49 protein-coding genes, 1 tRNA gene and 2 pseudogenes (2 of these 52 only partly in view) are annotated in these 57,671 nt (G+C 68.4%); 16 read left to right on the forward strand and 36 right to left on the reverse strand.

Translation table 11 applies throughout. From position 1 onward, the window contains the following. The 4 genes in view from thrC to argS are tightly spaced (at most 35 nt apart) and all read right to left on the reverse strand, a layout consistent with a single transcriptional unit that may run on beyond the window. Positions 1-699: the 5' portion of a threonine synthase gene (gene thrC, locus ACXYX3_RS18385; RefSeq protein ID WP_458608520.1), read on the reverse strand. It extends 381 nt beyond the left edge of the window; 699 of the gene's 1,080 nt are visible here — the first part of the coding sequence; its start codon is at positions 697-699; its stop codon lies beyond the left edge, outside the window. Next, positions 696-2,012, reverse strand: coding sequence for a homoserine dehydrogenase (locus ACXYX3_RS18390; protein WP_241207355.1), 1,317 nt, complete (start codon positions 2,010-2,012; stop codon positions 696-698). Before ACXYX3_RS18390 ends, thrC begins: the two co-directional genes overlap by 4 nt. A 4-nt stretch (positions 2,013-2,016) precedes the next feature. Then, complete coding sequence (gene lysA, locus ACXYX3_RS18395) at positions 2,017-3,396, reverse strand: diaminopimelate decarboxylase (RefSeq protein ID WP_458612136.1); 1,380 nt, start codon at positions 3,394-3,396, stop codon at positions 2,017-2,019. 35 nt (positions 3,397-3,431) lie between these two features. Then, positions 3,432-5,084 (reverse strand): arginine--tRNA ligase, encoded by a 1,653-nt coding sequence (gene argS / locus ACXYX3_RS18400; RefSeq protein ID WP_458608521.1) that lies wholly within the window; start codon positions 5,082-5,084, stop codon positions 3,432-3,434. A 100-nt stretch (positions 5,085-5,184) separates the two neighbouring features. Here argS and ACXYX3_RS18405 point away from each other — a divergent pair. After that, a tRNA-Arg gene (locus ACXYX3_RS18405) sits at positions 5,185-5,257 on the forward strand. Between the two features lie 53 nt (positions 5,258-5,310). On the opposite strand, the gene ACXYX3_RS18410 is transcribed toward ACXYX3_RS18405, so the two are convergent. Both ACXYX3_RS18410 and ACXYX3_RS18415 read right to left on the reverse strand, forming a co-directional pair. Beyond that, positions 5,311-5,757: a hypothetical protein gene (locus ACXYX3_RS18410; protein ID WP_458608522.1), complete on the reverse strand. Its 447-nt coding sequence runs from the start codon at positions 5,755-5,757 to the stop codon at positions 5,311-5,313. After that, positions 5,754-6,907, reverse strand: a pseudogene (locus tag ACXYX3_RS18415) (molybdopterin-dependent oxidoreductase). Before ACXYX3_RS18415 ends, ACXYX3_RS18410 begins: the two are co-directional and overlap by 4 nt. A gap of 103 nt (positions 6,908-7,010) precedes the next feature. Here ACXYX3_RS18415 and ACXYX3_RS18420 point away from each other — a divergent pair. Both ACXYX3_RS18420 and ACXYX3_RS18425 read left to right on the forward strand, forming a co-directional pair. Next, positions 7,011-7,652, forward strand: coding sequence for a TetR/AcrR family transcriptional regulator (locus ACXYX3_RS18420; RefSeq protein ID WP_458608523.1), 642 nt, complete (start codon positions 7,011-7,013; stop codon positions 7,650-7,652). Positions 7,653-7,707: 55 nt separating this feature from the next. Beyond that, a complete protein-coding gene (locus ACXYX3_RS18425; RefSeq protein WP_458608524.1) occupies positions 7,708-9,141 on the forward strand; it encodes a dihydrolipoyl dehydrogenase family protein in 1,434 nt (477 codons plus the stop codon). Between the two features lie 97 nt (positions 9,142-9,238). Here ACXYX3_RS18425 and ACXYX3_RS18430 read toward each other — a convergent pair whose 3' ends face one another. From ACXYX3_RS18430 to ACXYX3_RS18450, 5 genes are all read right to left on the reverse strand, one after another. Further along, entirely contained in the window at positions 9,239-10,414 is a 1,176-nt protein-coding gene (locus ACXYX3_RS18430; protein ID WP_458608525.1) for a zinc-dependent alcohol dehydrogenase, read from the reverse strand. After that, complete coding sequence (locus ACXYX3_RS18435; RefSeq protein WP_458608526.1) at positions 10,411-10,905, reverse strand: hypothetical protein; 495 nt, start codon at positions 10,903-10,905, stop codon at positions 10,411-10,413. Before ACXYX3_RS18435 ends, ACXYX3_RS18430 begins: the two co-directional genes overlap by 4 nt. Then, on the reverse strand, positions 10,902-11,477 hold the full coding sequence (locus tag ACXYX3_RS18440) for a type 1 glutamine amidotransferase domain-containing protein (RefSeq protein ID WP_458608527.1): 576 nt from the start codon (positions 11,475-11,477) through the stop codon (positions 10,902-10,904). The genes ACXYX3_RS18435 and ACXYX3_RS18440 overlap by 4 nt, the downstream gene beginning before the upstream one ends. Positions 11,478-11,561: 84 nt before the next feature. Beyond that, positions 11,562-12,896: a glutathione-independent formaldehyde dehydrogenase gene (locus tag ACXYX3_RS18445; protein ID WP_458608528.1), complete on the reverse strand. Its 1,335-nt coding sequence runs from the start codon at positions 12,894-12,896 to the stop codon at positions 11,562-11,564. Between the two features lie 1,125 nt (positions 12,897-14,021). Then, positions 14,022-14,432 (reverse strand): hypothetical protein, encoded by a 411-nt coding sequence (locus ACXYX3_RS18450; protein ID WP_458608529.1) that lies wholly within the window; start codon positions 14,430-14,432, stop codon positions 14,022-14,024. Positions 14,433-15,324: 892 nt separating this feature from the next. Between ACXYX3_RS18450 and ACXYX3_RS18455 the strand changes: the two genes are divergently transcribed. Then, positions 15,325-15,840: a helix-turn-helix transcriptional regulator gene (locus tag ACXYX3_RS18455; RefSeq protein ID WP_458608530.1), complete on the forward strand. Its 516-nt coding sequence runs from the start codon at positions 15,325-15,327 to the stop codon at positions 15,838-15,840. A gap of 216 nt (positions 15,841-16,056) precedes the next feature. Here ACXYX3_RS18455 and ACXYX3_RS18460 read toward each other — a convergent pair whose 3' ends face one another. From ACXYX3_RS18460 to ACXYX3_RS18490, 7 genes are all read right to left on the reverse strand, one after another. Continuing rightward, positions 16,057-16,194: a hypothetical protein gene (locus tag ACXYX3_RS18460; RefSeq protein ID WP_458608531.1), complete on the reverse strand. Its 138-nt coding sequence runs from the start codon at positions 16,192-16,194 to the stop codon at positions 16,057-16,059. A gap of 102 nt (positions 16,195-16,296) precedes the next feature. Beyond that, entirely contained in the window at positions 16,297-17,142 is an 846-nt protein-coding gene (locus ACXYX3_RS18465; protein WP_458608532.1) for a hypothetical protein, read from the reverse strand. Beyond that, positions 17,142-18,239, reverse strand: a complete 1,098-nt coding sequence (locus ACXYX3_RS18470; RefSeq protein WP_458612137.1) for a DNA adenine methylase — start codon at positions 18,237-18,239, stop codon at positions 17,142-17,144. The genes ACXYX3_RS18465 and ACXYX3_RS18470 overlap by 1 nt, the downstream gene beginning before the upstream one ends. A 67-nt stretch (positions 18,240-18,306) precedes the next feature. Then, positions 18,307-20,787 (reverse strand): hypothetical protein, encoded by a 2,481-nt coding sequence (locus tag ACXYX3_RS18475; RefSeq protein WP_458608534.1) that lies wholly within the window; start codon positions 20,785-20,787, stop codon positions 18,307-18,309. 40 nt (positions 20,788-20,827) lie between these two features. Beyond that, positions 20,828-21,604 carry a peptidoglycan-binding protein gene (locus ACXYX3_RS18480; RefSeq protein WP_458608535.1) on the reverse strand — a complete coding sequence of 259 codons (777 nt, stop codon included), beginning with the start codon at positions 21,602-21,604 and terminating at the stop codon, positions 20,828-20,830. A 338-nt stretch (positions 21,605-21,942) separates the two neighbouring features. Continuing rightward, on the reverse strand, positions 21,943-22,476 hold the full coding sequence (locus ACXYX3_RS18485; RefSeq protein ID WP_458608536.1) for a hypothetical protein: 534 nt from the start codon (positions 22,474-22,476) through the stop codon (positions 21,943-21,945). Between the two features lie 32 nt (positions 22,477-22,508). Then, the gene (locus ACXYX3_RS18490) at positions 22,509-22,748 is read right to left on the reverse strand and encodes a hypothetical protein (RefSeq protein ID WP_458608538.1); all 240 of its coding nucleotides are present in this window, start codon (positions 22,746-22,748) and stop codon (positions 22,509-22,511) included. A gap of 169 nt (positions 22,749-22,917) precedes the next feature. Here ACXYX3_RS18490 and ACXYX3_RS18495 point away from each other — a divergent pair, with 169 nt between their 5' ends. The 3 genes and pseudogenes from ACXYX3_RS18495 to ACXYX3_RS18505 all read left to right on the forward strand — a co-directional run bounded on the left by ACXYX3_RS18495 (position 22,918) and on the right by ACXYX3_RS18505 (position 26,913). Beyond that, the gene (locus tag ACXYX3_RS18495; protein WP_458612138.1) at positions 22,918-24,078 is read left to right on the forward strand and encodes an acyl-CoA dehydrogenase family protein; all 1,161 of its coding nucleotides are present in this window, start codon (positions 22,918-22,920) and stop codon (positions 24,076-24,078) included. 15 nt (positions 24,079-24,093) lie between these two features. Continuing rightward, positions 24,094-25,200: an acyl-CoA dehydrogenase family protein gene (locus tag ACXYX3_RS18500; protein ID WP_458608539.1), complete on the forward strand. Its 1,107-nt coding sequence runs from the start codon at positions 24,094-24,096 to the stop codon at positions 25,198-25,200. Between the two features lie 38 nt (positions 25,201-25,238). Further along, positions 25,239-26,913 (forward strand): annotated as a pseudogene (locus tag ACXYX3_RS18505) (NAD-binding protein). Here the strand turns inward: ACXYX3_RS18505 and ACXYX3_RS18510 are convergent. Genes ACXYX3_RS18510 through ACXYX3_RS18520 form a run of 3 tightly spaced genes read right to left on the reverse strand, consistent with a single transcriptional unit; the run spans position 26,906 to position 29,217 of the window. Then, positions 26,906-27,787, reverse strand: a complete 882-nt coding sequence (locus tag ACXYX3_RS18510) for an LLM class flavin-dependent oxidoreductase (protein ID WP_241207383.1) — start codon at positions 27,785-27,787, stop codon at positions 26,906-26,908. The pseudogene ACXYX3_RS18505 and the gene ACXYX3_RS18510 sit on opposite strands and share 8 nt — an antisense overlap. Positions 27,788-27,829: 42 nt before the next feature. Beyond that, entirely contained in the window at positions 27,830-28,498 is a 669-nt protein-coding gene (locus ACXYX3_RS18515; RefSeq protein WP_458608540.1) for a sterol desaturase family protein, read from the reverse strand. After that, on the reverse strand, positions 28,495-29,217 hold the full coding sequence (locus tag ACXYX3_RS18520; protein WP_458608541.1) for a FadR/GntR family transcriptional regulator: 723 nt from the start codon (positions 29,215-29,217) through the stop codon (positions 28,495-28,497). Before ACXYX3_RS18520 ends, ACXYX3_RS18515 begins: the two co-directional genes overlap by 4 nt. A 136-nt stretch (positions 29,218-29,353) precedes the next feature. Between ACXYX3_RS18520 and ACXYX3_RS18525 the strand changes: the two genes are divergently transcribed. The 3 genes from ACXYX3_RS18525 to ACXYX3_RS18535 are packed head-to-tail and all read left to right on the forward strand — an operon-like array spanning position 29,354 to position 32,201. Then, positions 29,354-30,667 (forward strand): sensor histidine kinase, encoded by a 1,314-nt coding sequence (locus ACXYX3_RS18525; RefSeq protein WP_458608542.1) that lies wholly within the window; start codon positions 29,354-29,356, stop codon positions 30,665-30,667. Next, on the forward strand, positions 30,655-31,299 hold the full coding sequence (locus ACXYX3_RS18530; protein ID WP_458608543.1) for a response regulator: 645 nt from the start codon (positions 30,655-30,657) through the stop codon (positions 31,297-31,299). Before ACXYX3_RS18525 ends, ACXYX3_RS18530 begins: the two co-directional genes overlap by 13 nt. 20 nt (positions 31,300-31,319) lie before the next feature. Next, the gene (locus ACXYX3_RS18535) at positions 31,320-32,201 is read left to right on the forward strand and encodes a DUF4097 family beta strand repeat-containing protein (protein ID WP_458608545.1); all 882 of its coding nucleotides are present in this window, start codon (positions 31,320-31,322) and stop codon (positions 32,199-32,201) included. Between the two features lie 115 nt (positions 32,202-32,316). On the opposite strand, the gene ACXYX3_RS18540 is transcribed toward ACXYX3_RS18535, so the two are convergent. The 12 genes from ACXYX3_RS18540 to ACXYX3_RS18595 all read right to left on the reverse strand — a co-directional run bounded on the left by ACXYX3_RS18540 (position 32,317) and on the right by ACXYX3_RS18595 (position 46,179). Next, positions 32,317-33,351, reverse strand: a complete 1,035-nt coding sequence (locus tag ACXYX3_RS18540; RefSeq protein ID WP_458612139.1) for a nitronate monooxygenase — start codon at positions 33,349-33,351, stop codon at positions 32,317-32,319. Between the two features lie 20 nt (positions 33,352-33,371). Then, a complete protein-coding gene (locus ACXYX3_RS18545) occupies positions 33,372-33,848 on the reverse strand; it encodes an Rrf2 family transcriptional regulator (RefSeq protein ID WP_241207334.1) in 477 nt (158 codons plus the stop codon). A gap of 8 nt (positions 33,849-33,856) precedes the next feature. Further along, positions 33,857-34,456, reverse strand: coding sequence for a cysteine hydrolase family protein (locus tag ACXYX3_RS18550; protein WP_458608546.1), 600 nt, complete (start codon positions 34,454-34,456; stop codon positions 33,857-33,859). Between the two features lie 9 nt (positions 34,457-34,465). Further along, positions 34,466-35,206: a 3'(2'),5'-bisphosphate nucleotidase CysQ gene (locus ACXYX3_RS18555; protein WP_458608547.1), complete on the reverse strand. Its 741-nt coding sequence runs from the start codon at positions 35,204-35,206 to the stop codon at positions 34,466-34,468. Further along, entirely contained in the window at positions 35,203-37,050 is a 1,848-nt protein-coding gene (gene cysN / locus ACXYX3_RS18560; RefSeq protein WP_458608548.1) for a sulfate adenylyltransferase subunit CysN, read from the reverse strand. Before cysN ends, ACXYX3_RS18555 begins: the two co-directional genes overlap by 4 nt. Further along, on the reverse strand, positions 37,050-37,979 hold the full coding sequence (cysD, locus tag ACXYX3_RS18565; protein ID WP_241207330.1) for a sulfate adenylyltransferase subunit CysD: 930 nt from the start codon (positions 37,977-37,979) through the stop codon (positions 37,050-37,052). Before cysD ends, cysN begins: the two co-directional genes overlap by 1 nt. A 159-nt stretch (positions 37,980-38,138) precedes the next feature. After that, positions 38,139-38,630, reverse strand: coding sequence for a beta-class carbonic anhydrase (locus tag ACXYX3_RS18570; protein ID WP_241207329.1), 492 nt, complete (start codon positions 38,628-38,630; stop codon positions 38,139-38,141). A 128-nt stretch (positions 38,631-38,758) separates the two neighbouring features. Next, a complete protein-coding gene (locus tag ACXYX3_RS18575) occupies positions 38,759-40,669 on the reverse strand; it encodes a glycosyltransferase family 39 protein (protein WP_458608549.1) in 1,911 nt (636 codons plus the stop codon). Further along, positions 40,666-41,946 carry a bifunctional glycosyltransferase family 2/GtrA family protein gene (locus ACXYX3_RS18580; RefSeq protein ID WP_458608550.1) on the reverse strand — a complete coding sequence of 427 codons (1,281 nt, stop codon included), beginning with the start codon at positions 41,944-41,946 and terminating at the stop codon, positions 40,666-40,668. Before ACXYX3_RS18580 ends, ACXYX3_RS18575 begins: the two co-directional genes overlap by 4 nt. A 45-nt stretch (positions 41,947-41,991) precedes the next feature. Beyond that, positions 41,992-43,905, reverse strand: a complete 1,914-nt coding sequence (locus ACXYX3_RS18585; RefSeq protein WP_458608551.1) for a glycosyltransferase family 39 protein — start codon at positions 43,903-43,905, stop codon at positions 41,992-41,994. Between the two features lie 11 nt (positions 43,906-43,916). After that, positions 43,917-45,497 carry a sensor histidine kinase gene (locus ACXYX3_RS18590; protein ID WP_458608552.1) on the reverse strand — a complete coding sequence of 527 codons (1,581 nt, stop codon included), beginning with the start codon at positions 45,495-45,497 and terminating at the stop codon, positions 43,917-43,919. Further along, positions 45,475-46,179 (reverse strand): response regulator transcription factor, encoded by a 705-nt coding sequence (locus tag ACXYX3_RS18595; protein WP_335329209.1) that lies wholly within the window; start codon positions 46,177-46,179, stop codon positions 45,475-45,477. Before ACXYX3_RS18595 ends, ACXYX3_RS18590 begins: the two co-directional genes overlap by 23 nt. Positions 46,180-46,329: 150 nt before the next feature. On the opposite strand from ACXYX3_RS18595, the gene ACXYX3_RS18600 reads away from it, so the two are divergent. From ACXYX3_RS18600 to ACXYX3_RS18620, 5 genes are read left to right on the forward strand one after another with little or no spacing between them, the layout of a single operon-like run. Further along, complete coding sequence (locus tag ACXYX3_RS18600) at positions 46,330-46,572, forward strand: hypothetical protein (protein WP_458608553.1); 243 nt, start codon at positions 46,330-46,332, stop codon at positions 46,570-46,572. 35 nt (positions 46,573-46,607) lie between these two features. Further along, positions 46,608-47,585, forward strand: a complete 978-nt coding sequence (locus tag ACXYX3_RS18605; protein ID WP_458608554.1) for an ABC transporter permease — start codon at positions 46,608-46,610, stop codon at positions 47,583-47,585. Beyond that, a complete protein-coding gene (locus ACXYX3_RS18610) occupies positions 47,582-48,475 on the forward strand; it encodes an ABC transporter permease (protein WP_458608555.1) in 894 nt (297 codons plus the stop codon). Before ACXYX3_RS18605 ends, ACXYX3_RS18610 begins: the two co-directional genes overlap by 4 nt. Next, on the forward strand, positions 48,472-50,295 hold the full coding sequence (locus tag ACXYX3_RS18615; RefSeq protein ID WP_458608556.1) for a dipeptide ABC transporter ATP-binding protein: 1,824 nt from the start codon (positions 48,472-48,474) through the stop codon (positions 50,293-50,295). The genes ACXYX3_RS18610 and ACXYX3_RS18615 overlap by 4 nt, the downstream gene beginning before the upstream one ends. 11 nt (positions 50,296-50,306) lie before the next feature. Next, complete coding sequence (locus ACXYX3_RS18620; protein WP_458608558.1) at positions 50,307-51,974, forward strand: ABC transporter family substrate-binding protein; 1,668 nt, start codon at positions 50,307-50,309, stop codon at positions 51,972-51,974. Here the strand turns inward: ACXYX3_RS18620 and ACXYX3_RS18625 are convergent. After that, the gene (locus ACXYX3_RS18625) at positions 51,961-53,229 is read right to left on the reverse strand and encodes an alpha/beta hydrolase (RefSeq protein WP_458608559.1); all 1,269 of its coding nucleotides are present in this window, start codon (positions 53,227-53,229) and stop codon (positions 51,961-51,963) included. The genes ACXYX3_RS18620 and ACXYX3_RS18625 overlap by 14 nt on opposite strands. Before the next feature lie 122 nt (positions 53,230-53,351). Between ACXYX3_RS18625 and ACXYX3_RS18630 the strand changes: the two genes are divergently transcribed. Continuing rightward, positions 53,352-54,575, forward strand: a complete 1,224-nt coding sequence (locus ACXYX3_RS18630) for an acyl-CoA dehydrogenase family protein (RefSeq protein ID WP_458608560.1) — start codon at positions 53,352-53,354, stop codon at positions 54,573-54,575. Positions 54,576-54,595: 20 nt separating this feature from the next. On the opposite strand, the gene ACXYX3_RS18635 is transcribed toward ACXYX3_RS18630, so the two are convergent. Next, entirely contained in the window at positions 54,596-57,253 is a 2,658-nt protein-coding gene (locus ACXYX3_RS18635; protein WP_458608561.1) for an AAA family ATPase, read from the reverse strand. Next, positions 57,250-57,671, reverse strand: partial view of a metallophosphoesterase family protein gene (locus ACXYX3_RS18640; protein ID WP_458608562.1) — the 3' portion only. It continues 727 nt past the right edge of the window; 422 of the gene's 1,149 nt are visible here — the last part of the coding sequence; its start codon lies off the right edge, out of view — the gene reads right to left on this strand; its stop codon occupies positions 57,250-57,252. Before ACXYX3_RS18640 ends, ACXYX3_RS18635 begins: the two co-directional genes overlap by 4 nt.

Below are 57,671 nucleotides of genomic sequence, written 5' to 3' on the forward strand. Positions count from 1 at the left end.
CAGCGGCGCGGCACCGGCTGCCTGCGTGCCGAGCATGCGGGGCAGGCGCGCGGCCAGGCCGTCACGGTGGTATTCGGTGTAGCCCTTCCAGTACGCGGTGATGTTCCCGGCGTTACCGACCGGGAGCGCGTGCACATCGGGTGCGTCACCGAGCGCGTCGACGATCTCGAACGCGGCGGTCTTCTGGCCTTCGATGCGGAACGGGTTCACCGAGTTCACCAGCGACACCGTTGGGAAGTCGGCGGTGAGTTTGCGCGCCAGCTCGAGGCAGTCGTCGAAGTTACCGTCGATCTGAATGATCTTCGCGCCGTGCATGACTGCCTGCGCGAGCTTGCCCATCGCGATCTTGCCCTGCGGCACGAGCACTGCGCAGGTGATGCCGGCGCGGGCGGCGTAGGCGGCGGCCGAGGCCGACGTGTTGCCCGTGGACGCGCAGAGGACCGCCTGCTGACCGCGCGCGACCGCCTCGGTGACGGCCATCGTCATGCCACGATCCTTGAACGATCCGGTGGGGTTGAGACCCTCCACCTTGAGATGCACGGTGCAGCCGGTGTAGTCGGACAGCCGCGGGGCCGGCAGCAGCGGAGTGCCGCCCTCTCGCAACGTGATCGGCGTCCACGAGTGGTCGATGGGCAACCGTTCGCGGTAGGCCTCGATCAGTCCGGGCCAGGGCTGGTGTACGGCACGGGTGGTGTTCACTCTGCAGTCCCTTCCATCCGCAACACGCTGTTGATGCTGGACACGACTTCCAGATCAGCCAGTGCGGCAACGGTTTCCGATAATGCGGCATCGGTTGCCCGGTGGGTGACCACGACGATGCGGGCGCCGCAGCGCGTTCCGCCCTCGTCGACCATGCCTTCCTGACGCACCTCGGCGATGCTGACCTCGCGCTTGGAGAACTCGGCGGCGACGGCCGACAGCACGCCCGGGCGGTCGGTAACGTTCATGTTGACGTAGTAGCGGGTCGCGATGTCGCCGATCGGCGCCACCGGCAGCTTGGCGTACTTGGACTCTCGGGGCCCACGCCCGCCCTGCACGCGGTTGCGTGCGGCCATCACGACGTCACCCAGCACGGCCGACGCGGTTGGAGCACCGCCGGCGCCCTGCCCGTAGAACATCAGCCGGCCGGCGGCCTCGGCTTCCACCACCACCGCGTTGAAGGCCCCGTTGACCGACGCGAGCGGATGGGTCAACGGCACGAGCGCGGGATAGACCCGAGCCGAAACCCGCTGCTGCCCATCGTCATCGGTGAGCCGCTCGCAGATCGCCAGCAGCTTGATCGTGCAGCCGAGCGCGCGCGCCGAGGCGAAGTCGGCGGCGCTGACCTTCGTGATTCCCTCGCGGTACACGTCGTCGGCGGTGACCCGGGTGTGGAAGGCGATCGAGGCGAGGATGGCCGCCTTGGCCGCTGCGTCGTATCCCTCGACGTCAGCGGTGGGGTCGGCTTCGGCGTAGCCGAGCGCGCCGGCGTCGGCCAGAGCGCTGCCGTAATCGGCGCCCGTGCTGTCCATCGCGGACAGGATGTAGTTCGTGGTGCCGTTGACGATGCCGGCCACCCGGAGCACCGTGTCGCCGGCCAGCGACTGGGTCAGCGGACGGATCACCGGGATCGCCCCGGCCACGGCAGCCTCGAAATACAGGTCCACGTGCGCGTTCTCGGCGGCCTGGGCCAGTTCGCCTGCCGCGACCGCCATCAGCGCCTTGTTGGCGGTGACGACGGACTTGCCCTGCTCCAGTGCCGCCAGGATGGCCTTGCGCGCCGGTTCCACCGGGCCCATGAGCTCGACGACGATGTCGATGTCGTCGCGCGAGACCAGGCCGTCGATGTCGTCGGTGAGCAGGTCGACGGGCACCCCACGATCGTCGGCGACGCGGCGCACGCCGATGCCGCGGACCTCCAACGGCGCGCCGATGCGCGCGGTCAGGTCGGCCGCGCTGCGCTCGATGATGCGCACCACCTCGCTACCAACGTTGCCGTGGCCCAAAACGGCCACCCCGATCGCGTCGCTCACCGCGTTACCTCACTTCCAGACTCAACAAGTCGTCAACCGTTTCCCGGCGCAGGATCAGGCGGGTCTGCCCGTCGCGCACGGCCACCACGGCCGGCCGGCCGATCAGGTTGTATCGGCTCGACATCGAATAGCAGTATGCGCCGGTGGCCGCCACCCCGAGCAGGTCACCCGGGGCCACGTCACCGGGCAGCCAGGCGTCGCGCACCACGATGTCACCGCTTTCGCAGTGTTTCCCGACCACCCGGGAGAGCACCGGGGCCTCCTCGGTGATGCGGGAGAGCAGGCGGACGTCGTATTCGGCGCCGTAGAGCGAGGTGCGGATGTTGTCGCTCATCCCGCCGTCGACGCTGACGTAGCGGCGCTGCCGGTCCGCCGCGATCGCGACGTCCTTGACGGTGCCGACCTCGTAGACCGTGATGGTGCCGGGCCCGGCGATCGCCCGGCCCGGTTCGACGACGAGTCGGGGTGCCGGCAGCCCGACGGCGGCAGATTCGTTCTCGACGATGGCCCCGATCTTGGCGGCGAGATCCTCCATCGGCGGTGGATCGTCCGAGGGCAGATACGAGATGCCCAACCCACCCCCGAGGTCGACGATCGACATCTGTGCGGTCTTGTCGACCCCGAACTCGGCGATGACGTCGCGCAGCAAGCCGATGACCCGGTGCGCGGCGAGCTCGAAGCCCGCGACGTCGAAGATCTGCGAACCGATGTGGCTGTGCAGGCCGACCAGGCGTAGGTGATCGGCCTCGAACACCCGGCGCACGGCGGCCATCGCGGCGCCGCTGGCCAGCGACAGGCCGAACTTCTGATCCTCGTGCGCGGTGGAGATGAATTCGTGGGTGTGCGCCTCCACGCCGACGGTGATGCGGATCAGCACGTCCTGGACGAGACCAGCGGCACCGGCGATGTCGTCCAGCCGCTCGATCTCGATCATCGAATCGACCACGACGTGCTCGATCCCCGCCTGCACCGCGGCGGTCAGCTCGGCGATGGATTTGTTGTTGCCGTGCAGCGCAATGCGATTGGCGGGGAAGCCGGCATGCAGGGCGACAGCGAGCTCTCCCCCGCTGGCGACGTCGAGGGACAGACCTTCCTCGTCGACCCAGCGCGCGACCTCGGTGCACAGGAATGCCTTGGCCGCGTAGCGCACATGGTCGCCGCCCCCGAAAGCTGCCGCGATTTCGCGACAGCGAGAACGGAAGTCGTCCTCGTCGACGACGAACACCGGGGTGCCGTACTCGGCGGCGATGTCGGTCACCGAAACCCCGCCGATAGTCAGGACACCGGCGTCGTCGCGAACCGCGTTGCGAGGCCAGACATTCGGCGCCAACGCCGCGACATCGGCCGCGGTCTGAGGCCGGGCCGGCGCGCCCGCGTGGTGAATCTCTTCAGCGTGACGGGGCCCGGCCGGGTGGGCGATCACATCCGCTCCGGCGCGCTGACGCCGAGGATGCCCAGACCGTTGGCGATCACCTGACGGGTGGCAGCACACAGCGCCAGCCGCGCAGCGTGCAGATCGCCGGGCTCCTCGTCACCCTGGGGCAGCACCCGGCAGGAATCGTAGAAGCGGTGGTAATCGCCCGCCAGATCCTCGAGATAGCGCGAGACACGGTGCGGTTCGCGCAGCGCTGCGGCGGTGGCGAGCACCCGCGGGAACTCGCCGATGTTGCGGATCAGGGTGCCCTCTTTGTCGTGGGTCAGCAGATCCAGATGAGCGGTGTCGGGCGCGATGCCGAGATCGGCGGCGTTGCGGGCCAGCGCGCACAGCCGCGCATGCGCGTATTGCACGTAGTAGACCGGGTTTTCGGCCGATGCCGAGGACCACAGCTGCAGATCGATGTCGATCGGGGTGTCGACCGAGCTGCGGATCAGCGCGTAGCGCGCGGCGTCCACGCCGATCGCCTCGACGAGGTCGTCAAGCGTGATCACGGTGCCGGCACGCTTGCTCATCCGCACCGGCTGACCGTCGCGCACCAGGTTCACCATCTGACCGATCAGCACCTCGACGGTGTCGGGATCGTCGCCCAGAGCTGCAGCGGCGGCTTTCAGGCGCGCGATGTAGCCGTGGTGGTCGGCGCCGAGCATGTAGATGCACAGGTCGAACCCGCGCTGGCGCTTGTCCAGGAAGTAGGCGAGGTCACCGGCGATGTAGGCCGGGTTGCCGTCGCTTTTGATGACGACGCGATCCTTGTCGTCCCCGTAGTCGGTGGTGCGCAACCAGGTGGCGCCGTCCTTCTCGTAGATGGCGCCGGTGTCGCGCAGCTTGGCGATCGCCTGGTCGACGCGGCCGGAGGTGTGCATCGAGTCTTCGTGGGTGTAGATGTCGAAATCGGTGCCGAAGTCGTGCAGCGAGGCCTTGATGTGGTCGAACATCAGGTTGACGCCGATGGCGCGGAAGGTCTCCCGCATCTGCTCGTCGGGCAGGTTCAGCGCATCGGGTTCCTTGGCGAGCACCTGTGCTGCGATGTCGCCGATGTAGGTGCCTGCGTAGCCGTCCTCGGGCGTCGGCTCACCCTTTGCGGCCGCGATCAGCGAGTTCGTGAACCGGTCGATCTGCGCGCCATGGTCGTTGAAGTAGTACTCGCGTACCACCTCGGCGCCCTGGGTGGTCAGCAGCCGGCCCAGCGCGTCACCGACGGCCGCCCACCGGGTGCCGCCGATGTGGATGGGTCCGGTCGGGTTGGCCGAGACGAACTCGAGGTTGACCTTCGTGCCGGCGAGCTGGGCCGACGTCCCGTAGCCCGCGGCGGCGGCGATGACGTCGCCAACCAGCACGTTCTGTGCGGCCGCCTCGATGCGGAGGTTGACGAAGCCGGGTCCGGCGACGTCGGCGGCGGCGATGCCGCTCTGCTCGGTGAGTGCGGCGGCCAGCCATCCGGCCAGCTCGCGGGGGTTGGCGCCGACTTTCTTGCCGAGCTGCAGGGCCAGGTTGGTGGCGTAGTCGCCGTGCTCGGGGTTGCGGGGGCGTTCCACGGTGACGGTGGCCGGCAGTGCAGAGGAGTCCAGGCCGTGCGCATCGAGCACCGCGGCAGCGGTGCTGCGGAGCAGTTCGGCCAGATCGGCGGGGGTCACGAGGGACCATCCTATGGTCTGGGCCCCTCATGCCCCGAATCCGTTTCCCCGCACGGATGCGCTACGCTAACCACGCCCGATCGGCGCAGCATCACCACGCGCCCCCGTAGCTCAGGGGATAGAGCGTCTGCCTCCGGAGCAGAAGGCCGCAGGTTCGAATCCTGCCGGGGGCACTTTTCGCGGCCAGGGAATTCCCGTTCAGACCGTTGCCTGCCGGCAGTCGGCGTCACGAACGTCGACGCCGCACCACGGTGGAGATCGCGTAGTAGACCGGCACACAGGCCCACACGAGTGCCAGTGACACGCTCAAGCCGAGTGGGTAATCGCGGTCGAGAACGGTCGGGTTGTCCGGTTTGGCGCCCGGGGTGTCGAAGACCGGTATCGCAAGAAGGACCAGGGTGGCCGAGCACATCGCAGCGACGGCGATCGGTGGCCACCAGCCTCGCCCCAGCACCCGGCGCCCGGTGTAGCCGAGCGCTGCGGTGACCGGGGCGAACACGAAGTCATGGACCACCACGCCGACTGCAATCCATATGCCGATGCGGATGAGCGTCTGGATGTTCAGATCCAGGAGCAGCCAGGCACCGCAGGACGCGCTGACGATTCCGGCGATCACAAGAGCGCCCCGTAGGGCGTTAGTCGCGGCACTCGACGACGCGGTCTGCCCCGTCATTCGCCGACCACCTCGATTCGGGTCAGCCACTTCGTCTGCAGGACACCGGGCCTTGTCGGAGCGATGAGCCGGCAGGGGTAACCGTGGTCGAGGTGGAGCTGCTCACCGTTGAGCCGCAGAGCGATCAGCGTCGCCGAATCACGGGCGTGCGGCGCAGGCAGGATCGTGCGCGAGTACGGTCCTGGCGGTTCCAGTGAGATCATTCGCGCGGCGGATTCCGGCGAACCACCCACCGCTGCAATGAGATCGGCGAGTACGACACCCGTCCACGACGCATTGACGCTCCATCCCTCGACGCAGGCGATAGGCAATTCGCGTGTCGACTGGGGCATGGCCTGCAGGTCGGCCAGCGTGAAACTGCGAGTGGCGGTGGGGCCGACGACCGTCAGCCGGTAATCCGGCGACTGGGCGGCACGCACGACACCGGCGGCGAACGCCGTCCGATTGATGGGCACACCCTGCGGGCCGTCGCCGGAGCGAGGAGCGAGCACCGACAGCCGTCTCAGCCACGGCACCGTCTGACCGGCGGTCGCGACGGTCGCCAGCACGGTGGCCGCAGCAGCGCCGATCAGGACGGTGCGGCGGGTCGCCCCTACCGCGCCGCCACCGGCGACATCGCCTGCATCGATCGGCTCACCGAGTGCGCGACGGATCACCGGGAGCTTGACACCGACGTGCACCGCAACCGCCCCCAGGGCGACCCAGGCCATCGCGAAATGAACTGGCGGAAAATAGAATTCGAACACATACCACTGAGCGATGTTGAGAAGCCCGTGCTCAGCTGGAAGATCATCGAGCCGACGAGCACGAGGATGGACAGTCGCTCGAGCTGGCGCGCCACGCCTCCGATCACAGGGCGGGCGAAGAGCTTGGGCCACACCGACCACAGCTTGACCATCAACAGCGGAATCGCGGCGATCCCGCTGATCACGTGCAGCCCCTGCGTGACGCGATACAGCCAGACGGGCCGCGTGGGCCACCAGAACCACGGCTGTGGATGTTGTATGAGGTGACTGATCAGTCCTGTCGCCATGCACAACACGACGGCGACCCCGAGCCACATCCCGACACGGACGGTCACCGCCGTGCTGCGGCTTCTCGCGAAGCCCCGTGTATCCGGCGCTGCCGGCGCGCCAACATCTGCAGACATGTCGTCTCTCACTCCGTCACCGAACCGCCCCGAACTGTACTGTCCGATACAAAGAATGTACTGTCAAGTACAGAGACGTCGAGAGCGAGAGGAGGAGGCTGTCGTGAGGGTGGCACCGACGACGGATCGCGGTCGAGCGACCGTGACGCGCATCCTCGATGCAGCGTGCGATCTCTTTGGCGCTCAGGGTGTTCGGACCACGACGCTCGACGAGATCGGCGCCGCCGCAGGTGTCGGGCGCAGTCAGCTCTACCACTTCTTCGTCGACAAGTCCGACCTGGTCGCCGAAGTGGTCGCCTACCAGGTCGAAAGGGTCGTCGCCGGTCTCGCTCCGTCTCTGGAGTCGATGTCGACACCTGCCGACGTGCAGGCCTGGTGCGATGAAGTCGTGGCTTTCCACGCCGCGTCCGCACCATCGATTCGTTGCCCCATCGGGTCACTCGTGCACCAACTCGGCGAGTCCGACACAGCAGCACGCCATGCGCTGCTTTCCGGATTCCAACGATGGGAACAGCTGTTGGCCAGGGGACTTCGGCGCGTCGCTGACAACGGTGGTCTGACCGAGAGCTCCGACGCCGACACTCTGGCCTCTGCGATGCTCGCGGCCTATCAGGGCGGCGTGCTGCTCGCCCGTGCCACCGGCGACGTGGCCCCGTTGCGTCGCGCCCTTCTCGGCGTCACCGCCGCGGCGATCGCCCGCTCCCCTCACCCAGAAGGGACGCCGAACAGGACAGCGAAAGCCTGACCGATCGTCCCGAGCACCGCCGTTTCATCACGAGCCGATCCGAACTTCCGGCGGCATGACCCATGTGGAGGACTCGATGAGCTATCCCGATCGATTCGACGCGGTGGTGATAGGCGGGGGCCCGGGCGGGGTCACCGCGGCCATTCGGCTCGCGGGCCACGGACTCGCCGTCGCCGTCATCGAAGACCGGTTGATCGGCGGCGAATGCCACTACTGGGCGTGCAACCCGACCAAGACGCTCATCCGGCCCATCGAGGTTCTCGACCTCGCCAAAGCCGTACCCGGTGTGCGCGAGGTCCTCGCGAGCCAGACCGTGGACGTTGGTGCTGTCTTGAGCAAGCGAGACGCGGTGATCGACCACCTCGTCGACCGGGACCTCGTCGCCGGCCTGACCGAAGCCGGGATCGAGGTGGTCCGGGGTCGAGGTCGGCTCGACGGCGAACGCACAGTGGTGGTGAACGATCCCGACGGACACGAGCGTCGACTTCAGGCCGAACACGCTGTCATCCTCGCCACCGGGACACGCCCCTTCATCCCGGACATCGACGGATTGCCCTCTGCCGCGCCATGGACCAACCGCGAACTCGCGACCATGACGCGCGTCCCGGACAGAACCGTCGTCCTCGGGGGCGGAGTCGTCGGCGTGGAGAGCGCGACCATTCTGTCCGGGCTCGGAAGCGAGGTCACGCTGTTGGCACGCGGGTCCGGCCTTCTGCGAGGTTCCGAACCCTTCGTCGGTGCGCGCGTGTCGCGCGCTCTGCAGGACCGCGGTGTCGAGATCCGCTGCGAAACGCCGGTGACGTCGGTCGTGCGAAACGATTCCGGCGGTGTCACGATCTTCGCCGCCGGCTCACGCTTGGAGGCCGACGAAATCGTCGTTGCCACAGGTCGTTCGGTGAACACCGACGACGTGGGCCTGGACACCGTGGATCTTCCGGTGGGAGAGTTCGTCGCCGTCGACGATCACCTCACGGCGACCGGAGTCGGTGGTGAATGGCTCTACGCGATCGGCGACACGACGGGTCGTGCGCTGCTCTCCCATGTGTCTCAGTATCACGCGGGCATCGTGGCGGATGTCGTGGCCGGTCGCGCACGCGGCGCCGCACCGGACGCGACGGGATCGTCCGCACAGGACACCGGCCGACTGCCTCAGATCATCTTCACAGACCCGCAGGTGGTGGAGGTCGGTTACACCGAATCCCACGCGCGCGCAGCGGGATTCGCCGTCACCACGCGGTGCGCTACATACCCCGGTGGTCTCGGAGAACTCCTGATCCTGCGCGACGGCTTCGAAGGCGAGGCCAAGTTGGTGATCGACGCCGAACGCGACACACTTCTCGGAGCCACATTCGTCGGACCGAACGTGGCCGACTTGGTCCATGGCGCCACCGTCGCAGTCGTCGGCGAAGTTCCCCTGTCGGTGCTGCGACACGTCATAGCGCCTCATCCGTCGCTCAGCCAGATCTGGAACCCGCTTCTCGCCGGCTGATCAGCGGGCCGTCCGGCCCGCTGTCCACCGATCGGCCGGACCTCGTCATCTGCAGTGTCACAACCTGTTCATGACGAGTCTGCGACCCCTGAAGACATCACCCCGAGGGTCGAAAGACAGCGCGGACGCAGCCATCGGACTTGTTCTTGAACATTCGGTAGCCCTGCGGGCCCTGGTCCAACGGCATGACGTGGGTGGCGAGATGTTCGGTGTCCAGCTCCCCGTCCGCCATGTGCTGCAGGATCCTGGGAATGTAGCGATGACCGTGTTGCTGCGCCCCACGCACAGTCATCGACTTGTTCATGATGGCACCGAGCGGAAACTTGTCGACGACTCCGCCGTACACGCCCAGGATGAACATGCTGCCACCCTTGCGGCATGCGTAGGCGGCCTCGCGGAGTGCCGTGGGCCGGTCGCTCTGCAGGCGTAGTTGCTGCTTCACCTGATCGTAGAGATACGCCGGGCCCGTGCCGTGCGCTTCCATCCCGACGGCCTCGATCACCACGTCGGGGCCACGGCCGCCGGTGCGCTCCTTCAACTCGGCCAAGACGCTGTCCTTGGAGTAGTCCAGTGTTTCAGCGCCGATGTGTGTGCGCACCTGCCCAAGTCGTTCGGGGAACCGGTCGATGACGATGACCTGCTCTGCGCCCATGAGCATTGCGCCGCGCGCAGCCATCTGCCCCACCCCGCCCGCGCCCCACACGGCGACGATGTCGCCGGGAGCGACGCCCGCGCCGTCAGCGCCGGTCCACCCGGTCGGGGCGGCGTCGGAGGCGAACAGCGCCGCCAGGTCCGAAACCCCCTCCGGCACGGTGAATGCACCATGGTCGGCATAGGGCACGCGAATGTATTCGGCGTGGCTGCCGGCGTACCCACCCAGCGCATGGCTGTACGCGAAGCATCCGCCGATCGCAGACCCCCACATCGCCTCGGTGAGTGCAGGGTTGGGATTGCCGTTGTCACACAACGAGAACAGCTGGTTCTGGCAGTACCAGCACTGTCCGCAGGCGACGAACGAGCAGACCACGACTCGGTCACCCACCCGGTGGTTGCGGACGGCCGGGCCGACTTCCACCACCTCGCCCATGAACTCGTGTCCCAGCACGTCGCCGGCGCGCATGGTCGGGATGTAGCCGCCCAGCAGGTGGAGGTCCGACCCGCACGTCGTCGATAACCTGACCTGGAGGATCACGTCGTGATCGTTGAGGATTTCGGGGTCGTCGACGGTCTCCACCGACGTCTCGTTGACTCCTGTCCAACAGAGGGCCTTCACAGGACTCCCTCCCCACCTGCGCGGCGGGTCGCCAACTCGACCAGTTTGCCGGTCGGGGCGGCGCTGCGGGTGCCGTGCGGTACGGGGTCGACCCGCAGCACCTCACCCACTTCGATCAGTTGTTTGGCTTGACGCAGGGCCGACCGGAGCTGCTGGCGCGGGTCGTCTCCCGACACGCGGCTGGCAACCGACCCGGGCCCACTGGGCTCCGCCTGGCGCAGCCGCGCGGCGAGTTCCGTGCCCTTCCCGCCGGGAGCGGTGCGGACGTGCACTTCGATGCGGTCGCCGAGCGCGGCGAGGGGCTCGGGCACCCGGCCGCCCGGCATGAGGTCCTCCGCAGGCTTGTTGATGGTCACACTGCGCCACCGCGATCGCGGCTCGGGGTCTGCGGCCTGGGACGTTTCGCCGGCGAGCCTGCGTTGCAGCTGGCGGGCCAGCTGACCGGCGACGTTCAGACCCGCCTGCGCAACCTTGCTGACCGGGGTACTCACGAGCCGCTCCCCGCGCCGGCGGGCTGTGCGGCCGAACTGAACAAGTCCACGATCGCCGCGCAGAAGGCGGGGAGGTCGTCCGGCGATCGGCTGGTGACCAGGTTCCCGTCCCGCGCCACCTCCTCGTCGACGACGTTGGCGCCGGCATTGCGCAGGTCGGTGCGGATGCTCGGGTAGGAGGTGAGCGTCCGGCCGCTCGCGACGCCGGCCTCGATCAGCGTCCATGGTCCGTGGCATATCGAAGCGACCGGCTTACTCGCGGACATGAAGTCGCGGACGAACGCGACCGCGGCGGAATTCATTCGCAGCTGGTCCGGATTCACCGTTCCGCCAGGCAGCAACAACCCGTCGTAGTCGTCGACCGACGCTGACTCCACCAAGCCGTCCACGGAGAACGTACCTGCCGATTCCAGGTCGTGGTCGCGCGCTTGAATCTCGCCGTCGTGCAACGACAGCAGATCGGTGGTGCCTCCGGCGTCGTGCACAGCCTGTCTGGGCTGTTCCAGTTCCACCCGTTCCACGCCGTCCGCGGCCAGAATTGCAATTCGCCTGCCGCGCAATTGGTCTGCCATTATGGGTTCCTTTCGTTGTGAGGTGACGGCGTGCCCGTGCGGCACGTCGTCCGTCGTCAGTACCGATGTGATGCCGTGGATGGGTCAGCGTGCGCCCGCGCCGGCCTTCTGCTTGCTCAACCCGTTCGGGTGCAGCACGACCTTGGTCCAGCCCTCGTCCCGGCTATCGAAGTGCTGGTAGGCCTCGGGGCCCTCGTCCAGGGAGAGATTGTGCGAGACGATCCAGGACGGCTTCACCTTGTCACCTGCGATGAGGTCGCGCAGGCGCCGGTTGTACCGTTTGACCGGACACTGTCCGCTACCGAGGGTCTGGCCCTTGAACCAATGCAGGCCGTAGTCGAAGGCCACCTCACCCTTCTTGGCCAATTCGTCTGCGCCGCCCGGATCTTGGGGGACGTACACACCGACGGAGCCGATGCCCCCGGTGAAGCGAACCGCTTTCACCAAACTGTTCAGCGTCATGGTCGGATGCTCGGTGCCCTGCGGGTCGTGCGCCTGGTAGCCCACGCACTCGCACCCGCGGTCGGCACCCAGGCCCTTGGTCTCGTCCATCACAACCTCCACCGGGTCTACCTTCGAGTCGTCGATGGCGATGGCGCCAATCTCCTCGGCAAGTCTCAACCGGTCGGGATGGCGATCCACCACCATCACCTTGGAGGCGCCCTTGACCGTCGCGGACAAAGCGGCCATGAGACCGACTGGTCCCGACCCGAAGATCACCACGGAGTCACCCGGTACGACCCCGGCCAACTCCGTGGCGTGATATCCCGTCGGGAAAATGTCTGCGAGCATCACATAGTCGTTCTCTTTGTCCACCGAATCTTCCGGCAACCGCAGGCAGTTGTGGTCGCCATAGGGCACACGCAGCAATTCCGCCTGGCCGCCCTGCCACGGCCCCATGTCGGCGAAGCCGTAAGCCGCCCCGGCCATGTGCGGTTCGGGCTGGGTGGTGAGGCAGTAATTGGTGAATCCTCGCTCGCAGTTCTTGCAGAACCCGCACGAAACGTTGAACGGTATGGCTACCCGGTCACCGATCTTGACCTTGTCGACGCCGTCTCCGACCTCGACGACTTCACCGAGGTTCTCGTGGCCGAAGCAGCGGCCGGTCTCGAAGTCGGTTCTGCCTTCGTACATGTGCAGATCCGAGCCACAGATGTTGGTTGCGGTGATCTTCACCAACACGTCGCTGGGCCGCTCGACTTCTGCGTCAGGTACGTCCTTGACGCTGACCTGGCGCGGTCCCTCGTACACGATGCCTTTCATAGTTTTCTCTCCTCCGGTGAGTTGGTGCGGGGGGATGGTGCCCCTGCACTTCGGCGCTAAACAATTGCGAGACAATTTGTTTCTGTCTTCGCGCTGAGGCCGGCCCGACCGTTTTTTCGGCAGCGGCGACACTGGTTGGTCGACCGAGTCAGGCACGACCGAAACGCACACATGCAAGGAACTTCTCAGCGGTGAAACGTGTTTGGATTTCCACTGAGGATTCCGGTGTCGGCCGGGTAACACCTGGCGGACAGGAAGAAGTGCGAGCCCCGAACGGGTCGGCCTGAGGCCGCCGAGCCTCCAGGGGTGCCGGTGTGCTCACCTCGGCTCCGGCCTGCATTCGCAGTCCACATCAAGGCACATCGATCACCGCTCGGTGGCGGCCGATCGCTGATGCGCACGCCCACGATTGTGACGACTCAGTCGCGCAAGCGCCTGCGCCCGACGGGACCAAAACATGGGAATCGATTCGTCCTGCCAGCACCATTTCCGCCACCCGCGGCGTCCGGCCTGCTTCGCAGGACGCCCTACTCCGCCCTTAACGGTCGTCTGTCGGCCTTCAACATCCCAGCTCGACCGCACCGACACCCTGCGTCACCGCACTGAGTGGCGCTGCCGGATCCATCAGACTGCTGCCGCTTCACCCGTCGGTCTGCCAGGGCAGCCTGCACCGAGGACCAATGCCCGATCACTATGGCGTAGAGCGACATCCACGAAACCCAGACCACCGAGTCCGACCACCACAGCAGGGTCGCGACCGTGCCCGGTATGAGCCAAACCAGCAGCCAGCTCGCGTGGAACCCCACTGCGTACTCGGGCTTGGTGACAACCTTCGTGACCCTCGTCGCGGCCGCAGACAGTCTCCCGGCGCGGATGGAGGCCAGCCGCCGGGCGGCAGATCGATGGGGCAGGTCGGCGAGGCGCGACGATGAACACAACTGCGGATCCTTTTCTCATGGTGACGATTCATGCGTTGTCACAGTGCATCTCTCAGGAATCGCGTTGACCTGCAACGTTGATGGCTTCGACCGGCCAATTTTTGCCACCCCCGCCCCAACGCCTGGGCCTCGCGAGGATCGAAGACGGTTCAGCCTTCTTTCCAGCCCCGCGGTCCCGCCCCACTGTGCACGCGCACGCAGGCCGGGCGAATGGGTGCCACGCGACGAATTCCGACGGGCCAATTGGACCTGCGGGGACAAGTGGTGCCGCTCTCCCTCCGCAACGGCCCGCAGGAGCCATGTCGCCCGACGTCCTGTCGGGCGACATGCTCCCGCGGTTTCCTCAGTGGCCGCTCGGAGGGTTGGGTGCCGGAGCGGCTGGACCGGGGGCACCGCCTGCCGGCGGAGCCGGAGCCTGCGCACCGTGGCCCGGATTGGCCGGGACGTTGCCGTCGTTCTGGCCGTACTTGGTCAGCACGAGAGCGCCACCTGGCACGTCGCACACGGTTTGTGGTGCGCCGGTGGTGTCAACGGTCCGTGCCATTGCGGTCACCTCCGCAGGGCTGTCACCGCAAATCGCGGCGGATATCCGCGCTGCGTCCCCGGGGCTGGTGTTCTCCCGAATGATCACGGCGTCGACCGTCACATTCACATTTTCCGATGCGGGCTGCGCCGCAGCCACGCCGGCGCCCGTCATCGCCAGTGCCGTTCCGCTCAACACGGAGCCGATCATGAACTTCGCTGTTCCCATCATTTGCTTTCCTCATCTGTGCGGTGGAATGGAACACGCACGGCTGCTTCGCAATGAAGCGGCAGTGGCCGGCGGTAGGTGTCGGCAAGAGCTTTTCCCCGCGCTCCGAGAACCCGGCTACCCGGGTCATCCGCTGCGATTCGCACGAACCGCAATCGGCTTGAACATGTTCGGAGAGCGGATGTTTCACTGATATGCCTCACACGCCGCGCGACATCCTGAGCGCCTGTCGAACACCCGGTCAGCCGGGCCCAGGCGGAGACTTGGCACCGCGGGTCGAAACTCGAGCAGCAACTTCACGCCTGCGGGATCAAGTATTGGGCGTCCTGGGAGCTGATTCTTGTGCTCTTGGGTTCGGCTAGGTCATGCGCCCGCGGGAGGAGGAGCTCAGATGAACGTCACTCTGTCACGACGCCCTGACGACATCTGCTCGGGAACGAATCCGATGTCACGCAATGTCATCATCGACACGGACGACCTCGACGAGGCAGAGAACGCGGTGAGCGCGTACTACACGAGAACGAAATTCGGGCGAAGTCCTGATCGACCCACCCATACATGGGCCATGCGGTCACAGCTCGGGTCGATGGCGTTCGACCAGTTCCGACACAGCTATCGCTGTCGCTACGAGGCCGACCCCATCCATGGCATCGTCCTGTGTCGTGTGCGGTCGGGCTCTCTCCGGCATCAGCAGACGTCCGGTATGGGTGACCTGTGCCCGACGGGAACGACAACAGCGATAGCGTGGCGAGAACGCGTACCGTTGGTGGGCGACATCATTCACGGGCACTTCGACCTGATACAGATCAATCGGAGTGTGCTCAGCGCCGTAGCTTCGACGGCACCCCGGGCCGGCAACACTCCGGAACCCGTTCGGCTCACAGGGGGGATGCCGGTGTCGTCCGCTGCGAACAGAATGATGGCCCAGACGATCGACTATGTGCTCGACGGAATTGTGACCAGTGCGGACGCCACACACAGCCCGCTGTTGGTCGGTACGGTCGCCCGGCACCTCGCCGCGACCATGCTCGCCAGCTTTCCCAGCAATGCCTTGCTGGACCCGACCATCGAGGACCGGCGCGATTCCACACCAGCGCTTCTCCGACGCGCCGTTGCCTACATCGACGACCACGCGCACACCGACATCACCGTCTCCGACATAGCGAACCACATTTTCGTCACCACCCGCGCGTTGCAGTACATGTTCCGCAGGCATCGCGACTGCACCCCGATCGAGTACTTGAGGCGGGTCCGATTGCACAATGCGCATCTCGAACTCGTCGCCGCCGATCGCGCCGTCACCACAGTCGCCACCATCGCCCGCCGCTGGGGCTTCTGCCACACCGGGCGATTTGCCGAGTACTACCGACAACATTACGGATGTAACCCCCGCCAGACTCTGAGCTCGTAGGCGCTTTCGGTTGTCCACGTCTGCGTCGACCAAGTCGGCCGGCGGCAAGGGACCGTGGGGCTGACGTAATCGGTGGCCCGGCTTGATGGAACCGCACGCACTGAATTCAGCTCGGTGTTCGGATACCGCAAACGCGATCGGAGTACCAGCCGCCGTGAAAGACGCGAATACCACGCACTTCTGTCCACCGATCGGGGGAACCGATACTCCCCCTCCTCACGAACCGATCAGCGGATACCCGCGTCGCCGCGGCCGCGGCATCGTCATCAGCAGCGCCACAACCGGCCACGACGACGGGAGGCTCATGATGACATCCGCGAACAACGGCAGCGGAAGAACATGGTCTGCGATCATCGATTGCTACGCAGTGGCTTTCGGAATCATACCGGGTCCACCGGACCGCCTCGACTCCGACAGCGCCGGGCCATGCTGCAGCGCTGACGAGTGAATGCGCGCCTACCCCGCGCCCAGTCCGAGCCGCGTCGCGGCGTCGCGCAGATCGGTGCGGAACTGATCGAGGCTCGCCAACGTGTACATGCCGTCGATGTGGTCATTCGCCCACAAACTGTGGATCTTCTTCAGGTCGGCCTTGCGCCGGTGCCAACCGATTCCGTCGATGACCGCGAACACGAACTGGCGCGGAAGTCGCACCTCGGCCATCTCCTCGATCTCCCGCACCGCGTCGGTGAGCTTGCTGCCGGTGGAGTCGAAGCCCTTGGCCGCGACGACGATCGATGCGTTGTCGGCATCGGGCACGATCAGGTCGGCCGGCGCCGTTCGCCCCTGACGGCCGGAGAATCGGGATCGCTGAGTATGCGGCAAGCCGAGATCGCTTGCTATCGAAGATATTTCGTCTTCGATCCTGCGACCGGACGCCTGTCCCCCTGACGCGGTCGCCCGCGGCCCGGCGCGCGCGATCAACACATCGGCCAGCGTGTACGTGCGGTTGCGCTGCATGCGCAGCAACCGCAGCAGATCGAACTGTTCGTCGAGCATTGCGATGAGCTCCGCCGGGCGCTGTCGCGCCAGCGTCACGAACCCGGCCGTGCCGAACTCGGTGGTGACCGCCGCTTTGAGCTTCTCCTGACCGAGCCCGACGGTCAGCCCCAGCACATGCACTGACTGCGGATTGTGCCGCGCCCACCAGGCCAGAGTCGCTGCGTCGATGTCGGGCAGGTCTTCCAGGCTGGCCACGGCCTCGCTGATCGCCTCGGCTTCCGGCGTCGCCGCCGTCGGATCCACGATCGCGGTCAGCCGTCCCAGCGACGCCACGTAATCGTCGAAGGCGACGGCACTGCTCATCAGTCCCGCCCGATGAACAGGTACTCGCTCACGTCACGCCGGGCGGCCGCCACGTGCGTGCCGAAGCTGTACTTGTGATCGATCGCGATCATCTCGACCGACGGCTTGACCTTGCCCAGTAGGTCGCGGATGCGCGTCGCTCCCGGAATCGCATTCGACGAGTACGACAGCACGATCGCACCCGCGTCGGCGAAATGCTCGAACGACCGGAGCAACGCGTCCTCGATCGTGCGCTTGTAGGCGAACGGCGTGAACCGCTTCTCCAGCTTCTTGGTCTTCGTGTTCTCCATGATCCTGACGTCGCGCCAGTAGACCGACAGACCCTCGAGGAAGTGATAGCGCTTGATGTAGTCGTTGTCGTCGCTGGGCGGCGCGTAGGGCGGGTCGAGATACACCAGATCCGGTGCGTTGTCCGGGATCTCGAACACATCGCCGCGGCGCGCTCGGCTGCGGGCGCCGTTGCTGAACACCGTCGCGTTGTAGTCGAGCGCGCGTTCGCGGAAGTGTTCGCGCAGCGTCAGTTTGAGGTCGCGGCGCCCGTCGGCGTACTTGGTGCCGTCGGTGAACGTGAACACCCCGCGCGGCTGCTTGCGCGCCGCGGACAGGACCAGCGCGGAGATCGCCAGATCGCGCCGATGGCCCCTCAACGTGTCGATGTGCGACCACGCCGAATCGAGGAACCGGCGATCCTCCGGCGTGAAGTAGAGACCGTCGAAGGTGCTCTGGATGAAGTCGCGATCGTCGGCCGGCGGCCCGCAGATCGTGTCGATCAGCTCCTGGTCGAGCCGCACGGACGAGTTCTGCACCGTGGCCGCCGCGATGACCGCCGGGAAGTTGAGGAAATCGTTCGACAGGACCGCGAAGCCCTGCACCTTGAGCAGGTAGGACACCACCCCGGACCCCGAGAAGGCGTCGACGGCGGTTTCCCCGCCGATCTCGGCGAACACGCGTTCCAGGTGCGGCAGCAGTCGATACTTGGACCCCATGTAGCGCAGTCGCGGTAAACGCTGCGCCTTGGCGACGACATCCGCGGAGGACAGGTCGGATCTGCGCGCCACCGACACAGATTCCCACACATCAGCGCGCTTCTCCGGCACGCTCACCGGCGCATGTCCGCGATCTCAGCATTCATCACAGTGCGGGTCACCCTAGCGGCGACCACCGTCAACCCGTGTTGTCGCTGGCGTCCGTTCCCGCGGAGCTCGCGTCCGCGGTCGAGTCCGCCGACGCCGTGGCACCCGTCGTCGGTTCCGAGGTGGCCACCGTCGACGTCGAACCAGCCGTAGTCGTGGGCGCGCTCGAGGTCGACGGGGCGGCCGTCTCAGCCTCGGACGCCTCGACCGTTGCGCTCGGTTCCGGCCCGTCACTGGTCGGCGTGGCCGTCTCCGAGACGGTGGGGACGGCGCTGGTCGACGTGGGGGCAGTCGTCGGCGAGGACGACGACGTCGCTGCCACCGTCGTCGGGGTCGCGAACGTGCCCGGCTGGTCTTCTTCGACGATCGCCTTGATCTCGTCGGTGTAGGCCTCGAGCTGCGGTTGGATGTCGGCGAGCTTCACCTGCCCCGCCTCGATTCGTCCCTGGAACTCAGCAACCCTCGACCACACCTCGTCGATCTTGGCCATCGCCGTCGGCGAGAGCGGCTCGTCGATCGTGATGAACAGCTGCTGCGCGAGCCCGTAGGTCAGGCAGTTGATGCAGTCGTAGTTCAACGCACCCGCCAGGTTCTGCGGGGTGGCGACGTTGTTGTTGGAATCGTCGCCGTCGATGACGAACACCACTTGGTAAGCGACCGCGACGGCGCCGCAATTCCGGCACGAGGCATAGGCTTCCGCGTCGTTGATGTTCTCCGCGTACTCCTCGTCGGTCTGCCACACCAACGCAAACGCCGTGTCATACACAACGGTGTTGTCGGTCGTGTTGACCGCCAGCGCCTGGTTGTCGTCCGGGCCGGGGGTCAGGGGCTTGTCGACAGGGAAGACCCATCCCTTGTCGGCGACCGTCGTGACTGGAGCCGAGCTGCCTGCCGCGCCACCGGAGCGCAGAATGCGTGGAATCAGCACGACCATCAACCGCGGCTGACCCGCCGTCGGCAGCGCACTACGGGTGTCCCACATCGCCCGCATCACGCCGCGCTGCCCGGGCGTCAGCTGGCGCGTCGCGGCCACCGGCCGGGTGGGCGAGGACCGCTGCGGCGGCGGCGGTCCGAGCCGTTGCAGGCCCACGGCGTAGGCGATGTCGCCGATCGTGCCGCGCTCGTAGGGCTGGATGGGCCGGTAGGTCGAGTCCCCCGGCCACCACGCGTAAGCGACGCCGGTGGCCATCGCGGTGCCGGCGAGCAGGGCGAGCATCCGCATGGCGGGCTTCCCCGCGGTGGCCTTCCACGTGCCCAGCGTGGTCTGCCGCACGAACCGGCCCAGCATGTAGAGCACGCCCGCGACCGGAATCAGGATCGCGAGGATGGCCAGCACGCGCGCAGCCACCTGAATGACGTCACCGTCGTCCCACGCTGCGAAGAGCACGTCCCTTTGGGTGCCGAGTGCCGACCACGCCGAGCCGAGCAGTCGGGGCAGAGCGAGCACTGCGCCCACCAAGGCGATCAGCAGCATCGGCACCACGACCATCACCCAGACCGTGACCAGCATGCGCGCCCAAGGCTTGAGCATGTTCGCGTGCGGGTCGCCCCACCGCCAGGGCAGCAGCCCGAGCAGGGTGGGCTTGATCCGCGAGTAGAGGTCGGGAACCCCCGTGAGATCGGCCAGCACGTGGTAACCGTCGAAGCGCACCATCGGCGCGAGTTGCCGCAGCATCTGCAGGATCTGGGTGGCGACCACGAGTAGCAGCGCGTCGTAACGCAGCCACAGCCACAGGCCTGTGATCGCCACGGCGACAATCGCATTGAAGTAGAGCCCGCCGAGATCGGTGCGCACTCGCGCCCGTCGGCCCAGCCGGTAGGTGTCGGTGACGTCCGTGTAGAACGCGGGCCACACCAAATACACCCCGAAGCCCATGGCGCCCGGCGTCGCACCGCCGTAGCGGGCCGCGGCCGCGTGACCGAATTCGTGGAACCCCGCCGACAGGATAGTGACGACGAAGACTACGATCAGCAGGCCGGGCCGCTGGAATGCGTCATAAGCCGCGTGCGCCAATCCTTTTCGGAGAAATACCCACCAGCACACCACCGCGAAGACGACGAGCAGCGGCACGACCATCCATGGTCGGAACAGGAATCGGAACGGGTCGGTCAGCCGACGGGTGCGCTCGGGCTCGGTGATCGCATAACGCAATTTCAAGCCCAGCAGCGGGTTTCGCTTCTTGGTGGCGGGTTGACTGCCGTCGGACAGCACCAGCAGGCCCAGCGGTCGCAGCTGCTTGTCGACCAGATGGCCGATGTTGTCCGCCGAGACATCCCGACCGGTGTCTTCGCACACCGCGGCGGCGAGCTCGTCGAGCGTTCGAGCACCATCGATCGCTAGCAGCGTCGCGTAGAGCAGCGGCGTGAGCTGGATCGTCTGCCCGTCGGCGCGACGGACCAGGGAGGGCGGAACCTTGTAGCCCGATCCCGCCATCTCCCCGATCAGCTCGACCCCGTCGGCGCGTCGCAGTATCTGTTGCGTGGGTACTGACCCCTCGCTCGTCACGGTCACTGTTCGAACCTTTCGCCGTGAGGAGTGTGTACGCGCCTACCTAGGCGGCCGAACTACTGTCGCTCCCTGCAGAACTCGTGCCGGCGCTGGTGCCACTGGAGGTGGCACCCGAGGCGCTGTCGGCGGTTCCGCTGGTGCTGCCCTGGGCGATGCTCGATGTCTGATCGGAGTCGGCCGTCGCATGCACGTCGTTCATGGTCTGCGTGATCGTGGCGTCCTGGATGGACACCGCGTCGGCCGTGGAGTCCCACGAGCCGATGTTCGCGGCAACGCCGGCGTTGATGGGCGCGGCCACGTTGGCGTTGGCCGCCACACCGCCCGCGATCGGTGCGGCGAGATCGGCGTTGAGGTCGACGTTGACGTCGACGTTGAGCAGTGATCCATCGGTGAAGCTTCCGGTCTCGGTGTCGACCGTCGCTCCGGTGTCGGCATCGGTCTCGGCTGTGGGGTCCGCGCCCGCGTCGGCCACCGTGCCGGTCGACGTGTCGCCGGCCTGGTCGATCGCGCTGTCTTGGATCGACGACGCGTCGGCGGTGACGTCGTCCATCGACTGCATGATCACGACGCCACCGTCGGCGGAGTGCGTCACCATGGCGTCTGCGCCGGAACCGTAGGTCAGCACGTTGGCACCCGCACCGGCCTGTATCGGTGCAGCGACATTGAGGTTGGCCGCCGCCGACAGGTCGATCGGCGATGCCGCGTCGATCCCGACATTGATGTCGGCGTTGACATCGATGATCGAGACCACTTCCTTGTCGGGCAGCGCGATGCCGACTTCCGCTTCCAATTCCTCAGGGGTCAATCCCGGATTAGCCATGGTTCCTTCTCCTGCGTTCAGCGCCGTCCCCGCCGCGAGAATGCGGGGTCATCCGTTCGTGTGCTGAGTGCTCTATTGACAGTCATGTCAAACCGATCTTGTAGAAAAATTTTAGAGATTAGCAATTCTACGAATTTGCCGGATAAGAAACCTCGGCCGGTTGATGGTGGGCAAGCAGTTGAGTCCCGGACATCGGAGATTAGCTTTGCCGCCGAAAGTTTTTTGGACTTAAGGGGGCGGGCTCAGATCCGCAGATTAGCTGACGCCAGCCAATGAACGCCGGGGCGGCCGCGCGGTGCGGTCCGCCCCGGCGTTTGCCGAGCTCTGGTGGTGCCGGGCTACGCCCCCAGCTGCTGATCGAGTGCCGCCACCTGGTCCTTGCCGTACTGCGTTGCGAGGTCGGCCGGAACCGGATCGTTGGCCGGGCCGTCGAACTCCACGTCGACCGCGGCGTTCCCCCGGGTGAACATCAGCACGCCGACGGACTGCGACCCGTTGGGCGACAACCCGGTCGCCCACATGGCGCCGGGAGCCACATCGACGGGCTCGGACTTCGGATCGGTGACCACGCCACCCAGGCCGTCACGCCAGGCGTTCATCGCGTCGGTTGCCGCCTGCGGCGACGACAGCACGAGGATCTTCGTCGTGATCCCGCGCGTGCCGTCCCGGTGGTTGAAGACCTGTTCGACGCCCTGCTGGCCGCCGGGGTCGAGCACCGGCGGGACGGGTACGTAGGCCGTCGAGTCGGTGGTCACGTTCGGGTTGACGGGCAGCGTCCCGTAATCCGGTGCGGCTGCGGCTGTTCCGAGACCGAGGGTGAGGACGGCCGACGCGGCGGCCAATCCCCCGAGCGAGATGGCGGGAAGTTTCATGCGTGTCTCCGCGGTGTTCGAGGGTCGTCGGGTCAGCAGGGATAGCACGCGAAACCGCGCCAGCCGTCGCGCCAGGTCCAACCGGGGCCACACCCCATCCAGCCGGTGGACCCGTAGCAGTCGAGCAGCTGCACCGTCGGGCGCTCGGGCGTGGGCGCCGGTGCCGGCGCCGGCGCGGGGTTGGCGAGCTGTGCCGCCGCGGCGGTCGGCGCCCCGAGTAGTGAGCCGACGATCAGGGCCGAGGCCCCGACTGTCCTCGCGAGTCTGCGCATGTCCAATCCCCTCTTCAGACGCTGTGCGAACACCTCGAGAGGTTACGCGTCCGGGTAAGGCTGCAAGCAGTGAATCGCACGCAGAAATGACATCGCCTGCACTGCGCGGAGGGGCTGCCAACCAAGTGGTTAGTCTGCAGGGAGTCCATCGATGGAGCAGGAGGCCGCCATGCAGCTGGCACTGACACCCAGCGAAGCCGAGTTTCGCGACGAGCTTCGCACCTTCTACCGGACGGAGATCCCCGCCGAGATCCGGGAACGCAGTCGCGCCGGCGCCGAGATCAGCAAAGAAGACATCGTCACTTCGCAGAAGATCCTCAACGACCACGGTCTCGCGGTGCCCAGCTGGCCGGTCGAATGGGGCGGTAAGGACTGGACGCCGACCCAGCACCAGATCTGGTTGGACGAGATGCAGTTGGCCTGCGTGCCCGAGCCGCTGACCTTCAACGCCAAGATGGTCGGCCCGGTGATCGCCGAGTTCGGCTCCCAAGCGGTCAAGGAGCGCTTCCTGCCGCCGACGGCCGCCCTCGACATCTGGTGGTGCCAGGGCTTTTCGGAGCCCGAGGCGGGCTCGGACCTGGCCTCGCTACGCACCACGGCGCTGCGCGACGGCGACAGCTACGTGGTCAACGGCCAGAAGACCTGGACCACGCTCGGCCAGTACGCGGACTGGATCTTCTGCCTGGTGCGCACCGATCCGAACGCCCCGAAGAAGCAGGCCGGCATCTCGTTCCTGCTGATCGATCTCGACACCCCCGGCATCACGATGCGCCCCATCAAGCTCGTCGACGGCAGCGTCGAGGTCAACGAGGTGTTCTTCGAAGACGTCCGGGTGCCCGCTGAGAATCTCGTCGGTGAGGAGAACCAGGGCTGGAGCTACGCGAAGTTCCTGCTCGGCAACGAACGCACGGGCATCGCCCAGGTCGGGCGTACCAAAGTGCGCCTCGCAGAGGTCAAGGAGCACGCCAAAGCCAATGGCCTGCTGGAGGATCCGCTGTTCGCGGCGCGGCTCGCGGAGGCCGAGAACGACGTGCTGGCACTGGAATTGACCCAGATGAGGGTGGCCTCGGGCTCGAAAGGCGGCAAGCCCAACCCCGCGTCGTCGGTGCTCAAGCTGCGAGGCAGCCAGCTGCAGCAGGTCGCCACCGAGCTCATGATGGAGGTGGCCGGATCCGACATCCTGCCGTTCGGGAGCGACGCCGACATCGCGTCCCCGCAGTGGGCGCAGCACAGTGCACCGCGCTACCTGAACTACCGCAAGACCTCCATCTACGGCGGCAGCAACGAAGTGCAGCGCACCATCATCTCGTCGACCATCCTCGGACTGTAGAGACAAGGCGAACCCATGGACTTCCAGTTCACCGAAGAACAGACCCTGCTGCGCGACACCACTCGCGAGATGCTCTCGCGTGCGTATGACGTCGAGAGCCGTCTCAAGGTGCTCGACACCGATCAGGGCTGGAGCCGCGACGTGTGGAACCAGCTCGCCGAAACCGGGGTTCTCGGCCTCGGCTTCGACGAGGACGCCGGCGGGCAGCTCGAGATCCACGCGGTGCTCGTCGAAGCCGGCCGCCGGCTGGCACCTGAGCCGATTCTGCACGCAGCGCTGGGTCCGGGCGCGGTGATCGCGGAGGTCGGCAACGACGAGCAACGCGCGCTGCTCGACGAGGTCGCCGGCGGTCAGCGGCTGCTGGCGTTCGCCCACACCGAGCCGGGCATGCGCCGGCCCACCGCGACGGTCAAGACCACCGCCGCGCGCACCGGCGACGGGTGGACGGTCAGTGGCACCAAGAATCCGGTGCTGGCCGGCGACAGCGCCGACACATTGGTGGTCACGGCCGCGCTGCCCGACGCTGGCACGGGGCTGTTCCTGGTGGACGGGTCGGCGGTCTCACGCAAGCCCTACAAGACCTTTGACGGACAGCGCGGCGCCGAGATCGACCTCGACGCCGTTGCCGCCGAGCCGCTCGGTGATGCGGTCGACGCATCGGAAGCCGTCGAGCGTGCACTGGCGCGGTTCTCGTCAGGCCTGTGCTCCGAGGCTCTCGGGGCCATGGAGGAGGCTCTGCGGTTGACCACCGAATACCTCACGCAGCGCAAGCAATTCGGCGTCACGCTGAGCAAGTTCCAGACGCTGACCCAACGCGCCGCCGACATGTACGTCTCGCTGGAGCTCGCCCGCAGCATGGCGCTGTACGCCGCCATGTCGATCGCCGACGGCGACCTCAGCCCGACCATCGCCGCGCGTGCCAAAGTGCAGATCGGCCGGTCCGGCCGTCACATCGCCCAGGAGGCGATCCAGCTGCACGGCGGTATCGGCGTCACCGCCGAGTATCCGGTGGGCCACTACGCCGCTCGGCTGACGGCCATCGAGCAGACACTGGGTTCTGCGCAGGACCACCTGCACACGCTGGTGGGTCAGCTCGGCGACTACGAGGTCGTCACCGTCTAAATCCTGCCGGGTAGCTGCCCATTGCGTACCCTGCTGCAATGGCCGGCAGCCACACCATCGTCAGCGGTGGTGACGCACTGGCGGTGCGCATCGCCGAGGAGCTGCGCAGCGCCGGCGCTGCGGTGACGGTGATCGATCAGCCCGATCAACTCACCCCGGCCGGCGTCGCAACGGCGACCGCCGTCGTGTGTGCCGGGCCTGACGATGCGAAGAATCTGGAGATGGCGCTGCTGGCGCGGCGATTCAGTCCCACCGTGCGGGTCGTGGCCCGCCTGGCGAACACGGTGTTGCGGGAGGCGATGGCGGCGGGCAACGGGCCGGGCGCCGTCCTCGACGTCGCCGACCTCGCCGCGCCGTCGGTCGTGGAGCGGTGCCTTGCCCGCACGACGCACTCGATCGCCGCGGGTGACCTCCGATTCATCGTGTCGGGCACCGCGGTGACCCGCGCGGGCACGTTGCGCGAGATCCACGGTGACCTCGCCCCGGTCGCCGTCGTGCACGGCGAGCACAGTTCCACCCCGGGCGCAGTGGTCGCCTGCCCGGGGCGGGACCTGCACGTCGACGAAGGCGACTGGGTGGCGGTCATCGGCGACACCGGCGAGTTCGACGACCCCGACACCGCGGTCCGCCCCCATCCCCGCCGCTCTGCGATGACCCGAATAGCCAACGCGGCGCGCGCTTTTCGCGAAGACGTCAACCCCAATTTCTATCGCGCCCTCTCGGTGTCGATGAGCCTGCTCATCGGATCGACGCTCCTGCTGTGGTTCGCCTACGACAAGCCCGGGATGAGCTTCGTCGACGCGCTGTACTTCTTCCACCGAAACCATCGCGACGGTGGGATACGGCGACTTCAGCTTCAGCGACCAGCCGACGTGGCTGCGCCTGTTCAGCATCGTGCTGATGTTCGCCGGCATCACCACCACGGCCGTGCTGATGGCCTTCGTCGCCGACCTGCTGCTGTCGCGGCGCCTGGCGTACTCGGCGGGTCGACGCAAGGTCCGCGAATTGGAGCGCCACATGATCGTGGTGGGCCTGGGATCGTTCGGCATCCGGGTGGCCGCCGATCTGAAGGCCGCCGGCCACGACGTCGCGGTCATCGAACTCAACGACGAGAACCGTTATCTGTCCGCGGCTGCCGACCGGGGCATCCCGGTGATCTTCGGTGACGCCACGCTGCCCTCGACGTTGCACGCGGCGCGCATCGACGACGCCAGGGCGGTGGCGGTGCTCACCGACGACGACGTGGTGAACATCGAGACGGCCATCGTCTCCCGCGAGCAGCTCAGGGCCCGCACCGCCGCGCCGGTCGTGCTGCGGGTCTTCGATCGGGCGCTGGGCGCCGCGGTCGCGCACCGGTTCGGTTTCGACACCGTGCTGTCGACCGTCGAGCTGGCGGCACCGTGGTTCATCGGGGCGGCGCTGGGCCTCACCGTGTTCGGCACGTTCTCGGTCGGCCAGGCGTCGTTCATGGTGGGCGGGGTACGGGTGGATCCCGGAAGCGAGCTGGACGGCATCCGGATGGCCGAGCTCTCGACACAGACCCGGGTGATCGCGATCGTCGGCAGCGATGGCGCCCGTGAACTGCACCCGCGGCGCGACTCGCAGCTGCATGCCGGCGACACCGCCTATCTCGTCGGTCCCTACCGAGAGTTGCTCGCGACGCTGAGCAAGGGCCGCGGTCGCGCCTCCACCGACTCCCCGGCATTCAGCTGAGGTCCGACACCACCTCGGCCACCTGGCGCAGCTGATCGATGTCGGTACTGGTCGGGATCAGGTGGATCTCATCGGTGCCGATGTCGGCGAATCGGCCGAGCACGACACGTAATTCGTCCTGGGTGCCGGCCCAGCCCGTCGTCGGGGCCATCGCGTCGACGATCTCGGCCGGTATCCAGTTCATGTACCGCCGCAGGTGGTGATGCACCTGTTCGCGAGGTGCGGTCCCCTCCCCGATCGCGAACCAGAACGAGGTGGCCAGGTGCGGTGCCGGCTTGCCGGCGTCGCGCCATGCGGCGCGCGCGACGTCGAACAGCTCGTTCTGCGCCGCGGTATCGAGATCCAGGCTGATGCCCGCCAGGCCCGAAGCCCAGCCCGCGGCGCTGCGCAAGGTCTTCGGACCCGTTGTGCCCACCAGCAACTCGGGTCCGCCGGACTGTACGGGCGGTGGCCCCACCGGCAGCGTCGCGTCCGTGACGTTCTCCCCTGCCCACACCCGCTGCATAACAGCGACCCGGTCGGCGAGCTGGCGCATCGTCTGGGTCGCGGGGTCGGCGCCGACAGCCCGGTAGTCCTCGTGCCGCCCGCCGACACCGATCCCGACCGTCAATCGCCCGTCGCACAGCAGGTCGCCGGTCGCGAGAGCCTTCGCCAGCATGACGGGGTCGTGCAGCTGCGGGATCACCACCGTGGTCACCAGCCGCACCCGCTCCGTCCACGCGGCCAGGGCACCCAGCAGAGTCAGGCTCTCCGGATTGTCGAACGCTATGCGCTCACCCCAGCACAACGACGAGAACGGCCCGTCGTCGACCAGCCGCGCCCACGCCCGCAGCGTCGCACTGTCCAGGTCGGGCTCCATCACCGGCATCGTCATCCCGATATGCACGCCGCGATTCTGACATGCGGCGGTCAGCACCTAGGTGGGCTGGCCGTGCAGGTTCTTGGCGGTCGGTGACGTCTCGACCGCGGCCGGGGCCGGGCACGTACCCAGCACCCGGTCAGCGGTCCCGGCACTGGTGACGGTGAACCAGTAGTGCTCGTTCTTGAAGTGGTGCTGCCGATGATTACGCCACACTGCCCGGTAGACAGCCGTTTTCGGCTTGTAGTCGCTGTGCACCAGATAGTGGCACCACTCGTAGCACAGCCCCAGCACGGCCAGGAACGTCAGGAACGTCAGACCCAGGGCGGGTCGCGGAAACGCCAGCAGCGCGATCACGATTGCCAACGGAAGCACCCATAGCAGCGCCGGCCACGGGATGAAGATCAACGCGACATCGCGCGGGTCGACGTGGTGTTCGCGGTGCTTGCGCGCCAACAGGGAGTCGATGCGCAGTCCGGCGATGCGGCGGGGCTTCCAGTGCAGGATGCACACGTGGACGACCCATTCGAAGAACGGGAACACGGCGAGCATCACGACGGGCACCACCGCGTCGGTCCACGTCCAATCCCCGAGGTACAGACGCGCGGTGAGTGCGGCGGCCAGCGTCGTGCCGATCATCCACGGAGACGGATGCGCCGCGAATTCGCGTGCGGCGTCGCCGAGGGTGAACTGTCGGCGGGCGGGGCGGACGGGTGCGCTGGTCAAGGCTTCTCCTCCAGGTGTGCCAGAGCGGTGAGCAGGGCTGTGGTCGCCGGTTCGAGCAGACGCCGGGCGTGTGACGACGCCGCACCGGCGTCTCCGGCGATCACGGCGCCGGCCAGGTCTCGGTAGTCGTCGACGCGTTCGACCTCGGCGGTCATCACCGCGGCCAGGGCGGGCAGCACGGGTTCGTACGTGGCGCGCAGCGTGTTGAACATCAGCCGGAACGCGATCGAGTCTGCGCAGTCGACGATGTGATCCCAGAAGTCGAGTGCATGACGTTGCACGGCAACGGGATCGGTTTCCTCGGCCAAGGCGGTCAGAACCTGGTCGAGCCTCTCGCGCGCGTGCGGGCCGCCGCGGCGCGCCGCGAGTTCGGCGACCTTCGGCCCGTTGTGCAGGCGTGTCTCGAGGATGCTGCGCACGACGTCGAGGTCCAGTTCACCGCCGCGCATCAGCAGCGTGGGGAGCAGGTCCAGGCCCGCGGTCCGCCGGAAGTCCCGCACGGTGGTGGCGTCACCCTGGCGCACCTCGACCAGACCCGCGGCCGCCAGGCGCTTGAGCGCCTCCCGGATGGCCGGGCGCGAGACGCCGAGGACCTCGGCGAGCCGCCGCTCGCTGGGCAGAGCTTCCCCCGGCTGCATCTCACCGCTGAGTACGTCCGCGACGATCTGGTCGAAGACGTCCTCGGGCACCGAACGGCGGTTCACGGGGCGCAACACCATGTCCGACACTGTGCCCGCCCAACGGCCAGTTGGTCAAGTGGTCAGACCAATCTACGTTGCGGCGGGGGTTATCCCCCGCCGGACTGGCGGGAAAACGCCGTCCCGCTCCCGTGCCGAGATCCCTAGGTTGGTGACCATGACCGCACCCGCTGAGACGACGATCGAGTCGGCACCCGACATCGCGGCGCCGCCCCCGGTTCCGCGCACGACGACCATCGGCGTGGTGCCGACGGCCTCGATGGTCACCGGCGCGGCGATCGCCACCGTCTGGTTCTGGATTCCGTTGACGCTGTTGATCATCGGCGTCTCCTCGATCCCGAGTGTGATCGGTTTCGTCCTGGCCGCCGTGGTGTTCACGTACCTGATGCGCGGCGTCGAGCGCGTCGAACGGGTGCGCAGCGAAGCGGTGTTCGGCATGGGCATCGGCGTGCCGCCGCGCCGGCTCTCCCCACACACCGGATTCCAACGCTGGGCCCACCAGATCCTGCTCGACCTGGGCAGCGCCCGGTTCTGGAAGGCGGTGGCCCACCACTACCTGCGCATGACCTACGACCTCCTGGCCACGGGTCTGGCAGTCGCCCTGCTGGTGTTCGCCTTCCTCGCACCAGCTGCCGCGATCGCGATCGGCAACAGCGACGCCGATGCCGGCCTGTCGTTCCTCCCTACACCGGTGGCGTTGCTGCTCGCGGTGGTGGCGCTCGTCGCCGCGGGCGCGCTGCTCGTCTACGCCCCTGCGCTCGACGCCACGATCGACCGCTGGCTGCTGACGCCATCGCCGACCGCCCACCTGCAATACCAGGTCAGCGCACTGGCCGATGCACGGCAGGGCGCGGTGACCTCGGCACAGACCGAACGCCACCGCATCGAACGCGACCTCCACGACGGTGTGCAACCTCGCTTGGTGTCCCTGGCCATGACGATCGGGTTGGCCCAGACGAAACTCGACACCGATCTGCCCGCCGCCAAGGCGCTGATCGCCGAGGCCCACGACGAGGCAAAGAGCGCTCTCGTGGAACTGCGCAACGTGGTCCGCGGTATCGCTCCGACGATCCTGGCCGACCGCGGCCTCGACGCGGCGCTGTCGGCGGTGGTGCAGCGCGCAACGACATCCGGGGTGCCGACCACATTGAGTGTCCACCTGCCCCGCCGCCTACCCGACGAGGTCGAGGCGTGCGCCTACTTCGTCGTCGCCGAGGCCCTGACCAACGTCACCCGCCACGCGGGAGCCGGCCAGGCCGCCGTCACGGTCCGCCTGGACGACACCGCACAGCAGTTGCACGTCAGCGTGTTCGACGACGGACGGGGCGGCGCGCAGATCACCGGCGACGAGAACGCCACGGGACTGCGCGGCCTCGACGAGCGGGTGCGCGCGGCGCGCGGCACGTTCACGGTATCCAGCCCGGTCACCGGTCCGACCATCATCACCGCGGTGCTGCCATGCGCATCGTGATATCCGAGGATTCCGCGCTCCTGCGGGCGGGCATCGAACGCATCCTCACCGACGCCGGCCACGACGTGGTGGCCGGGGTGCCCGACGCGACCAACCTGCTGCGCTTGGTCAACGACACCCGGCCGGACCTCGCGATCCTCGACGTCCGGATGCCGCCCACCTTCACCGACGAGGGGATCCGCGCCGCAGCACTGCTGCGCAGCCAGAACCCGGAGTCGCCGGTGCTGGTGCTCTCCCACTACGTCGAGGAGCGATACGCTGCCGACCTGATCGCCTCGGACACTCGCGGCTTCGGTTATCTGCTCAAGGACCGGGTGGCCGATGTCCCGGCCTTCCTCGATGCCGTGGCCGTCGTCGGGGCCGGCGGGACCGTGCTCGATCCAGAAGTGGTGTCGCAGATCCTCCTTCGCTCACACCGTCGCAACATCCTGGATGCGCTGACTCCGCGCGAACGCGAGGTCCTACAGCTGATGGCCGAGGGCAAGACGAACTCGGCGATCGCGACGGCCCTGCACATGTCGGTCGGATCGGCCGAGAAACACATCGCGTCGATCTTCACCAAGCTCGGCCTGGCCCCCGACGACAGCGGCAACCGGCGTGTCCTCGCGGTGCTGCGATATCTCGAATCCTGAACGCGCGAAGGGACTCCCGCATGACCACCATGACAACCACGGTCACCCCACCCACCCCGCCACCGGCGCCGTCACCCGGCGGCCGCACGGCGATCCGCGCCATCCTGGTCGTCGCCGCGACGGCCCTGATCATCGGAACCGTGGCGTCACTGGCCGTCTTCGCCTGGGGCGTGAGCACGTTCCGGGTCGTCAGCGACAGCGCCGCGCTGCCCGCGACCGTGCGCGCGGTGACCGTCGACACGGGCTCCGTTCCGGTCCTCGTGCGTATCACCACCGATCGCGAGGCCCGCACGCCACGCGTCGACATGACGATGGTCAATTCCATACGCGCCGGCGCGGATCCGTTGTCCGTGGCCGCCGACGGCGCGTCGGCGCGCGTGACCATCGACGCCGAACCGACTGCCCTTTTGAACTGGGGGCGCGCCTCGCGGATCACGGTGGTGTTACCCGGGGATCAGGCCCGTCGGACCACGGTGACCACCGACCAGGACACCGGTGTGGTGATGCTCGAGGCCGACATCGACCGGCTGGTGGCCCGCACCCGCGACGGCGCGGTGGTTCTCGGCGGCGCCGCGCGCGACGTCGAGATCACCGCACAGAACGGCGACATCGACACCCGTGACACGATCTCGGTGACCGGGACGTTTCGGGCCACCACGGCGACCGGCGACATCGACGTCGACTTCTCCGGCGCTCCCACGACACTGGACGCCCGGACCGAGAACGGCGACGTGACGATCGCACTGCCCCTGCCCGGACCGTACGTCGTCGACGCGACGACGGGCCAATCGTGGGGTTCCACGGTGGTGCGCGTACCGCAGACCCGGGATCCCCGTGCCGCCGCGTCGGTGGTGAGTGTGCGCTCGGAGACCGGCGACGTCACCGTGGAACAGCTCGACTAGCCGGCCGCAGCGCAGCGCCCCCGCATGCTCGAGCGGACCACCCTCAGCGACATTGTCGGCGCCCGATGAGCACACCTCACCATCGGCCGACAATGTCGCTCGGGGTGGGCCGATGTCAGCCTTGGCCGCCTTGTTCGGATGTCAACTTCTCGATGATCGCGGCAGCTGGAGCGGGCTCGGCCAGCCGGAACCCGGTGCCGGCCCAGATGTTGGTGCCGTGGGGATCGCCCGCCCGCACAGCCGCCGCCCGCAGCGGGCTCGTCAGATAGTGCACCTGCGGGTAGGCCAGCGGCGCCTGCGCGTCATGGTGGTCGACGAAGCGATTGCGCAGGCCGCGCGCATAGCGCCCCGAGAATGCCTTCGTGACAACGGTTTCGCTCATTTCGGGACTCACCAGCGCGGCCCGGTGCACCGGACTGCTGCCGGCTTCGTCAGCCAGCAGGAAGGCCGTGCCCAGCTGCGCGGCGACCGCCCCGCCGCGGCGTACCCGCGCCACGTCTGCCGCGGTCATCAGGCCGCCGGCGGCCACCACCGGAAGGTCGAGGGCGGCCGTGATCGCGGCCAGCAGATCGTCGAGCGGCTGCTCGGCCGGACGCGCCTGCGCGTCGAAGGTTCCGCGATGCCCACCTGCGGCAGGCCCCTGCGCGACCAGGACGTCGACGCCCCGGTCCGCTGCCTCGTGGGCCTCCGCGAGCGTGGTGATCGTGCCCGCGACGGTGACGCCGGCGGATCGGAGTCGCGTAACGTCATCGGCCGTCGGGAGCCCGAACGTGAAGGACGCCACCGCCGGTCGCAGATCCAGCAGGACGTCGAGTTTCCCCTGCCACGCGTCGTCGTCGATGCGAGGCGCACCGACGGAGGCGCCGTAGCGCTGTGCGTCCGGCACCAGCTGCGCGGCGTACCGTTCGATGCGCTCCTGATCACCGGTGTCCGGACCCGGCACGAACAGGTTCGCACCGATCGGGCCGGACGCCGAGCGCATCGCCGCGCCCAATTTGTCAGCGAACACGTCGGCGCTGAGATAGCCGGCCGCGACGAAACCCAGCCCGCCGGCATTCGTGCCGGCCGCGGCGAGTTCGGGTGTCGAGGGTCCACCCGCCATCGGGGCGACCGACACCGGTGCGGTGAGATCACGAAAGTCGAACACGATGGGTAGCCTTTCCCGCGCGATCAGGTGACGGATCGCCCGCGCTGTTCTTCCTGGGTGCGGTAGTCGTCCGCCAGCGTGCGCACGTGCTTCGGCAGGGCACCGGCTGCCACATCGGCAAGGCTCGTGGTCTCCAGAACCGAACGCATACTGGCGCGCAACGCTCGCCACACATCAGTCAGCGCGGCGGTCGGTCCGCTGTAGGGCAGGTCACCGAGCCCGATGTCACGGACGCTGGCCAACGGCCCGTCGATACACCGCAGCACGTCGGCGATGCTGATCTCGGTGGCGCACCGAGCGAGTTCGTATCCGCCGTCGCGACCACGATGGCTGCGAACCAGCCGGTCGGTGCGCAGGTCCGACAGGATGTCGACCAGGAATTGCGCCGGAATGCCCTGTGCCCTCGCCAGATCCTCGGTCTTGACGAGCGCGCCGTCGTCGGCGGTGGCCAGTTCGACCATCGCGCGGATCGCGTACTCCGCCTTCGCCGACATTCGCATGCGCAGGCCTACCCGGGGATGTCGGCGGCGCGGGCCACGACCACGGCGAACAGGTCGGCGACCGCGGCCAGGCTCGCGGCCTGAAGCGCCGAAGCGGGCACGGGCTCTCCCCCGACCCCCGGTAGCGGGCGCGTCGCGGTCGCGGCGGCGACCACGGTCGGCGCATAGCCGAGGTTGAACGCGCCCCGCGCTGTCGAGTTCACGCACATGTGCGTCATGAACCCCGCCAGCACGAGATTCTGCACGCCCAGGGACGTGAGCCTGTCCTGCAGGTCGGTCTGCACGAAGGCGTTCGGATAGTTCTTCACCACAACCGGTTCGGTGTCGAGGGGGGCGACCCGGTCGACGATCGCGCCGGTGTGGCCACCGATGTCGTACAGCGAACCGGGGCCGTCGTCGTGCTGCACGTGGATGACCGGCGCACCGGCCGATCGAGCGAGGTCCAGCAGTACCGCCGCCTCGTCGAGAGCATCCTGCACCCCGTCGAGCTCCAACATCCCTTCGGTGTAGGTGTTCTGGCAGTCGATCAGCACCAGCACCGAATCGCCGAGCCGGGCCGGTGTGAGCGGCAGTCCCGACAGCGCGCGCAGAGTATTGGGTTCGGCCACCTCCGCAGCCTACCGTCGGGCCGTCACCGCCAGCACCGCATCGGCCAGCTCGGGCCGGCAGACGATGAGGTCGGGCAGCTTGGAGTCGCGCTGGTTGTAGACCAGCGGGGAGCCGTCGATGCGGGAGGTGTGCAGTCCGGCCGCGCGGGCCACCGCGACCGGCGCGGCCGAATCCCATTCGTACTGACCACCGGCGTGCACGTAGACATCGGATAAACCCTGCACCACGGACGCCACTTTCGCTCCGGCCGAACCCATTTCGACGAGCGTACCCTCGAGCGCATCCTTGACCTCCAAGGCGATCGCCGGCGGCCGGGTGCGGGAGACGACGATTCTCGGCGCACCGGGCTGCGCAGGCGGCACGGGCACCGTGGGAGTGGCCAGCGTGACGCCCTGCGCGGGCAGCGCGACGGCGCCGGCGACGAGTTCGCCTGCCTGCCACAGCGCTACGTGTACGGCCCAGTCGGACCGCCCTGCCTCGGAGAACTCGCGCGTGCCGTCCAATGGATCCACGATCCAGACCCGTTCGGCGGACAGCCGAACCGGATCGTCGATGCCCTCTTCGGACAGCACCGCGTCACCCGGCCGCGCCGATGCCAGGGCCTCCATCAGGAAGTCGTGGGACCGCTTGTCCCCTGCCGCTTTCCGCTCCGCCGCGTCCGCGTCGGCGAACTCGGCGCGTACGTCGAGCAGCAGCACACCGGCTTCCGTGGCGAGTCGCGCGGCGACCTCGTGATCGGATTCGGTCATGGCCTGCTCTCCAGCATCTCGATCACCCTGTCGGCGAGTCCGTCGAGGGGTAGATCCGGTGTCAGCTGCAAGTCGGGATCCTTCGGTCGCTGATAGGGGCTGTCGATACCGGTGAAGTGGGTGATCTCGCCGGCACGGGCCTTCGCGTACAGGCCTTTCGGATCGCGGCGTTCGCAATCCTCGAGCGGGGTGTCCATGAAGACCTCGAAGAAGTCCAGACCGGCCGCCGTCGTCACCTGCCGGGCCAACTCGCGATGCTCCTCGAGCGGACTGATCGCAGGCACCAGCACCACCTGGCCGGAGTCGGCGAGGATCGCCGCGATGTGGGCGAGCCGGCGCTGGTTCTCGGCGCGGTCGGCCATCGAGAATCCGAGGTCGGCGTTGAGCCCGTGCCGCAGGTTGTCTCCATCGAGAACATAGGCAGGCACGCCCTTTTCGAGCAGCTTCTGCTCCACCAGCATCGCCACCGACGACTTGCCCGAACCCGACAGACCGGTGAACCACACCGTGCGCCCCTTGGACAGCCGGTCCTCGGAGGTGCACAGCGACTGGTGCCGCACGGTGTTGGGGCTCGACGTCCGCGCCGTCACGTAGGGCAGGATCATCCCCGCGGCGACCGTACCGTTGGTGTTCGGGTCGATCAGGATGAACGATCCCGTCGCAGCATTGCGGCTGTACTCATCGAGGAGCAGAGGCACCTGGCTACGCAGCGACACCCGGCCCAGCTCGTTGAGTTTCAGCGCGGTGGCCGTCTTGTCGCGGTGCAACGTGTTGACATCGAGCCGGTAGTCCAGCGCCGTCACCCTGACGCGGGTGGTGCGCGTCGTGTGCTTGATCAGGTAGTCCCGACCCGGCTCCAGTGAGGCTTCGTCGGCCATCCAGCACACCGTGGCGTCGAACTCCTGCGTCACCCGGGGCTGGTTGTTGGGCCGGGCGATCAGGTCACCGCGGCTGATGTCGATGTCGTCGGCCAGGCTCACCGAGACGGCCATCGGCGGAAACGCTTCCTGCACAGGGCCACCCGGGCCCTCGATGGCCGTGATGCGGGAGGTCTTGCCCGTGGGCAGCACCACGATCTCGTCGCCCGGACGCATGACGCCGCTGGCGACGGTGCCGGCGTAGCTGCGGTGATCGGCGTGCTCGCGGGTCTGCGGCCGGATCACGTACTGCACCGGGAAGCGCACATCGACCAGGTTGCGATCGCCCGCGATGTACACGTCCTCGAGATGGCTCAGCAGCGACGGCCCGTCGTACCACGGCGTGACATCGGATTTGGTGACGACGTTGTCTCCGTTGAGCGCCGAGAGCGGGATCGTGGTGACGTCCTGGACGTCGAGACGCGCGGCGAATTCGTAGAAGTCGTCCCGGATCTCGTCGAACCGCTCCTGACTCCAGCCGACCAGATCCATCTTGTTGACCGCGAGCACGATGTGCCGGATCCCCAGCAGCGAGGCCAGGAACGCGTGGCGGCGGGACTGCTCGAGCAGACCGTGCCGGGCGTCGACGAGCACGATCGCCAGCTGCGCGGTGGAGGTGCCGGTCACCATGTTGCGGGTGTACTGGATGTGACCCGGGGTGTCGGCGATGATGAATTTGCGCTTGGCGGTGGCGAAATAGCGGTAGGCCACATCGATCGTGATGCCCTGCTCACGCTCGGCGCGCAGGCCGTCGGTGACCAGAGCCAGGTCGGTGTAGTCGTTCCCGCGTTCCTTGGAGGTGCGCTCGACGGCGGCGAGCTGATCCTCCATCACGGCCTTGCTGTCGTAGAGCAGCCGACCGATCAGCGTGGACTTTCCGTCGTCGACCGAACCGGCGGTCGCGATGCGCAGCAGTGTCGTCGCCATCAGAAGTACCCCTCACGCTTGCGGTCTTCCATCCCCGCCTCGGAGATCCGGTCATCGGCTCGCGTCGCGCCCCGCTCGGTCAAACGCGACACCGCGGTCTCGGCGATCACCTCGGACACCGTCGCCGCCGTCGACTCGACACAGCCGGTGCAGGTGACGTCGCCGACGGTGCGGAACCGCACGGTCTTCTCGATCACCGGCTCGTCCTTGCGCGGTTGCATGAACTTGTGTACCGCCAGCAGCATGCCGTCGCGTTCGAACACCTTGCGCTCATGCGCGTAGTAGATCGACGGCAGCTTGATCTTCTCGGCACCGATGTAGGACCAGATGTCGAACTCGGTCCAATTCGACAGCGGAAAGGCCCGGATGTGCTCACCCTTGCGGTGCCGGCCGTTGTACAGGTTCCACAGCTCGGGGCGCTGGTTCTTCGGGTCCCACTGGCCGAACTCGTCGCGGAAGCTGAACACGCGCTCCTTGGCGCGCGCCTTCTCCTCGTCGCGGCGCGCCCCACCGAATGCGGCATCGAACTTGTTCTCCCGGATGGCCCGCAGCAGCGTGAACGTCTGCATCGGGTTGCGCGAGGGAATCGTCTCGACCACGCGGCCCGCGTCGATGTCCTCTTGAACACTGGCCACCACCAGGCGCACGCCCGACTGGGCGACCAGCTCGTCGCGTGCGGCCAGGACCTCGTCGAAGTTGTGGCCCGTGTCGACGTGCATCACCGGGAATGGCAGTCGGCCGGGCGCGAACGCCTTGAGCGCCAGGTGCAGCATCACGATCGAGTCCTTGCCGCCGGAGAACAGCAGCACCGGCCGCTCGAACTCGGCGGCCACCTCCCTGATGATGTGGATGGCTTCAGCTTCGAGCGCACGCAGGTGGCTCAGCTCGTAGCGACCCGCGTTGACCGCGGTGTCTTCGGTCGTCGTCATCGTTTCCCTGCAAAGTTGGTAGATTTGACCAGAATTACGATCATCATCGGGCAATGTAATCGCTGGGCCTGCAGGTGTCAACGGTTCGGGGGCGCCGAGCGTGGGGGTTGTGCACGCGACACGGGCGGCGGGCGTGCACAACCCCCACAGTCGAGGCGGCTACAACGTGACTTCGGTGAGCCTGCCGGTCGCGACATCGAAGACGAAGCCGCGCAGAGACTCGTGCTGTGTGACGAACGGGCTCGCTTCGATGCGGCGCAGCGACTGGCGGACGTCCTCGTCGAGATCGCCGAACGATTCGGCGGCCCATTCCGGCTTGATCCCGGTCTCCTCCTGGATATCGCGCTTGAACTCGTCGTCGGTGAATGTCAGCATGCCGCAGTCGGTGTGGTGGATGAGGATGATCTCTCGAGTGCCCAGCAGGCGCTGACTGATCGCCAGGGAGCGGATCTCGTCGTCGGTGACGACGCCGCCGGCGTTGCGGATGACGTGCGCCTCGCCATCGGAGAGCCCGAGGATCCGATACACGTTCAGCCGCGCATCCATGCAGGCGACAACGGCGACATGCCTGCTGGGCGGCAGCGGCAACGGCCCGGAGAACGTCTTCGCGAACTCCTCGTTGTTCCTCAGGTACTCGTCTGTCACCGACATGGCGCGACCGTAGAGATGCGGCTGCACAGCGTCACCGTTAAGAATCAGCCCGCGCGCAACCGTTCCGAGCGTGGGGGTTGTGCACGCATCGCCACAGCAAGTCGTGCACAACACCCACGCTCGGCTGACTAATGCGCGAGGTCGTAGACCGTCGCGCCGCCCACGTCGCGCGGGGTGAAGGTCTTCTTCACCCAGGCGGTGATCTCCGCGGCGGAACCGCTGTCCCGGTGGCGACCGGGGCCGCCGTCGCCGCCGGCGATGAAGTAACGCACCTGACCGTCGTCGACGTACTGCTGGAATTGCGCCAGCGTCGGCGACGGGTCACTGCCCATGAAGCCGCCGATCGCCATCACCGAGGTGCCGGTGCTCAACTCCAGGCTGCTCGCCGTCATCGAGCCGACACTCGCTGCGGCCCAACGGTTGTCGGTTGCTTTCACCAGGTTCTGCAGCGCGACGTTGTCCGATGCGCGCACGAACCCCGGACCGCCGGGACCGCCGGGCCCACCCGGCCCGCCGGGCATGTCGCCGAAACTGCCGAAGTCGGCGTGCGCAGCTGCCGGGCCGGCCATGGCGCCCGGCCCGCTGGCGGGACGGGCCGCCGTCTCGATCGCGTATGCCGCGGGGGCCGCAGCCCCCAGGATGAGCGCGGCGCCAGCCACTGCCGCCGCGAGCCTGCCCCACCGCTGCACACCCGCCACCAGCAGCACAGCCACCGCGAGCGAACCGACGAGCACCACCCAGCGCAGCCACGGCTGCCACCCCGGCGCGCGGCCGAGAAGCGCGAACGCCCACACCCCGGTGCCCGCCGACATCACCGCCAGCACCGCCCGCGCCGCCCAGAACTGCCGGGCGCGCCACAGCTCAGCCGCGCTGATCCCGATCAGAGCGGCAACCGCCGGCGCCAGCGCCAGCGTGTAGTACGGGTGGATGATGCCGTCCATGAAGCTGAACACGGCGGCGGTGACCAGCAGCCAGCCGCCCCACAGCAAGAGACTGGCTCGCAGTGGCGACGTCCGCTGCGCGCGGCGCGTGGACCACAGGACCGCCACCAGCCCGATCAGCGCCGCGGGCAGCAGCCAGGACACCTCGGCACCGAACGACGCGCCGAACATCCGGCCGATGCCGGGGGTACCGCCGAAGAACACGTGCGCCCCGCCGCCCGGACCGTCACCCATGCCCGGGCCCCCGCCCCCGGGACCCTCGCCCCGACCGGCGATGCGCTGAATTCCGTTGTAGCCCAGAGCGAGCTGCAGCAGAGAGTTGTCGGTCGACCCGCCGATGTAGGGCCGCGAATCCGCCGGCCACAGGCTGACCAGCGCTAGGAACGGTCCCGCGGTCGCCACCATCGCGACGCCACCGGCCAGCAACGCCCGGACCCGCGGCCAGAACGCGATCGGCGCCGCGACCAGGAACGCGAGCGCCAACCCGGGCACCACGAGGAACGCCTGCAGCATCTTGGTCAGAAAGGCCGCGCCCAGGACCACTCCTGCGCCGACCATCCAGCGGGTACGTCCGGTCTCGATGGCGCGCACCGTCAGATAACCCGCCACCACCAGCAGCAGCACCAGCAGCGCATCGGGGTTGTTGTAGCGGAACATCGACGCCGCCACCGGCATGACGGCGAGCGCGGCGCCGGCGATCAGACCGGCGCCCGGCCCGCTGACCCGGCGCACCGCCGCGTAGAGCACGCCCACCGATGCCACGCCCATCAGCGCCTGCGGCAGCAGCATCGTGAACGGGCTGAAGCCGAACAGCCGGCCGGACAACGCCATGAACCAGATCGACACCGGCGGCTTGTCCACGGTGATCGCGTTGCCGGAATCGAGGGATGCGAACAGCCAAGCCTTCCAGCTCTGGGTGCCGGCCTGCGCGGCCGCGGCATAGAAATCGTTGGCCCAGCCACTCGAACCCAGACCCCACAGGTACAGCACCGCGGTGGCGGCCAGCAGGGCGGCGAGCGCGAACCGGTGCCAGCGCGCCGCCGGGTCACGCGCGGGCACGGGTGCGGTGGTGACCGAGGAATCGGCAGTGAGGGTCATCGGGCGACTCCTTCGGTGGCGGTGCGGCGCGGATGGAACACCCAGCCGCGCAACAGGACGAAGCGGACCACGGTGGCGAGCAGGTTGGCGCCGATCAGCACCGCCAGTTCGACCATGCGGTGCGGTGCCGCGGAGGTGGCGTGCAGCAGGCTCAGCGATCCGCTGGTGATGCCGAGCGCGACCCCGAAGACGATGAGTCCTTCGAGATGGTGCTGAGCGAGCCGGGACTGACCGCGGACACCGAAGGTGAAGCGGCGGTTGGCCGCGGTGTTGCCGATCGCGGTGAGCAACAGAGCCAAGAGGTTCGCCCACTGGGCGCCGACGCTGCCCCGCAACAGCATGAACAGCACGATGTAGGCGATCGTCGACGCGACCCCGATCGCTCCGAATCGCACCACTTGCCGCAGCAGCGAGCTGGGCGCTGCCGGCTGCTGGGACGGACTCAGCTGGGCAGCGATCATGTTCACCGGGATCGCGCCGCTGGCGAATCCGCGCAGCAGCCGCCCGATGCCGCGCAGATCGGCTGCTGCCGTCGCGACGATGTCGACGCGGCTGTCGGGATCGTCGACCCAGTCGACGGGGACCTCGTGGATGCGCAGTCCGCTGCGTTCGGCGAGCACCAGCAGCTCGGTGTCGAAGAACCACCCGGTGTCTTCGATGTAGGGCAGCAGGCGGGCCGCGACATCCGCGCGGATCGCCTTGAATCCGCACTGTGCGTCGGAGAACCGCGCGGACAGTGTGGATTTGAGGATGAGGTTGTAGCAGCGGGAGATGATTTCCCGCTTCGGTCCGCGGGTGACGTGTGCGCCGCGCGCCAGCCGGGTGCCGATCGCGAGGTCCGAGTGGCCGGAGATCAACGGCGCCACCAAGGGGCCGAGCGCGGCCAGGTCGGTGGACAGGTCGACGTCGGTGTAGACGAGCACCGCCGCGTCGGAGGTCGACCAGACGTGGTGCAGTGCGCGTCCGCGCCCCTTCTCCTCCAGACGGACCATGCGGACCCCGTCCAACTCGGCGGCCAGTTCCGCAGCGATACGCGGGGTGTCATCGGTGCTGGCGTTGTCGGCGATCGTGATGCGAGCCGGAAAAGGCACCGCATCGCTGAGATACCGGTGCAGCCGATACACCGAGTCGGCCAGGACGGCCTGCTCGTTGTAGACGGGAACGACGACGTCGAGGACCGGCGCCCCGGTGACCCGGGCAGTGCGGGCTGCGTGGGGTCGACGTTCGACAGGGGTTCGGCCACAGCGTGTCTCGGCCACGGTGTCGGTAGGTGTCATGGTGTCCATGTTCTGTCGCTTCTGTGTGCTCATCGTTGGCCCGAGCTATGTGCCGGCTGTGACTGATGTCAGGTCGTAGATCACCGTGCCGTCGACGGTGTCCGCCACGAAGTTCGCGGCCACCCAGTCGCGGATCGCCACGGACTCCTGCGAGCCGCTGGCGGGGACCCGGCCCATCGTCATCATCCGACCGGCGACGAAGTAGTGGATGCGCCCGGCAGCGACGTCGTCGACGAATTGCGCCAGCGTCGGCGCCGGATCGGTGCCGTTGAATCCGCCGATCGCCATCACCGGTGCACCGATGGCGAGCTGATATCCCGCGGCGTTGTTCGATCCGACAACGGCTGCCGCCCAGGTGAATCGGTCGGCGTCGGCGGCGAGCACCCTGGTGAGCTCCGGCCGCGGTGACGGTGCACTCAGCAGACCGCCACCGGGGCCGCCGCCGAAGAAGCCGCCACCCGGGAAACCACCCGATCGCGCCGGCCCGACCGACGGAATGGCACCCGTGTGGGGGGTCGCGACGGTCGCCAGCGTGTAGGCGGCTGGCCCGGTCAGGCAGCACACGAGGGCGAGGCCGCCGATGGTCCGCGCCACCCGGGGCCCCAGCCGCGCGTTGACGACGATCAGTGCCGCGGCCGCCACTCCACCGACCACGATCGCGACGCGCAGCCACGGCATCCAGTCGGGGGTGCGGGTCAGCAGCTGCGCGGCCAGGAACACCGTCACCACCGTCGTCGCCGCCAGCGCGCTCGCCGCGCGCGGATCAGTTCGGTTGCGCCACAGTGCAGATGCGCCGATGCCGACGGTGGCGGCGATCGCGGGTGCCAGCGCCACGGTGTAGTACGGGTGCACGATGCCGTTCATGAAGCTGAACACGACGGCGGTGACCGCGAGCCAGCCGCCCCACAGCACGAGCGCGGCCCGCGTGGCATCGGTGCGGGGTGCGCGGCGGGTCAGCACCAACCCGGCGACGGTGCAGACAAGTGCAGCGACCAGCAGCCAGCCGATGTCGGCGCCCATCGAGAAGCCGAACAATCGACCCCAGCCGACGTCGTGGTTGAGGTTGCCCAGCCCGCCGGGCTCGTTACCGGTGAGTCTGCCGAAACCGTTGTAGCCCAACGTCAATTCGAGAATGCTGTTGTGCTGCGAGCCGCCGATGTAGGGTCGCTCATCGGGCGGCCAGAGTTCGACGAGCGCGAGGTACCAGCCGGCCGAGACCACGACCGCAGCCCCGGCGATGCCGAGGTCGAGCACTCTCCGGCGCAGCGGCGGCGACCCGGCCATCAGATAGGCGGCGGCGAACGCCGGCAGCACCAGCAGCGCCTGCAGCATCTTGGCGAGGAACCCGAATCCCATGGCCACGCCCGCCGCGACCAGCCACCACCGGCCGGCGTCTTTCTCGCAGGCGCGCTGGGTGCAGTAGGCACCGAGCACCAGCATCAACACCAGCAACGCATCCGGGTTGTTGAACCGGAACATCAGCGCGGCCACCGGTGTCAGGGCGAGAATCCAGCCGGCCAGCAGAGCTGCGCCGGGGCCGGCGGCGCGGCGCACCGACGCGTAGAGCACGCCGACGGCGGCCACCCCCATCAGTGCCTGAGGCGCCAGCATGCTCCACGGCGAGAAGCCGAAGACCCGCGCGGAAAGGTCCATCACCCACAGCGCGGCGGGTGTCTTGTCGACGGTGATCGCGTTGGCGGCGTCGCTGGAACCGAACAGCATCGCGGTCGCGTCGCTCGAGCCGGCCTGCACCGCGGCGGCGTAGAAGGAGTTGGCCCATCCCGAGGCGCCGAGGTTCCACAGATACAGCACGGCCGTGCTGACGAGGAGCACCAGCAACCCCGGCGAGCAGACGCGAACTCGAGCCGACACGCCGTGAAAAAGTCCAGTTCGCGTCTGCTCGCCGGGGTTCGGCGCAGCCTCGGGCCCCGACGTCAACACGCTCACCCGTTCGATCATCTTCGGCCCCGCTAGGCGCCCGATTGGTCTCCGCTGTGCCTTGGCTGTAAATCCACAGGAAGAGTCACGACGAACTCGGTGCGCCCGGGGATGCTGCGCACCACGATGGTCCCGTCGTGGGCCCGCACCACGGCGGCCACGATCGCCAGCCCGAGACCGGTGCTGCCCCCGCGGCGCGACCGCGAGGAATCGCCACGCGCGAAGCGCTCGAAGACTTCTGGCTGCAGGGAAGCCGGGATGCCCGGGCCGTCGTCGACGACGGTCAGCACCACGTCATCGGCTGTCGCTACCAGCGACGTCGTGACGGTGGTGCCCGCTGGCGTGTGAATGCGCGCGTTGGCCAGCAGGTTCGCCAGCACCTGGTGCAGCCTGGCCTCGTCGCCCGGCACCGCGACCGGTTCGTCGGGCAGGTCGAGCTCCCACTCGTGGTCGGGCCCGGCGACGTGGGCGTCGCTGACCGCGTCGACGACCAGTCGGGTCAGGTCGACGGGCTCGCGCTCGAGCGGGCGGCCCGCGTCCAGCCGGGCGAGCAGCAGCATGTCCTCGACGAGGCGGGTCATGCGCTCGGTCTCGGACTCCACGCGGTTCATCGCGTGCGCGACGTCGTCGGGCAGCTCGGCGCGCCTGCGCTGCGCGAGCTCGGTGTACCCGCGGATCGCGGCGAGCGGGGTGCGCAGCTCGTGGCTCGCGTCGGCGACGAACTGGCGGATCCGGGTTTCGCTGGCGTGGCGCGCCGACAGCGCGCCCGCGATCCTGTCGAGCATCCGGTTCAGCGCCGAGCCGAGCCGTCCCACCTCCGTGTGCGCGGCGGCCGGGTCGACCGCGACGATCGGGGTCGGCAGGTCGACCTCGCCGCGGTCGAGCTCGAGGTCGGCCACCTCGCGCGCCGCCGACGCCACCCGGGACAGGGGCGCCAGTTGCCGTCGGACGATCGCGATGCCCGCGAAGGCGGCCGCGATCAACGCGAGCACGGCAGCGACGCAGAACATGGCTAGGACCCACAGCAGGGTGTCGTCGACCACGGACAGCGGCAGCCCGGTGACGATCGTCTGAGACCCGGCGCGGCGATCGTGCAGCCCGATGACACGGTAGCGACCCAAGCCGTCGAGAGTGACCGTGCGCGGCGTGCGATCGGGCGGCACGACGGCCAACTGCGCGGCGGCCGCGTCGGTGACCGTCGAGCGCGAACCGTCTGCGGTGATGACCCCGGCGTCGATACCGCGCCCGGGCGTGACGACGGCGCCGACGGTGCGGGTGGCCTGGCCGGGCGCGTTGAGGAAGCCGGGGCCGGGACCGGCCTCGGGGTCGAACCGCCGGCGGTCCTCCCAGCCCGGAGTGCCCGGCGTGAACACCGGCGGGGGCAGATCGAAGATCGCCGCCGAGCGCCGACCGGCCTCGACGAGTTGTTCGTCGAGTTGGTGGGACAGGAACCGCTGCAGCGCGAATTCGGTGGCGGCCCCGATGCCGGCGATGACGACGGCCAGCAGCACCATCTGGGTGACGATCAGCCGTACGCGCAGCGACCAGGTCCGAGGTGCGAGAACACTGCCCCGCGTGGCGGTCTGCCCGTCAGCGCGCGGGCTTGAGGACATACCCGGCGCCGCGCAGCGTGTGGATCATCGGCTCCCGGCCACTGTCGATCTTCTTGCGCAGATACGAGACGTACAGCTCGACGATGTTCGACCGTCCACCGAAGTCGTAGCTCCACACCCGGTCCAGGATCTGTGCCTTGCTCAGCACCCGCTTGGCATTGCGCATCATGAACCGCAGCAGTTCGAACTCCGTGGCGGTCAGCGTGATCGGCTCGCCCGCGCGGGTGACCTCGTGACTGTCCTCGTCGAGCACCAGATCGCCGACCACGATCGTCGCTCCGGCCGCCTCCGTGCTGACCCCGGTGCGACGCAGCAGCGCCCGCAACCGCAAGACGACCTCTTCGATGCTGAACGGTTTGGTGACGTAGTCGTCGCCGCCGGCGGTCAGTCCGGCGATGCGGTCCTCCACCGAATCCTTGGCGGTGAGCAGCAGCAGCGGCAGGCCCGGGATCTGCTCTCGCAGCCGGTGCAGGACGTCCAGACCGCTCATGTCGGGCAGCATCACGTCGAGGACGACCACATCCGGTGGGTTGTCGCGCGCCGTCGCGATCGCGGTGGCGCCGTCGCCGGCGGTCGAGATCTCCCACCCCTCGTAACGCAGCGCCATGGACACCAGCTCGGCCAGCACCGGTTCGTCGTCGACGACGAGCACGTGCACCGGGCTTCCGTCGGCGCGGCGCATCATCACCCGCGCGGCGTCGATGTCGCTGGTCGATGAGGTCACGCGCTCCATTATGGGCGCCGTCCGTGGGGCGCGGCTGTGCCGAAGCTATGCGCCTGCTGTGAAGCGAACACACAGCCGGCACTCATCTGAACCGGTCATCCTGGACCCATGACCGAATCAGCAGCCGCCCTCGACGACGGAGCGTGGGCGACCCCCGAGCCCGAGCCTCGTCGGCGGCGAGTCCGCGAGATCGCGGCCGCGGTCGCGATCGCGGCGGTGATCGGCGGGGTGGGCGGCGCGGCGATCCATGCCGCGCGCGGTGGCGGGCACCACCCGGGACCGTTCATGGTCGACATGTCGCACCCCGGCGCGCCGGAGGGCCGCCCTGTCGGAGGCCCCGCGATCCCATAGCCTGTGCGAGTGCAGCACCGAGGCGGACCCGCCGGATGACCCGCTTCCTGACGCGGCGGCTGCTCAACTACCTGGTGTTGCTGGCGCTGGCCTCTTTCCTGGCGTTCACCCTGACCTCGCTGACGTTCCATCCGCTGGACAGCCTGCTCGAACGCAGCCCCCGCCCGCCGCAGGCCGTCATCGACGCCAAAGCCGCGGAACTGGGCCTCGATCAACCGATCCCGGTCCGGTACGCCCACTGGGTGTCCGGGGCGGTGCGCGGCGATTTCGGCACCACCGTGACGGGCCAGCCGGTGACCGACGAGTTGTGGCGCCGGGTCGGGGTGAGCCTGCGGCTGGTGATCATCGGCTCGGTGCTCGGCACGATCATCGGAGTCGTCGTGGGCGCGTGGGGCGCCGTCCGGCAGTACCGGCTGTCCGACCGCGTGATCACCATGGTGTCACTGCTCATCATCAGCGCCCCGACGTTCGTGGTGGCCAACCTGCTGATCCTGGCTGCGTTGAAGGTCAACTCGGTGCTCGGCGTGCAGCTGTTCGAGTACACCGGCGAGACCTCGACCGACGCGGTCGGCGGCGGCTGGAACCAGTTCGTGGACCGGCTGCAGCATCTGGTGCTGCCGACCGCGACGCTGGCGCTGGCCTCGATCGCGGGTTTCAGCCGCTACCAACGCAATGCGATGCTCGACGTGCTGGGCCAGGACTTCATCCGCACCGCCAGGGCCAAGGGATTGACGCGGCGCCAGGCACTGTTCCGGCACGGGTTGCGCACGGCGCTGATCCCGATGGCGACGCTGTTCGCCTACGGCATCAGCGGTCTGGTGACCGGCGCAGTGTTCGTCGAGAAGATCTTCGGCTGGCACGGCATGGGTGAGTGGTTCGTGCAGGGCATCGCCGCCCAGGACACCAACATCGTGGTCGCCTTCACGGTGTTCTCCGGCACGACGATCCTGCTGGGCGGTCTGCTCTCCGACGTGCTCTACGCCGCCCTCGACCCCCGGGTGCGTGCCTCGTGACCACACAGGACTTCGTGTCACGGCGCACCCTGGTGTGGCGTCGCTTCCGGAGCAACCGGCCCGCGATGGTGTCGGTCGTGGTGCTGATCGTGCTGTTCGTGAGCTGCTGGGCGTTGCCGCCGCTGCTGCCCTACTCCTACACCGACCTGGACTACTACGCGCTGCAGCAGCCGCCGTCGCCGCAGCACTGGTTCGGCACCAACGCGCTCGGCCAGGACCTGCTGGCCCAGACGCTGCGGGGGATGCAGAAATCGATGGTGATCGGTGTCTGTGTGGCCGTGATCTCCACGCTCGTGGCTGCGACCGTCGGCGCCGTCGCGGGATACTTCGGCGGCTGGCGCGACACCGTGCTGATGTGGTTCGTCGACTTGCTGCTCGTGGTGCCGGGGTTCATCCTGATCGCGATCGTGACGCCGAGCACGCGGGGCGCCGGAACGGTGCTGTGGCTGATCGTGCTGCTGGCCGCGTTCAGCTGGATGATCAGCTCCCGCATGGTGCGTGGCCTGGCGATGAGCCTGCGTGATCGCGAATTCGTCGCCGCCGCACGCTACATGGGGGTCAGCAACACGCGGATCATCGCCCGCCACATCGTGCCGAACGTCGCGTCCATCCTGATCATCGACACCACGCTCAACGTCGGCGTCGCGATCCTCGCCGAGACCGGCCTGAGCTTCCTCGGTTTCGGCGTGCAGCCGCCCGACGTGTCACTCGGCACGCTGATCGCGGCGGGCACCGGCTCGGTGACGACGTTCCCGTGGGTGTTCCTGTTCCCCGCAGGCGTGCTGGTGGTGATCGTGTTGTGCGCCAACCTCATCGGAGACGGCCTGCGCGACGCGCTGGATCCGGGCGCGCGCCCGGCCGGACGGCTCCGTCTGAGGTCACGCCGATGACCCTGCTACAGGTACGGGACCTGACCGTCACCTTCCCCACCGACACCGAACGGGTGGCCGCGGTGCGCGGCCTGGACTACGACGTCGCCGCCGGTGAGGTCGTGGCGCTGGTCGGTGAATCGGGGGCGGGCAAGTCAGCAGGCGCGATGGCCGTGGTCGGCCTGCTGCCCGAGTACGCCGAGGTGTCCGGGTCGGTGCGCTTGCACGGCTCCGAGTTGCTCACCGGATCCGATGCGGAGATGTCGCGCATCCGCGGCGCGAGGATCGGCACCGTCTTCCAGGACCCGATGTCGTCGCTGATCCCGGTCTACACGGTCGGCGACCAGATCGCCGAGGCGATCCGCATCCACCGCCGCGACGTGAGCCGCCACGCCGCCCGCGCCCGCGCGGTGGAACTGCTCGAATTAGTCGGCATCGCGCAGCCCGCCCAGCGGGCGGCGGCGTTCCCCCATGAACTCTCCGGCGGGGAGCGCCAGCGGGTGGTGATCGCGATCGCGATCGCCAACGATCCGGACCTGCTGATCTGCGACGAACCCACGACCGCGCTCGACGTGACCGTCCAGGCGCAGATCCTCGAGGTGCTTCGCACCGCGCGCGACGTCACCGGCGCGGGCGTGCTGATCATCACCCACGACCTCGGCGTCGTCGCCGAGTTCGCCGACCGCGCACTGGTCATGTACGCCGGCCGCGCCGTCGAGACCGCGCCGGTCGCAGACCTCTACGCCCGACGCCGAATGCCTTACACCGCAGGCCTTTTGGGGTCGGTGCCACGACTGGATGCCCCGCAGGGCGCTCGGCTGGTGCCGATCCCGGGCGCTCCTCCGTCACTGTCCACACTGCCCCCCGGGTGCCCGTTCACCCCGCGCTGCCCGCTGGCCGTCGCGGAATGCAGCGCGGCCGAACCGGAGCTGACCCCTGTCGGGCCGGACCACACCGTCGCGTGCATCCGGCACGAGGAGGTCACCGGCCGCAGCGCGGCCGACATCTTTCGCGTCAGCACCGGGTCGCCCGGCGCGACCGACCCCGAGGCGCCGGTCGTCGTGTCGGTGCGCGGTCTGGTGAAGACGTTCCCGCTGACCAAGGGCGTGGTGTTGCGGCGCCGGGTCGGCGAGGTCCGTGCTGTCGACGGTGTCGACCTGACGGTGCGGCAAGGCCGCACGCTCGGCATCGTCGGCGAATCCGGCTCGGGAAAATCGACCACTCTGCACCAGATCCTGGGGTTGACCGCGCCGCAGCAGGGCAGCATCGAGGTGCTCGGCGCCGACGTCGCGTCACTGGACCGCCGGGCACGCCGCGCACTGCGCGGCGATCTGCAGGTGGTGTTCCAGGATCCGGTCGCCTCCCTGGATCCGCGACTGCCGGTGTCCGAAGTTCTCGCAGAGCCTTTGCAGGCCAACGGCTCTGACAAGAGTGCAATCGCCGACCGGGTGGCCGAGTTGCTGACGCTCGTCGGCTTGCGTCGCGAGGACGCCGCCCGCTATCCGGCAGAATTCTCCGGCGGACAGAAGCAGCGCATCGGCATCGCCCGCGCGCTGGCGCTGCACCCGAAGATCCTGGCGCTCGACGAACCCGTGTCGGCGCTCGACGTGTCGATCCAGGCCGGCATCATCAATCTGCTTCTCGACCTTCAGGACCGCTTCGGGCTGGCATACCTGTTCGTCTCGCACGACCTTTCGGTGGTCAAACACCTGGCCCACGACGTCGCGGTGATGCACCGCGGCCGGATCGTCGAGCAGGGCACCAGCGAGGATGTCTTCGGCAACCCTCGCGACGAGTACACGCGGCGATTGCTGGCCGCGGTTCCGCGCCCGCCCGGTTAGAGTCTGTCCGCATGAACCTCCTGCTGCGTCTGCTCTGTCTCGGGTTCGTCGGCATCCTGGTGCTCACCGGATGCTCGGGTTCGCAGGAACCGGCCCCGTCGGCGGGCGGCAGCGCCGAGCTGGGCGGCACCGCCGACATCAACCCGCAGGACCCCACCACGCTGCAGCAGGGCGGCACGCTGCGGCTGGCGCTGACCGGCTTCCCGGCCAACTTCAACAACCTGCACATCGACGGCAACCTGGGCGAGATCGGCGCGATGTACAAGACGATGCTGCCGCGCGCGTTCTTCATCAAGCCCAACGGGGAGATGACCGTCAACAGCGACTACTTCACCAACGTGGAGTTGACGGGTACCGATCCGCAGGTGGTCACCTACACGATCAACCCGAAAGCGGTGTGGAGCAACGGCAGGCCGATCACGTGGGAGGACATCGCGGCGCAGGTGAACGCGACCAGCGGTAAGGACAAGCGGTACCTGTTCGCGTCCCCCAACGGTGCAGAGCGTGTCGGCTCCGTCACCAAGGGTGTCGACGACCGGCAGGCGATCGTCACCTTCGCCAAGCATTACGCCGACTGGAAAGGCCTGTTCGCGGGTAACGGCATGCTGTTCCCGAAAGAGATGACCGGTACGCCGGAAGCGTTCAACACCGGCTTCCGGGACGGCCCGCCGCCCACCGCGGGCCCGTTCATCATCACCAACATCGACCGCGGCGCCCAACGGATCACGTTGGGCCGCAACCCGAAATGGTGGGGCACTCCCCCGCTGCTGGATTCCATCAGCTACACCGTGCTGGACGACGCGGCCCGCATCCCTGCGCTGCTGAACAACTCGATCGACGCCAGCGGTGTCGCCACACTCGACGAGCTGAAAACCACCCGCTCCGCGCCGGGCATCGCGATGCGCCGTGCCCCGTCCGCGCAGTGGTACCACATGACGTTCAACGGGGCGCCCGGCTCGATCCTCGCCGATCCGAAGCTGCGGATGGCCGTCGCCAAGGGCATCGACCGGCAGGCCATCGTCACCGTCGCCCAGAACGGCCTCGTCGACAAGCCCGTCCCGCTGAACAACCACATCTATCTGGCCGGCCAGGAGGGCTACCAGGACAACAGCATTCCCTTCGACCCAGAAGCCGCCAAGAGAGAACTCGACGCGCTGGGCTGGCGGCAGAACGGCCAGTTCCGGGAGAAGGACGGCCGACGGTTGACCATCCGCGACGTGTACTACGACGCGCAGAGCACGGGTCAGATCGGGCAGATCGCGCAGAACAACCTCTCCCAGATCGGTGTCGACCTGCAGCTGGTGCCCGCCGCAGGCGGCAAGCTGTTCACCGAATTCGTCACCCCCGGCAACTTCGACATCGTCCAATTCGCCTGGGGCGGCGATGCTTTCGCCTTGTCCAGCCTCACCCAGGCATATGCGTCTGCCGGCGAGAGCAACTACGGCAAGATCGGCAGCCCCGAGATCGACGCCAAGATCGACCAGACGCTGTCCGAGCTGGACCCGGCCAAGGCCCGCACCCTGGCCAACGAGCTGGACACGATGATCTGGCAGGAAGTGCACAGCCTGCCGCTGTTCCAAGCCGCCGGCAACGTCGCGGTCCGGGCCACACTGGCCAACTACGGCCCCGCCGGCATCGGTGACCTGAACTACAGCGCGATCGGCTTCATGAAGCAGTGACCTGCCGGACCGCGCGCGGCAGCACGTCGGGCACCGTGCCCTCCGCGCGGGCGGCCAGTCGGATCGCGCCGACCAGCAGCCGGATCGTCAGGTTGGCCGGCAGCGCATCCAGTCCCGTTCCGCGCGAGGCCAGTTCGGCCATCTGACCGGCGGCGGCCGCCCGGCACACCTGCAGTGCGGCGTGCTCGCGGGTGTCGAGCATGCTGTGCCCGGCGGTGGGGAGGTCGACGAGCACCGCGTCGGGAATGAGGCCGGCGACCCGCTGGGCGATCCCCGGGGGCGTGGTGAGGTCGCGACCGCCGGAGAGCACCGCGGTCGGCCACCGGAAGTGCGGCATCGCCGAGGCCAGATCGTAGGGCTCGGCGACGAATTCGACGTCCCCGAGCGCCATCTCGCGCAGCGCGACAGCCGGGTCCAGGGGAAGGCCGTCTGGCTCGGCACCGTAGTTCAACTCGCGGTAGGCGATGCGCTCGACGAGGTCGGGCTCGTGTTGATAGGGCGTCTTGCGTTCCAGCAGGTTGCGCTCACCGAAGCCGACGGCCGCCCACAGCCAGTCGTGTCCGGTGAGCAGGAGGTCCAGTTGCCGGCACAGCACCTCCGGACCGGCGACGCCGTACACGTCTCCGATGAGCTGCGCGTCCTTGCTCGTCACCACGCCGCCCTGCACCAGCCGGCGCACCTTGGCCGCCAACTCCGCCGTCCCCGGTTCGGTCCCGTCCCACAGGACGCGGCGCGTCTGGGCTCGCACCTCGGCGATGTCGCCGGCCGACAGCAGTGGAGAGTCCAGCACCATCGCGTGCACGCGCTCCGGGTGGGATACGCCCAGACCGGCGGCCAGGTAAGTGCCGTAGGAGGCGCCGTAGACGATGGCTTTGTCGACGTGGGCGTCGTCGAGCACCGCGGCGAGGTCGTCGACGACGGCGCGGATCGTCAGCGCTTCGGGGGGCAGATCGTGGCCGGCGTCGTCGTGCCGGGACAGCCCGACACCCCGGTGCTCGACCATGATCACGTCCAGCCCGGCGAGCGCCGCACGCCGGCGAAATGAGCGGTACAGGGCGACCGACGCGGCCCCCGGACCGCCCGGGATGATCAGCAACGGATGCGTCGACTTACGCCCGGTACGCACGTAATACACGTCGAACTCGCCGGTGCCGCCGTGTGCGCCGTTCGCCTCTGTCGGCCGCCGGACCGGCCGCACGCCCGGCAGCGCGGCCAGCTTGGCGTGCGTGCGCCGCCGCTTGGCGTTCATCGTCATCAGGGCCCATTGTGCCCCCGGCGCTCAGGGCCGGCCATTCCGGCTGCGGTTCGGGTCGAGGTTCGGTTCGAGCTGAGCGAAAGCAGTGGCATACCGATCGCGCATCGGTACACATCACGGTCATGACCTCCGTCGATCACCTCACCGCCCTGCTGCCCGACTCCGAGGACTTCGCCGCGCTGCTGCGCGACATCGCCGCCGGCGCCGCCGACCGCGACCGCCACGACGAGAACCCCGTCGACCAGGTGGCGGCCCTGAAGCGGGCCGGCTTCGGCACACTGCGGCTGCCCGCGTCATTCGGCGGCCCCGGACTGACGGTGCCGCAACTGTTCTCGGCCGTCATCGACGTGGCGCGTGCCGACCCGATCGTGGCGCACATCTTCCGGACGCACTTCTGGTTCGTGGAGGAGAGACTGCGCACCCACCATGACGGCGCCGATCCGCGTTCGGCAGCGTGGCTCTCGACGGTGGCCCGAGGCAAGACCTTCGGCAACGCATTCAGTGAGAAGGGCGCCCAGGCGGTCGGCAGCCTGGTGTTCAACACCCGGCTGCTGCCCGCCGAGGGCGGCTACCGGCTGGACGGGACGAAGTTCTACAGCACCGGCACGCTGTTCTCCGATTACCTGACCGTCACGGCCACCACCGACCACGACTCGGTGGCCACCGTCGTGGTGCCCGCCGACCGGCCCGGTGTGCAGATCATCGACGACTGGGACGGCTTCGGGCAGCGCCGCACCGGTACCGGCACGACCGTGTTCACCGATGTCGCGGTGTCGCAGGACGAGGTGCTCAGCGACACGCCCTACGACGCGGAGCCCCAGCCGACGGTGCAGTACGCCTCGCTGCAGCTGTTCATCCATGCGGTGGTCGCCGGGATCCTGGAGTCGGTGGTCGACGACGGGGTGGCGCTGCTGCGCTCGCGCGAGCGCAGCTTCAGCCACGCGGTGACCGAACGACCCATCGACGACCCGCTGCTGCAGCGCCAGCTCGGTGAGATCGCCAGCACCGCGGCGATCGCCCGGGCGGCGGTGCTGGACGCGGCCGCTGCGATCGGCGCGGCCACCGACTCCTACGGCGAGGATCGCGTGCCCGACGCCGTGCTCGCGACCGAGGCGCAGCTCCAAGTCGCCAAGGTCAAAGTGCACCTGGACGCCGTGGCTCCGGAGGCCGCGACGCGTCTGCTCGAACTCGGCGGGGCCAGCGCGGCGAGCCGCAGCCGCAACCTGGACCGGCACTGGCGCAACATCCGCACGATCACGCTGCACAACCCGGTCGGGCTCAAAGCCCGCGCGATCGGTCAGAACCTGTTGCACGGCACCGCACTTCCGGCCAACGCCTACTTCTGATCGAGTGGTCGAGCGCCCGCTCAGGAGGCCAATTCGATGTGGCGCGCTGACCGCACCCCGGCGTAACGCTGCGGACTGCACGTCAAAATGATCACCTGCCCGTCGCCGGCCACCGCGTCGAACACCTGGGCCATCCGGGTCAGACGATCGGGATCGGTGAAGCCGAGCGCGTCGTCGATCACCACCGGCACGGTGTCGTCCTTGGCGACCAGCGCCGCGCCGGCCAGCCGGGCCACGATGCCCAACTGTTCCTTGGCGCCGCCGGACAACGAGTCGTACGGCACCGTGCGCCCGGACAGCGTCCGGTGCCCGATGCGCAGCTCGCTGTCGACGTCGACCTCGAACGTGTCGCCGAAGACGATGCGCCCCAAGCGTTCCACCTCGCCGCGGAACGGATCGACATAGCGCGATCGCATCGCGTCGCGGTGTCGGCCCATCACGCTGCGCAGCAGTTGTGCCGCGCGCGCCCTGCGCTGCACCCGCTCGTGGTCGGCGGCGGCCCGTTCACGCTCGCTCTCCGCGGCGTCGAGCCGACCCTTGCGGCCCTCGGTGCCGACGACCTTCAGCTGGGCGGCGACGTCGCGCAGCGCCTCGGCCACGTCGTCGCAGCGAGCGACCGCCCCTGCCGCGGCGCGGCGCGCCTCGGCGACCCGCGCGCTGACCACGTCGGGCTGTTGGCTCGCCAGCTCCTGCCTGAGCCCGTCGACTGCGGCCTGCGCCGCGGCAGCCGCCTCGGCGTGGGACTGCACCGTGACGGCCAGCTCGTCGTCGCTGACCGCAGCTCGCGCCTCCGCGAGCCGCTTCTGGGCGGCGGCCAGCTCTTCGGTCATCACTGCGAGCTTCTCCGCCAGCCGCGCCCCGCGCATCTCCCGCTCGGCGAGCAACGCCGCGGCGGCCTCGGCGACCTTGACGTGGGTCTCGCAGTCGCGCAACGCCTGCTGGTGTGCTGCGGTCGCTTCCACCAACTCCAGCCGCTGCGCCTTCGGATCGAGCGGGCTCCCGGCCGAGTCCGCGTCGAACAGCCCGCCGTCGGCGGGCACGCGCGCCTGCACCGCAGCCAACCGGGATCGCAGGATCTCGACGGAGTCGTCGGCGGCGAGCGCCTCGAGCACCGCGGTGATCTGCTTGCTGCTCGCTGCCAGCTCCTGGCGGCGGGTATCGAGTGCCCGCGCCGACTCGAGGTCAGGCGCCCCCACCGCGTGCAGAGCGCGGTCCAGCATCTCTTGCGCACGGTCGAGGGCGGCCTGGGTATCGGCTGCCGTCGCACCCGCGATCACCCGGACCGCGAGCACTCCGGGCAGGTCGATGCCCGTCGTACCCGACACCGACGTCGTCCACGTCTGGCCGGCTGCCAGCGGCACCGGCGCCCCGTCGATCGCGACATCCACATCCGCCGCCGCGACGACCTCGATGCGGGCCGAGGTCTGTTCGACCGCCGCCGCCGCACGCTCGACCGCTGCCGCGGCTTTCTCGAGTCCCGTCATCGACTCCGGGGTCACCGTGATTCGTGCGAGCTCGCGGCGGATGGCGTCGAGTTCACGCTGGTGCCGCTCGATGGTGGCGATGCGCGCGGTGAGCTTGTCCGCCTCCTCCCGGTCGGCGAGCAGTGCCACCGCGGCGTGGGCGGAGTCGACACGGTCCTTGCACCGCTGCAGATCTGCTTTCGCCTTCGCGACGGTGTCATCCGCGGCGACCCGCATCTCGCGGGCGGTGTCCGCATCCTCGGCGGCCGCGTCGGCGTCGGCGCGTAGGCGTGCGACGGCCGCGATCCGGTCGTCGACCTCGGCGCGGGTGCGTCGCCGCTCGGTGAGCGTCGCCAGGGACGCGGCGTGGGTCGATGCGGCTGCCTCCGCGCGGGCCTGTGCCTGCTCGAGCCGGGCCGTCAGCGCCGCCACCGTGTCGGCGGCCTCCTGAGCAGCGGCCAATTCAATTGCTGCACTGTCCTTTTCACACGTCAGCGTCTCGAGATCAGCGGTCAGCGTGACATGCCGGCGGACCGCCTCGTCGACCTCGGCGATCGCCGCGGCGCAGCGGGCCACGTCGTCGTCGGCGGCCGTGAGCCGGTTGATGGCAGCCAGCCACTCTCCGGTGGGCCGGCCGGTGGCGGTGAAGTAGCGCCGGTACTCCTCCTCGACGCGGTCGACCAGCAGGGCATCGGCAGGGCCGGCGCCCGCGGTGGTGTCGTCGTCGACCTCGCCGGCGACGACATCGAGGGCACGCGACAGCGCATCGCATCCCGAGAGCTCGGTCGCCGACGTCGATGCCGCCTGGATCACCCGCTGCGCCTGCCACAGGTCCAGGTCGACCGTCTCGGCGAGGATGGCGCGCACCCGCTCGTGCGCCTCGTCGCCGGTGAGCTGTTCGCGCCGCGGCGCCAGGACAGTCAGCTCGGTTTCGGGCTTTTTGTGGAACCGCTTGCGGTAGACGAATCGGTAAGCGCCGGTAGATATCTCAGCTGTCACCTCGGCACCGACATCGGCGTGGGTGGGCTTGACCTGCTTGACGTCCTTCTTCGTGGAGCGGTCCTTGGCGTCGAGCAGCAGGTCGAGCGCCTCGAGCATCGACGACTTGCCGATCTCGTTGGCTCCGCTGATCACGATCACGCCGCTGTCGGGAAAGGTGATGTCGCGGTGGGTGATTCCGCGATAATTGGTCAGCGTCAGCCGGTGCAGCTTCATGCCGCCCCTCCCTCGGTCAGGCGCAACAGCAGAGCCAGCGCGGCGCGGGCGTCCTCGGCGTCCTCACCGGCGGTGCGAGCCGTGGACACCAGCTCCTGCACCGCAGCGGCGGCGAACCCGCCGATGCCCAGATCGTCGAACTCGCCGTCGGCGGGCATCACCGCGATGTCGGTGTGCCGATCCCACGGGATCAGCGCGGCGAACAGGCGGGCGTAGCGGTCCAGGCACAGATCGAGGGCCGCCTTGTCGGTGACGGTCAACGAGCCGGTCAGACCGAGCCGGATCACCGTGCGGTCCTTGTCCGGCATGAGATCGAGGTTGATGTCGAGGTCCGTGACGTCACGGCTGTCGTCGACGTCGCGGCGCAGTGAGAGGAAGCGCCACGTGCCGACGGGGCGCGGATCGACGCGCACCGGAC

This window comes from Mycobacterium sp. Panama NTM2 (assembly GCF_054355555.1).

Excerpts from the sequence above, each read along its gene's own strand:
- ACXYX3_RS18485 (WP_458608536.1), bottom strand. The coding sequence starts at position 22,476 with ATGAAACTTCCCGCCATCTCGCTCGGGGGATTGGCCGCCGCGTCGGCC.
- cysN (WP_458608548.1), bottom strand. The coding sequence starts at position 37,050 with ATGGCGACGACACTGCTGCGCATCGCGACCGCCGGTTCGGTCGACGAC.
- ACXYX3_RS18605 (WP_458608554.1), top strand. The coding sequence starts at position 46,608 with ATGACCCGCTTCCTGACGCGGCGGCTGCTCAACTACCTGGTGTTGCTG.
- cysD (WP_241207330.1), bottom strand. The coding sequence starts at position 37,979 with ATGACGACGACCGAAGACACCGCGGTCAACGCGGGTCGCTACGAGCTG.
- ACXYX3_RS18530 (WP_458608543.1), top strand. The coding sequence starts at position 30,655 with ATGCGCATCGTGATATCCGAGGATTCCGCGCTCCTGCGGGCGGGCATC.
- ACXYX3_RS18625 (WP_458608559.1), bottom strand. The coding sequence starts at position 53,229 with ATGACGATGAACGCCAAGCGGCGGCGCACGCACGCCAAGCTGGCCGCG.
- ACXYX3_RS18460 (WP_458608531.1), bottom strand. The coding sequence starts at position 16,194 with ATGATCGCAGACCATGTTCTTCCGCTGCCGTTGTTCGCGGATGTCATC.
- ACXYX3_RS18520 (WP_458608541.1), bottom strand. The coding sequence starts at position 29,217 with ATGGTGTTGCGCCCCGTGAACCGCCGTTCGGTGCCCGAGGACGTCTTC.
- ACXYX3_RS18570 (WP_241207329.1), bottom strand. The coding sequence starts at position 38,630 with ATGTCGGTGACAGACGAGTACCTGAGGAACAACGAGGAGTTCGCGAAG.
- ACXYX3_RS18510 (WP_241207383.1), bottom strand. The coding sequence starts at position 27,787 with ATGACGATGCCGGTGATGGAGCCCGACCTGGACAGTGCGACGCTGCGG.
- ACXYX3_RS18630 (WP_458608560.1), top strand. The coding sequence starts at position 53,352 with ATGACCTCCGTCGATCACCTCACCGCCCTGCTGCCCGACTCCGAGGAC.
- ACXYX3_RS18615 (WP_458608556.1), top strand. The coding sequence starts at position 48,472 with ATGACCCTGCTACAGGTACGGGACCTGACCGTCACCTTCCCCACCGAC.
- ACXYX3_RS18580 (WP_458608550.1), bottom strand. The coding sequence starts at position 41,946 with ATGACACCTACCGACACCGTGGCCGAGACACGCTGTGGCCGAACCCCT.
- ACXYX3_RS18495 (WP_458612138.1), top strand. The coding sequence starts at position 22,918 with ATGCAGCTGGCACTGACACCCAGCGAAGCCGAGTTTCGCGACGAGCTT.
- ACXYX3_RS18535 (WP_458608545.1), top strand. The coding sequence starts at position 31,320 with ATGACCACCATGACAACCACGGTCACCCCACCCACCCCGCCACCGGCG.
- ACXYX3_RS18410 (WP_458608522.1), bottom strand. The coding sequence starts at position 5,757 with ATGACGGGGCAGACCGCGTCGTCGAGTGCCGCGACTAACGCCCTACGG.
- ACXYX3_RS18425 (WP_458608524.1), top strand. The coding sequence starts at position 7,708 with ATGACCCATGTGGAGGACTCGATGAGCTATCCCGATCGATTCGACGCG.
- ACXYX3_RS18595 (WP_335329209.1), bottom strand. The coding sequence starts at position 46,179 with ATGCGCCGCGCCGACGGAAGCCCGGTGCACGTGCTCGTCGTCGACGAC.
- ACXYX3_RS18575 (WP_458608549.1), bottom strand. The coding sequence starts at position 40,669 with ATGACCCTCACTGCCGATTCCTCGGTCACCACCGCACCCGTGCCCGCG.
- ACXYX3_RS18585 (WP_458608551.1), bottom strand. The coding sequence starts at position 43,905 with ATGATCGAACGGGTGAGCGTGTTGACGTCGGGGCCCGAGGCTGCGCCG.
- ACXYX3_RS18500 (WP_458608539.1), top strand. The coding sequence starts at position 24,094 with ATGGACTTCCAGTTCACCGAAGAACAGACCCTGCTGCGCGACACCACT.
- ACXYX3_RS18490 (WP_458608538.1), bottom strand. The coding sequence starts at position 22,748 with ATGCGCAGACTCGCGAGGACAGTCGGGGCCTCGGCCCTGATCGTCGGC.
- ACXYX3_RS18545 (WP_241207334.1), bottom strand. The coding sequence starts at position 33,848 with ATGCGAATGTCGGCGAAGGCGGAGTACGCGATCCGCGCGATGGTCGAA.
- ACXYX3_RS18590 (WP_458608552.1), bottom strand. The coding sequence starts at position 45,497 with ATGTCCTCAAGCCCGCGCGCTGACGGGCAGACCGCCACGCGGGGCAGT.
- ACXYX3_RS18465 (WP_458608532.1), bottom strand. The coding sequence starts at position 17,142 with ATGAGCAGTGCCGTCGCCTTCGACGATTACGTGGCGTCGCTGGGACGG.
- ACXYX3_RS18450 (WP_458608529.1), bottom strand. The coding sequence starts at position 14,432 with ATGATGGGAACAGCGAAGTTCATGATCGGCTCCGTGTTGAGCGGAACG.
- ACXYX3_RS18620 (WP_458608558.1), top strand. The coding sequence starts at position 50,307 with ATGAACCTCCTGCTGCGTCTGCTCTGTCTCGGGTTCGTCGGCATCCTG.
- ACXYX3_RS18555 (WP_458608547.1), bottom strand. The coding sequence starts at position 35,206 with ATGACCGAATCCGATCACGAGGTCGCCGCGCGACTCGCCACGGAAGCC.
- ACXYX3_RS18600 (WP_458608553.1), top strand. The coding sequence starts at position 46,330 with ATGACCGAATCAGCAGCCGCCCTCGACGACGGAGCGTGGGCGACCCCC.
- ACXYX3_RS18635 (WP_458608561.1), bottom strand. The coding sequence starts at position 57,253 with ATGAAGCTGCACCGGCTGACGCTGACCAATTATCGCGGAATCACCCAC.
- ACXYX3_RS18480 (WP_458608535.1), bottom strand. The coding sequence starts at position 21,604 with ATGGCTAATCCGGGATTGACCCCTGAGGAATTGGAAGCGGAAGTCGGC.
- ACXYX3_RS18525 (WP_458608542.1), top strand. The coding sequence starts at position 29,354 with ATGACCGCACCCGCTGAGACGACGATCGAGTCGGCACCCGACATCGCG.
- ACXYX3_RS18440 (WP_458608527.1), bottom strand. The coding sequence starts at position 11,477 with ATGGCAGACCAATTGCGCGGCAGGCGAATTGCAATTCTGGCCGCGGAC.